We start from the raw sequence: 57,671 nt of genomic DNA, 5'->3' as shown, positions 1-57,671 counted from the left end.
ACTTTATCTGCTTATTTCGGTAGGTTCCGATATTCTTATTTAGACCTAATGAAATGTAGAGATTTTTTGTGGTTTCTAATCATATCTTTGAATTCCACTAAAAACCTTTCATATTCAAAATTTAAAAACGATAAGTATTTCAATGAGTTCAAACATAATAAAGGAGCAAACCAATAATTTAGTTTGCCTTTTTTATTTAAGAAAAATCATTTAATATATAAACGTTTTATTAGTTCTATAAGATTTTTAAGTTTCTCTATCTTCCTAGATTTCTTTTTCTTTCAGCACTTTTTTTGCTTCTTTCAAATCAATTTTTGCGTTATGTCCATTTTTTTGAAGAAGATGAAGTAGGTTATTACCATAAAAAACTTTTGTCCCAATGCTGATACGGGCACACAAATAATAAACAGGCAGGCCGGCTGTAATTACAGCTGGCCTGCCTGTTTTTTGTAACGCACGATGTTCCTTCACCACCGTCATTTTTTTGCTTTCTTTTTTTCAAGGTTTTCGGCTGCACGAAACTGGACAATCCGGCGAATCAAATCATATGGCATCGGCTGATCGAGCGGAAACTGGACCGATCCTTTTCCCTGCTTGTACGGGGCCAGCTCTTGCTTAAACGCTGCGATACCGGTTGGCACTGGATAAAATCCGATATGGTGTTTAAATGCCGCAAAATGTACCAAGTTACCGTTCAAAACAAACGTTGGTATGTTGTACTTAATTGTCTCTTGAGCTTTGGGCGCTTCTTCTTGAATGACACGCCGCAGCGTCTGTAAAACTTCTCGTACGTCCTCCGGTGCCTGCTCGATGTACTCATTGATCGTCTGGACAGACATTTCATGAACCTCCTTTCCATGCGCTGCATGTTCAATTCTTTCCTTCATTTTACTCCCTTTGATTAAGACCGGTCCATTTCTGATTCTCCTGATCTTGTTGGATGAGCTATTTAAAAACATCATAGTGATATACCAGTAAAAATGGAAGATCGACAAAAGAAATAGAAAAAAGCTTCCTCCAGGTTCAATGAACCTGAGGGAAGCTTAGACTATTATTGATATATACTTTAAGCATGTTTTGGGACTTTTATTTACAACCTTCAATCATTTTTCTTTTACTTTTAGAAAATATCTGCCTTCTTTAAGGAGCACTATCCATCAAAAGGCTGCTTTCCTGCTCTGTGGCTTCTCTGCCTTTTTCCAAAAGCTCTTTTTCATTAATTTGATACATAGATGGCTTATTTTCCTTTGGCTCACCGTTCTGCACGGTAAATCCTTCTGCGTTGCTGTACCACAATCCGTTATCATCCTGTCGCACCTTTGTCTCAATCACTCGAAATAGTTCTACTAAACCTTTGGATGGGTAGGGCAATATATAATCATGTCCTTCTTTAATTTCCATGTGTAAACCTCCTTGATGTCGGTTAACTATTTGTATGGCTGCAAGAACCGTCTGACTTTCGAAACGATTTTTCCTAAAGAAAATCGCCTTACTGTCTATTCCCATATAAGCTTGTAAAAAAACACGCCAGCTTTTTTTCAGTCCGGACCGCTTTGTTCTTTTTTCCATGGATCACCCGGAATATAAGTACCGGCAGGCTTACCGGCCTTCTAGTATTCCGGATTCATTTCCGCTTCCTGGACGTCTGAATAATCCCGTCGATATGATTTTCCCTTCCACAAAATAATCAACGCAATCACCAGGCCTGTAACGGCAAAGGCCAACATGATGTTTTGAATATCAAACCCATTCGAAACAAACAGCGTAACTCCTGCATACGCAATAGGATCAAACCCATTCATGGCCAGGAAGATGACGCTCATCACACGCCCCATAATTCTTCCATCAATTTTTTCATGAACGGAGGAAAAGAACGGGATGTAAACGAAAGTCATGAAAAATCCTATCAAGAAGGCAAGTCCCGCTAATACATAAAGATTTGATACCTGGCTGAAGGTAACAGCCACCACCAGTATGGCAAGAAGTCCGATAATGGATACAATGCCTCTTCGGGTGATTTTCACTGCTCCAATGATGACTGAACTCAGCAGCATTCCTACCCCTAATGACACTTCTATATAGCTTAAATTGATCGGGGAGCCTCCGTGTAAGTCGACAAGGATGGGAATACCAATCTGGATGGCGCCGAAGGCAAAGAAGTTCAGCGTAATCAGGACTAAAATTCCTGTCATTAAAAAGCTGCTGGATTTGATATAGGAAAACCCTTCCTGCAGATCTTTTAAAGGGGTTTGTTTCACCGTATTTTCTACATCCCCTTCTTTTAGAAACGGAGGAAACATGAAGAATGCAGATAAAAGGACGACGATTACAGCAGCGAAATAACCTGTTGTTACATTGGAAGCTTCCATGACAGCCCCTGCTAAAATGGGACCCGCGATAATCCCAATCTGGCTGGCTCCCTGGTAAAACGCGTTTGCCTGCTGAATCTGCGACTGCTGCACAATCTTCGGTATCAGAGACGCACTGGCCGGTCCCGAGAACGCGTCCAATGTTCCAAAAAGCATCCCAAACAGGACCAGGTACCACATAGACATAGTGTCCGTGCTGTTCAGCAGGAAAATGATGAATAAAAAGATGCCCTGGGCCAGGCTCGTACTAAACATAATGGTCGTTTTCTTAAATCTATCTGCAAGGACGCCGCCGAAAACCATCATAACTAATCGTGGTACCGTGATGGCGATAAGAACTATACCTAATGACTCAACAGATCCCAGTTCCGATATAACATACCAGGTGGTCGTCATGAAAAACATCGTATAGCCCATCACCGCCAGAAATCCGGCAATCAATATAAAAATAAACGTTCTGTTTCGAAATACAGATGGCTGTGCCACTATCATTCACCTCCATTTCTCTTAGTGAATTCAATAGTAGCCTGTGACGTAACGTCCTCCGCAAGTGTTTATGGAAAAGTTATTTAGCACTTGAGCTATATGTAAAAATCCGGCATAAAAAATGTCCGCAGGAAAAGGCAAAAAACGCTTTTAAATCAACGTTTATGTCTTTTTAAATGTTCCATATACTTTTATATTCGGAAATTTCATTTACATTTATGGTATATTTTATTAAACACTTACTGCGTTATTAGGAATAAATGAATGAGGAAGAAGGTCGACTTTATGGGGTTCTGGTATTTCCTTATATTGTTTATAGGCATCTTTTTAATTGTTACGGTTTTTCTCAAACGTTCCATGAATACGGTAAAAAAACTGCCTTTGTTTTTAGTAGGAACTTGTATGATTGCATTCTCTTTATTTATGTTCCAGGATGGCAGTGCAGAAATCGTAGATAGTTTATTAAAATCTTTTAATATCCATTTGTAAAACACTCTTTATATCTTATATTGAAACCTTTAAAGCTCCCAAAATCATATTTGGGGACTTTTTAGTTTAATATTATGAATACATAAAAAAGCATCCGATGAATTCTCAACATCAAACTTTAACAAAGTTATTTATTTAACAACACCTCAAACGCTTCGGTAAGAAAACGGACCATGTGCTCCGGCAGTAAGGACGTATATGGCTGCATTCGTTCGTGTAACTCTTCGTTCGCTTCCTCGTCCTCGGTCATCCACTCTTTTAAATAGCTGTTCCGCATCAACTCATCCAACTGCTCCTGCACGTGATCGTCATCAGGGGAATAACCATGGATGACGGCCTGATTAATAACTGTCAGTAACTGTAGCGAAAGCCTGTCTAATTCTTTTTGCTTTGATTTATCTGTTGGGAAGATTTTATCGACAACCGCTTTCGGGTAATACTCCTTGAATATATCTCGTTGCACGTCTTCAAAAAGCATGGAATTCATAAGCAGCATCAGGATCTCCGCATCCAGCTCTTCCTTTCGTTCGCTGTCTTTTACAGATTTAATCCGTTCAATCATTTCCAGCGATGCCTCAATATTGTCCTTTTTTCTTACTAATACTTTTTCCTGCACATCAATCATTTTTTCAAAAGAATAATCCGGCTCCTCAAACCGATCTTTAATTTCTTTTAAGGACAGCCCCAGGCTTTGCAGCAGCCTGATATTATGGAATATTTTAAACTCTGTAGTCGTATACACGTTTTGCCCCTTCTCATTTTTTTCGGTCGGCACTAAGATACCCAGCTGCCGATAGTGCCTTAACGTCCGTACCGTCGTATCAGCGATTTGTGCAAACCTGCTTATGGTTAATTCCATGGTTTATTTATCCCCAATCTATACTGAAAATGTAGTTTTATTATAACAGCAGTCGGAATGGAACGACCCCGTTGGCAGAGCTGAATCCAGTCAAAAAACGCCCCTTATGTTCAATGAACACAAGAGACGTTCTTATTGTCAAACCCATCTTCCCTGCGCTAAAGAGCAACGTTATTACTGGGGGAACATCTTCATCGATCGAACCGTCGAAATCGAAATGCGTTAAAAAAATTTAAATATCTCGTCGAAGAAGCTTAAATAGAAACATTAAATACCGAATATTCACTAAGAAAATTTTCAACAGGTAAAGTCGAGGAGAGCACTACAAAAAAAGCTTTAGAAATATTGTACACTGCTTTAAAATCCGAAAATAAAGGTCATCAATTCAAGGCTGCAACTTAATTTCTACGATATGAAAAGTAATAAATCAAAAGGTAAAAAATTCAACACCATTACGATCTCAACTTTTGAAGCTTCTTTTTTTCTTTTCTTTACTATTTGATTGTTACACAATGCCGGTTGGGCCAGCACAATGGCCAAAATACCACTTTCTTACTTCAACGTCATACTTTAGCTGAGTGGAGGTCAGGTATCGAAATTAAAAGCTAAAATATTAATTAGAAACCTTATTTAAGGACTCAACTTTGCCATCTATCAATTCAATAATCATTGTTCTTGGAGGGATTAGAATCGTATTCTTTAATTCTTCTTTCGGTGTTATTTCCTCTAAAAAATTTAACATTTCTTCCATTTTACTTTTTTGACCAGAAATGTGTCCTAGAGTCCTAAGCTTCGCCTCGAAAAATCCAGAGTAGTCTTTACCCTCTTTAATAACCTTATTTGCTATACTTGCATTTTCTTGGATGAGCTCATTAATTTTAGTGAGGTTTGAAGCCACTACATTTTCAGGTTCTCCACTTAATTCGCAGAATTTAATATAAACCATCAAATTTCTAAAATGTTGAGTTTGATATTGTTGTACCTTTTCAAACTCTTTTGCAATACTTGTTAGAGCATTAACCTGTTTTTCAGTTTTCCAAAAGACAGAACCTTTAAGCTTTTCTATATCATATGAAAAAGTGTTCGTCATTTTAATTAAGGCTCGAACTGACTGCAATGACTGTACATAGATCTGTTCTAACTCGTTTTGTATTTTTTCTGGTATAGTATTGGTCTCCTGATAAAATGAACTAACACGTTGATAATAATCTAAAGCCCCTTCTGCTAAAGCATAATGTTTATCCAACTCAATCGCTTTTAAAGATTCTAAACCAATTTTAATTGTAGTTAATTCTTCTCGAATTTCTTGAAGGTGTTCTTGTGAAACAGCAACTGTTAGAGCATTTGTTGCTATTCCCTTTAAGTTCTTATACTTACTTAAATTACCATGACCCACTATTTTCCCTTTATGATCTTTAACAATTGTTCTTTTGGCCCCTTGTATTTGGTTTGAATCCATTAAATTGTATTTTCCGTTTTTTAATCCTTCAAGAATCTCGGGAGCAAATTTTATTTCAAACAATTGTTTTCCAGTAGCTTTTTTGAGTACGTGCGGTTTTGATTCTCTTATAATATCTTGTACTGTTTGTTTTAATCTTGAGTTTAATAAAATTTCATTACTAATTGTAGCAGGTATTGATTTAATTTCTTTTAGTTCCCAAGGTGTGATCTGTTCAATGGATTGATGGTCTTCATGTGTTTCTTTTATGGGAGAATCTAATCCTCTTTTTTGTATCTCTTTTTTACTAGTTTTCGCACGAGATATCCAAAAGATAGCTGTGGATACAAATAGAAACAGAATAACCATTAATAATATATCCAAAAAATTCACCTCTTTAAAATTAAAATGAATAAAAATTTTTACAAATCTTCCCATATTATTCTAGTCTAATATAATTTTCAGATATTTAGTAGTTGAATTTATCATGTTTTTTATTTTTAAAATTAAAATGGCACTTCCAAATATATATGGGATTAGATCCATCTACTTGGAAAAAGAAATTCACATCTAAAGAAGGGATGAGTGAGTTTAAGAAACATTTAACTTACCAGAAAGAGATAAAAATGGCTTAGGGAAATCAATACAATGATTTTGGATTTATCTTTGCAAAAGAGATCAATAACCCTGGTTATCCAGATTTTATAAAGACGGTTGAAAATCGAATGAAACGTTTATTGAAATTAAGTAGTATTAAAAAAAAGGTAACACCTCACTCTTTCAGGCATACACATACATCTCTTCTAATTGAGGCAGGCGTCGGGACAAAGGAAATCCAGCAAAGATTGGGTCATGGAGATATTAATACTACCATGAACATTTATGCACATATAACAAAGAATATGGAACAAAAAGCATCACAAAAATTCAGTGAACTTATGAAAGGGGCGCTGGATTAAAATTCAACCGCTGTTTAAAATGGATTTTATTATAAAAAACTGCCCCATAGACTTAACTTAATTTTAGAAATAGTAAATGGGGCTAAAATTAATTAAATAATCCTAATTAGTCTATTTAGAGATTCTAACTGTAATTCTTTCTGTATTTCGTTCAGGTAACTAATATAGTTGTCATTAAGCATAACTACTAGCTTATCTTTTCCCCTTGTAGTTGCAACATAATGTTCGTTAAAGTCTTTGCCCTGGTTTAATTTAAAATCTGCTGCAAATATAAATACTTGTTGGAATTCTAATCCTTTCGATGAGTGCAATGTCATAACCTTATTCATGCTTTCTTGGCCATTATACGCAATATCATATTCATCTGTTAAGATAACACTGAAAAAAGGACCAAGTTCTTCTTCTGCAAAGTTTAATTGAAGCAATTCCGATAATTTTTCAAGTATAATAATAACCTTTTCTTTATCCATATCAATGTTTTTTAACACTTTTATAGTATTATCCAACTCACTAATCTCGCTAGAACTTAAATCAAGTCCTAAGCTATTAACTAAATGATAAACGGAATACCTTTTATTTTTGACATATCTAGCTAGCTCAATTAATATAGAAGAATTTTTGGTATTATTGTCTAGAGGTGTTCGAGGAATATAAGTAAAATTATGTCCTTCTTCGTTAAGAGAATTAGCTATTTGTTCTGCAAAACCTCTTTTCCAAGTTAATATAACTAATTCTTTTTCAGGATTAATGATGTTATCTTTATATAGTTCTTCTAATGAATATTCATTTCTCACACCAATAACATCTTCTACCTCCCCACCCTCCATATTAAAGTGGTCTTGAGTCTCTAAAAAGAATGAATTGGAATAATTTTGGATGTCAAAGCAACACCTGAAATTTTCAGTTAATTCATAGATATTAAACCCGCTATCAGTTTGTAACAAACCTTTAAAATTTTGAGGCTCAGCTCCACGCCAAACGTATATAGACTGCTTAGGGTCTCCAACGATAAAAAGTTTTATGTTTAAATCGTCCTTAATAAACATAAAAAAATTGTGCATATCAGTATCACTATCCTGATACTCATCAATAAATATCCTACTGTACTTGGCCTGTAAATATTGCCTACAGGCTTTTGATTCAACTAGAATTTTCTTTGCTAAATGGAACTTGAAGTTTCTTTTTTTATTATAATAGGTACCTAGTATACTTTCTCTTTCTAAAACTTCAAGTCCATCATAAAATGTGCTAAACTTCGTCTTAAAATATTCGGTTTCGAACTCCTGAGAAAAGCTTTCTCCAAAAGCATCCTTTATAAAAGGTCTAATAATTTCTTTTTCAATAAAGCCATCGTTAGTACCGAAAAAATTTCCTTTTCCAGCCTTCCCAGCACGTTCTTTTAATTCATTTGCTGCTTTATTAGTAAAAGTTATTGCAGCAATTTTATAATGAGTTCTATCATTCTTAACTTCTGATTTAAGTTTATTAATTAATAGAGTTGTTTTGCCTGAACCTGCTCCAGCACTCACCACGATATTTTGTGAATCGTGATAAATTCTTTCTCTTTCAGTCATTCATCACCATCCCCCTTAAACACTCAAATTCATCGCTATAGAATATACTCTCACATAAACCGTGATCAAGTTCATTAATAAACTCAGCCATATTATAAAGCTTACTATCCTGCAGATATGTAACAATATCATAATCAAATTGTTGACCTATCACGTTACTTAGATCATTTTCTAAATCAATCTCAGAAAGGTAAATCATATGTTCTTTAAACCTATAAACCTTATCCTTTTCTCTTTTGAAAAGTCTTTTTTTTTCATCATTTAGTATTTTATTTTTTTCTTTTTTAGAAGCTTTGGTGGGAATATCAATAATCATATTATCCATTTTAGGATTCTCCAATAGACTTAAACATCTATTGATACCCAAAAGCTCATATTCATTTTCTGATCCTTTTCTTTTTTTTAAATCATTATCTGTCTTAATTAATACAGTTATTCCTAATTCCTCTAAGGTTTCTACATATTTAGAAAAATAAATACCACCTACCTCTAATAAGAGGCTGCCATGTAATTCGTATTCGGGATACATTTCATCCAAAATTCTTTCAAAGAATACTCTCTCGGAAGGCCCTTCTACTAAGAGAACTTTACTAGAAAACAAGGCTGAAGATAGGTCCTTGTTTAACTTTCTTTTAACGTTCTTATAACGATCTTCAACGTTGTATAAGAATGAATCACAAATAATTCTATCCTCTGAGTAAATTCTTATTAATCTAGTATTATCCATTTCATATAATAGCTCCGGAGAATGTGTAGACATAAAGAAATATTCATATGTGTCTTTTATGAATAGTTGTTTTGATAATGCTATTTGCATAGACCGGTGCAAACTATTTTCTGGCTCTTCAATTAGATTTATTACGATTTTATCCTCGTGTTCTTTTTTAGTAACATAGTTTAATATAGAATATGAGAGCAGCTTCTTCCTGCCATCTCCAGAAGTGGGATAATAATTGTCATCTCCATTACGCTTTATGTATGGAATGAGATCAGAGTAAAAACCTTTAATTGCCATCTCTGATTTCAGTTCTATTGACACTTCTTCGTCTCTAAATGTTTTGTATTCATCTGTTATACTACTTTGAAATTTTTTTATAGTGGTCATATCACCTATTTTTTTATTAACTTCATTTGTTAACCCTTTAATTTCATCTATCAACTGTTTGTCATTTTCATTTTCTTCGGATCTATCAAAGAGTGCCCTTTTGTTTTTATTAAACAGGTTATTTAAATCAAGTAGTGGATTAACATAGACCACTTTGAATATATTGTCTAACGTGTACGATATACCACGGGAAGGCACTTCTATTAAATTATCTTCATTAGTTCCCCAATATAACAGCGGTTCACCATATCCTTCACTTTCATTATAATCGGATATAATCCTTATATAGAATTCATCTGAATCATCTGAAGTCCTTGCATCTTTAACCCCAGCTACAAGTTTTTTTGTATCAGTACTTTCCTCAAAATCCGATAAATTTAATTTCACTGTAATCTTTATTTGTTTACTTGTATCATTTTGGTAGAAATCACTATCCATAAATCCATTTCTTCTTAATTGTTTATCAAATAAGAACCTTATTGCATACAAAAAATTTGTTTTCCCAACATCATTCATCCCAAAAACTACATTTTTGTTACTTAAACAGATTTTGGAACAATAAAAGTTTCTGAAATTCTTAATATGAAGCTCTTCAAATATCAGAATAATCCCTCCTGAATTTAATATAGGATAATTATACCATCTATAGATATTCCTCTCATCATTCAATTCTGATATTCCAAGAAGATATAAATCCTATTAAAAAAAGCTTCCCTAAAGCTCAAGGAACTTTAAGGAAACTTTTTAAGATTTAACGTGATTTCAGAAAAATCCAGTCAATATTCAGTTATAAGGTTTCAAATCCTTGTGTATCAAAGGGTCTTAGGACAGCTTACATCATGCCGCCCATACTTCTTGATAAAAGAAAGAAGTTCATTGTTTTGTATTATGGTTCATTTAAGTTGATATATCAGTTGTTAGAGTAGTTCACTAGTTTATTCTAGTGAACGCTTTTTTATGCTATTTCATTTAACTGTGTGAGCAAAATGTGAGCATATTCTTATTTAAACAGCACATCAGTTTGAGACTGAGATTATACACAAATTTAAAATGGAATGTCTTACTTTATAAAAAAATAAAGATCACTACATTATAAATTCTTATAATAACTATTAATGATATTTCAAAAATTATTCTATTAGAGACTCAATATGGTCTTTAAGTTCTTTTTTATAGTTTCGACTTGATAAAAACAAAAATCTTAAAGATTCCTTTTCATATTTCTTCTTAATATTACTTATCTCAGTATCATGAAAATCAATAAAAGCTTCAGGAATCAAAACTACTAAGTAATTAGTACGGCCAGTTTGATTATTATACTCGAGAATAGTCTCAAGAAATTTATTAACTATATTTTTCTTTTCTATTTGCTTATAATCTCTATAGAATTTCACTTCGAAAATAATACTTGGTTTTTTTTCATCAGTATTTGATTCCATTATCATATCAAATATAAACTTATTAAATTCTACTTCCTTAAGAACTTGATATTTCAAATCGTCAGCTAAGGATTTAATTTCTGTGTATATTCCTTCTATTATAAATTTTTCACATAAATACTTAATATCTTTCGAGTACTTATTGATTAAATTAAATTCGTCTTTCGTAGAATCTCCGTGGACCACCTTATTTCGAAACTCTGTAATTTTTTTTATTTTTTCATTCTCTTCATTGCTTAATAAGTGACTTATTTTCCCTTCTTTTAATATAGAGTTTATCTTTATATGTCTTTGATTTTTTTCTGTTGAAGATGTATGACGTATCCATTTTTCTAAAGTAATAAAGTTTTTTAAAAAAGAAGATGTTCCAGTTTCCCAATAAGTTTCAACTGAATTATTTTTGATAGTTGCTCTTTTACTCCATTCGTAGTGTGTTACATCATCAATCATTGTACTTTTTAATAAATTTTTATTTTCTAACTCCTCTAAAAATTTATGTGTTATTGATTCAAGCATTGGAAAGTATCTATCGGGATGATCAGTATGATAATCCTCTTCTACATTATGAATTTGATCACTACTAAATATATCATTTTTTCTAGTTTTCATTCTATGCACCCAAATGTGCAATTGAGTTATTAAAAAATCCATAATAGCCTCATTATAGTTTTTACTAATAAATTCCTCATCTATAAATTTATCAATAGTTTTCAAAATCAGGGCATCAGTCTTGTACTCTTCTTTCGATTCATTAAGAAGATATATATTTGTCTTTTCTTCTTCCCACTTCATATCTTGTCTAATTAAATTATAAAATTTTCTTGGTATTCTATTTGAATTTAATACTTTTGAGCTTACATAATTATCAATTAAAGTATTCTTTTTTATTGTTTCAATATCTGAAATATCTACAAATAACTTATTAAATTCACTCTTTGTCAGCAAGGAAACGTGAAACGTTTTTGAAAAAACATTATTTATTAAAGCATCATCTATCACATGAGATTTCTCAAATTTATAAAATAAACTTTGCCCAGAAACGAAAATAAAATCAGCAAAACCCGAGAGCATTAACGGTTTTAATTCTCCTACTATTAACTCTATATCTTCTAAACTTTCTATTTTATCCAATTCGTCTATAATGAATATAGGCTTTAGTTTGTCTTCATTCATACTTTTTAAAATTTCTAAAAGAGCATGCTCTGATATTTCATCATCATATAAACTTTTCACAATCAATTCTTTAGTATGTGAATTTATATTTTCATTTGTTTTTCTTATTTTCAATCCTTCAATACTCATCCATACGGCAGCAACGGTTACAATAATTGCATTTATACTCAGAAGGTTTAAATTTAAAATTCCAATTATCCCTAGACCAAATGCTGATAGAAACCTTTTTATATTAAATTCTTTATTAATGCTTTTAGTTTCTTTTTTCATAATACTATTCAAGTAAGTATTTTCTACATTATTGAAAGTTTGAATATGTAGTAACTCTAAATCTTTAAAAAATGGGTATGCCTTCTTAGTATCATCTTGTAAGTTTTTTAAAGCAAAAAATAAACTTCTTATTAATTTTCTTAATATATATGAGTGCTGTTCATACTTAGGAATATTAACTTCAATAAAAAGCGGATAAATAACATTGTTTTCATTTTTCTGGTTACGCTTTAGATTCGTTTCTAATTGCTTTATAAAAGACGTTTTTCCGACACCTCGATAACCAGAAATTAAAATATTATTGAAGTTAGTATACTTAATTTCTTTTTCAAGTTCATATAATGCTTTTTCATATTTTTTTAAAATAAAAGATGCTTTGTCTTTGCTAGCAAAGACAGTGATTTTATCACTATTAATATTAATTCTCATTAGGACTCCTTTCTTACATCAGCGTAACATTGAATTAATTAAGTATTTTCTTCAAAAAAATTGAATTTTTCATTTTTTTGAAGAAATTAAGTTATACTAATAAAATTTTCTGATGAGGAATTTAAAATAATGTTTTGAGTATTCTAAAAAATAGGGTGATTAAATGTCAAATAGCTTTTTAAATTTATTTAGTGCTTATGAATTACAAGCTCGAATTTTTCCAGCCTTAATTACTTTGGTACCTTTAGGAATATCAATATTAATATGGTTTCCAAATCTCTTAAGTTTAGAATCTAGTTTTATAACTATATTTGTTTTTATAATAGTTTTATTTTTTTTAGCAAAACTAGCAAGAGAAAAAGGAAAAGATATTCAGAAAGAAGTTTTCTCTGAAGAACTTCCCTCTATAACTTATTTAAGACACGAAGATTCTTCTATTAACCCTATTACTAAAGCTAGATACCACAAATTTCTTAATAAAAATATTGAAGGCTTGAAACTCCCTCTTACTGCAGAGGAGGAAAATGAAAATCCTAATAATACTAAAGATAAATATCAATCTGCGATAGATTGGCTTTTAGAATATACCAGAAATCAAAAAAGCTTTCCATTGTTGTTTAGCGACAATATAAACTATGGTTTTAGTAGAAATATTGTTGGTATAAAAACCATAGGTATAGTATTGACTAGTATATCAATCATCATCAATATATTTGTCATATTTAATCAAGAGTTCTCAATTTTTAACACCCCATTAAAAGCTATTATATCTTTAATGATTAGTTTTTTCTTTTTGTATTTATGGATTTGTTTTGTGAAGATAGATTGGGTTAAAAGCGCTGCTAAAGCATATGCTAGAACTTTACTTTCTAATTGTGAAGATATTAATGATGAGGGTTCTAATTAGAACTCTCATCATTATTTATTGCAGAGGGTATAATTTGTCATCTTCGTTATGATTGTCTTGCACATACATAGTTAGATCACCTTCATATGAGATTTCAGCTACTATGTTTCCCCTAAACCTTGTAGAAAGTACCTTTTCTTGCGTATACGCATTATATTTATTCGTAGCATCTTGAGATGGTTTTTTACCAACAGAACAAACAGTCCATGTAGGTTCCATTAAAGATACAGCTTTTTGGCTATAACCTGAGTTTCTTCCATGATGAGATGCTTTTAATATTGAAACGCCTTCAAGCGATTTTTTGTCTCCTTCTGATAATTCGTCCCAAATCTCAGCATCAGCATCGCCTCCTAAAATTATTTTATGTCCTTTATATTCAATTAAAAGTATATAGGAAAGTAAGTTCCAATTAGATTTTTCATTAGCTTTATCTATTATTTCTTTTGTAGGTGATAAGATTTTTATATTATCTTCTATAAAATGTTCTCTTTGTTCACCTTTTAAAACATTTAATATAGTAGTGTCTGTGTTGCCTTTTCTAATTTCTTGATATTTTTCCCAATCTTTATAATCAAATCTACTAGGCATACCAGCTCTTTCAATAGTTTTATTGTTCTTAGTGTCCCAAAAATTAATTAAATTAAAATTTTTATCTATAAGATTATAAATTCCACTCATATGATCCATATCAGGATGAGTTAAAATAAATCTAAATATAGAAGTAATGTTCGTTTTGCTTTCAATATATTCAACCGGATCAACTGGAAGTGTAAATTCGCTTACTCTCTTCTCAATATACTCATTTAATTCTCTACGTTCTACTAAACTCCTATAATCTAATTGGGCTTCATTTACTAACTCTTTAGCCGTTTCTTCATCAATATATTTTGAATTGTTTATATCAATTATTGCAGCTCTTCCGTTTGGAAACTCTATTAATGTACAATCCCCATGACCCACATTTAGAAAATGAATTCTTAACATTTTAATATCCCCTTTATTATAGATTTGAAGTCATATTTCTTTGCAATTAATATATCTATTGTTTGAATTTGCTTTGTTTCTTAAGTTTAATTCTTTCAAATTGATTATTTATTTTTTTTTGTTTATCTATTGTTTTTGAATTATCTTTTTTTAAATTATTCACTTCATCATCTAATAAATTGATTATCAGCCACTCGCCATTATTAGTATTTTTGGGTAACATATTTTTATGAACTACATATTCCTTACCAATTTCTTCAGTCAATATAACCGCGTACTTATCATCTTCAATCCGGTCCAATACCCCTTTTACTTCCATCACTTACCCTCCTATACACGCGAGTCCTTCTGCTTTTATCTCATCCACCCGAGCGGGACCTATTCCATTAATACGTTCCATATCATCTATAGAACTAAAAGGTCGTAGTTCTTCTATTTGTTCTGCACGTTCTACTCCTATTTGATTAATACTCTGCAGCTGCTCACTCGAGGCAGCGTTAATATCGATACACTCTCCCTGGGCTTCCTCTTCTGCATTCTCATTAGAACTATTTCTTGAATGTTCAGACTCATTATCAGATGACATACTATCTTTAGAAGTACGTTCTTCCTCTTTCATGGTCTGAATACCATACGACTCTCCATCACTCGTAACGATAATCGTCCCGTCTACACTAGTACCGTATACCTCCGTGCCCCGCTCTTCTAATGCTTCAAGTACCGAATCATGCGGATGACCGTACTGGTTATCTTCTCCGGCTGAATAAATGGCTACTGTAGGATCGACTTCATCGATAAAAACCGATGAACTGGACGTATCTGACCCATGATGACCGAGTTGCAAAATATCTGTTTCTAATGTGTATCCGCGGCTTACAATCTGTGCTTCTGTCGCTTCTTCTACATCCCCTGTAAGCATCACAGAAAAATTATCTCCATATTGAAAACGAGCGGCTAGAGAGTTATTGTTCTCGTCGCTATCCAGGTTTTCCGGATTAATCATTTCTATCTGCAGCGGCCCTACTTCGTATATGTCTCCCGCTCGTGATTCCTCGTACCCTACATCATGATAATCAATAGCATCGATGACACGTTCGAAGGTTTGGGACGTTTGAATTTCGCCGGACATAAATACTTCATCTACCGAGAAATCTTCGATAATCCTGTCAGCCTGGCCAATATGATCGGCGTGCGGATGACTGAGCATCATCACGTCTATGTTTTCAATTCCTTCCGTGTTCAAATAATGGACTACATCGTCTTGGTTCCAATCACCCGCATCAAAAAGGACAGCATAGTCTTCGTCACCTTCACTGTATTCAAATAACGTAGCATCTGCTTGTCCAGCATCAATAAAGTGCACTTTAATATCCTCTATAGGCTCTGTTTCTTCGTTTATCTGATCTTCATTTATTGGCTCTTCTTGTGCCATTTCTACTGACTGAGTTGCCTCTTCAGACGAGCTGGCTTCCGCTTCTCTAATCCCATTATGAGTTTCCTCACTATCAACTGCTTGTTCACTACTACAACCTGCTGCAACTAATAAAAAACTACCAAGTAACATAGATATGTACTTCATTTCCATACTAAATACCCCCTTCTTTAGTTTATCATTTTAACTGGGAGTGAAGGAGGTAAATATCACAAAATTGTATATTGTAATCTTGTTTACTATTAATACTAATTGATAGCACTATATTCCAGCCTTGACACTGGGACCCTGCCCCCTTTGGAATCCCTAAACCTCGAAGCAACTTGCTTCCTTTTCTGCTCCTTCGTCGCTGTATGTTACCAAAGGGGGCTCCCCTAGTATAAAGGCACGCTTCGCTTGGAATAGTATACATAGAACCGTTATTAATTATAAATTTCTTAACTATGTATAGTAACTTTATCTTGGATAATACGATTTGAATTAGATGAGTTTGAATCAGTAAGAGTGGTTAATGCTTTTCGAAGGATTGCTACGTCCTGAGAAGTTAAAGGCTGCATATGGCATACTTTATTGCGGATAGATGTAGTATGGCGGATCACTTTCTTTTCTTTTTGGGATAGCTGCAGGAAGTTATAATCCAGCGTTAAGGTGATGAGCTGCCAGTAAGATGGTTGGTTGGAAGTAAGAAGATCTGGGAGTAAAGAAAGTAGATGGTTTCGAAGGGTTATTTCAAGTTCGTAGAGTTGTGAATAGGCTTCTAGTAATGTTGCTTTATGCTGTTCCATAGCTCAGCTCCTTTACTATAGATTGTAATGAACTAAGACTTAACTATCAACTACTTTATTCCATAATTAACAATTTTATAGTGATTAAATGTATAATGAGTAATATTATAGTTTGTTACGTTTATGCCGTAGTCTTTTGGTGATGAAGAGTCCCTCAAATATACTCAATGAAGTAGGCCCTCCAGGGCAAAAAGAACCTGGAGGGATCGCTTCAGGGAGATTGAGGGACGCAAGGTTCGGCACCAAAAGGAAACGGAATAAAATATTAAAATTCAATACATTTAATTATGAAATTCTTTGTGTTTTTTTTCTAAAAAGGGAAGCATTTTTTCAAAAAATTTAATCACCTCTTGAACGTTCACTTTTCCACCTATAGTATAACCGTCTTCATCTATTGTGCTTGAAGTAGCATCCGAGATATTACCATTGCGCTCAGTTAGAAAATCATTTTGTTTGCGACCCTTACCTTTGAAATATTCAATTTCATGTTCTCTCATATTCCTTATATCTTTTATATATGGAAATTTAGTGTCTATATTATCCACCCATTTTTGATAATCTTCATCATGATCAATTGCTTCCATCATCCAGTCTCTTGCTTTACTCATAGAAATCTTAAAAAAATATTCGATTATTCTTTGTTCATTTCTTGATTCATTCATTTCGTCGAAAATAAGTGGTGATATTTTCTCTCCATTTTTCATTTGTTCAAAAAAAACATCTTGCTTTTTAACACTTTCAATAAGACGTTCTCCTTCTTTTAAAACAGTTTTCGTCCAAATATATGAATCCCTAGCGCTCATATATTTCATATCATTTTCTTCGCACATAATTATCCCTCCATTTTTATTTCGATTTCACCATAAATTCCCTTTAAAATTAAAAACTCCTTTATTTAAAGGAGTTTTTAAGAATACTTCGATTCACTTTGTACTATATCCATCAGTTGATTTACTTGCTCTTGAGTCACTTCATTTTGTTTAGCGATTACTAGGGTTAGGCCGGATATAGATTTTTGAAAGTCTTTCACGATAGGTTCAAGCCGTATGAGTAAATAGGAAGCAACTGCTATAGGAAAGCCAACATTCGATATAAGTGTGATAAATTCGTCCATGATCCTTCTCCTTTCTTGTCTATGTATAAAGGCAGCCAATCCCCTGGCTGCCTTGTTTGTTTATTGAATAGTAATATCTTCTACAGCTCGAGTAACGACGCGGGCACCGATTTTTTGATTAATAAAGTAAGCATTTCCGCTAAAGACTGGATTAGCGAGCATCGTATCCATCGCAGCATTTACTTCTTCGGAGGTGATATCAGCTCGTGGGTTAGCTATACGGATCGTTACTATTTTATCAAGCGAGTTCTTGAATCGTAATTCCAGGTTACTTGTGGACATATTAAGCTGCTCCTTTCATTTGTATTTTTAGTTAACGGACGGAGGCACAACAACTGTAGTAGAACGCAATTCACTATTTTCAACAAACATAAATTTAGTTGATGGCCATGCGCATAGAGAAGCTACCGTAGTTGCCATTAAATGAACAGTCTCTACTTCTGCATCTGTTCTGCATTCATAGTTTGCTCTCTTAGTAGCGCCTTCTCCATCCGTACCACCATTTTCATCAAAGTACTCAATTACTAGGTTTGATTTTACCAACTCTTTATTAATCATTTACCTTCCTCCTTTTCTACATTTTATTTTCTTTTTCGTTAGTATAAAAATAAGGAAAATCAGGGCCGGTGAATTGCCCCTATCTCTATAAGAACGAAAAAAAGCCGAGGGTTCCCCCACCGGCTATCTTTATTATAGTATGCTCTATGCACTGACACAATAACATTTAGAAAATATTACCATTAGTTATAAATAGCTGAAACAGTATAATGTTTAATGTGAACAAGAAAGCTTTTTACATTATTATTAATTGTATTTTTTACTTTCTTCTCTAATCATTTCACGCATCGTTTTCGGTTCTAATCCTTCTGGTAAGTAGTCGGGTACACCCGCTCTTCCACCACTAACTAAATGATCATGCCAACCTTTTAATGTTAATTTATAAATATCCATAAATATATGCTCATCATATTTAGCATGAGATCCAATTATATTCGTATAAGGAGCAAATATCTCTCCTCTAAACGGATACCATTTTATATCATCAGTACTCTCTACTAGCTTCACTTCTCCATCTTGATTTACAACTAAGCGGTTTGCTGTAGTTTCATCTGCTTCATACATAACTTTAATTAATTCTTCTAAAGAGAATATATGGCTCGGTGGTTTAACTCTTTTTATTCTAGCTGTTATATGCACATCATTTATTATTTCGTTGTTTGAGACAAAAGAAAGAAGATAACGATATATTAATTCCTCAATTCTTTTTGCATCTTTAGCATTCTTAAATAAATAATAGGGATAAATATTAATATCTCTTTTTATAAATTTTTCAAGAGACGATATAGACGACCCATTAGATTTTTGAACTAACTTCAACTCATTGTTTAAATAAAATTCTATTTCATCCATAGGAAAAAAGTCGATATCAAAATAGTAATTTAAAGCCTCGTTTTCTGCAGTGCAAGAAGTAATTTCACAATTTAGAGGATATGTTTTTAAATCATCAAAAAGTTTTCCTTTTTCTTTATCAAACTTTTTTAAATACCTTACTCTCTCTATTTCTTGCTTTTTTTTCTTTTCTATTTCTTTTTGATCTTGCACCTTTTTATATTCGTCTGCGTTTTTTAACATCCAATCCTTAGCTTCGATTAATTTGATAATGAAATTCCTAAAATTGCTCGGCCCCTCATACTTTGTTTGGAGAGCACTGTAAGCTGCAGATATATTATTGTAATCAGAAATTTTAGGAAAGATGATATAATTTCCTTTTATTCCGAGTGTGATTTCTCTTTTTTCTTCAGAAAGTGGTTTACCTTCATAATTTCCATAGTATAGATATTTAGGGTCTAAAAAATCCCCAGAAGGTAAGTCGATGACCTCTTCAGAATAAACTAATTCATTATCTGGATATTGATAAATACCACTTAAATTAATGTTTTCAACTTCTAAATAAAAATAATTCCATTGAGAATCATCGAACCTTTCTAAATATAAAGCTTTTGGCTTTAATAAAGTTATTGTGCCATCTAAATCTAATTCTAGGAACTTATCACGAAAAGAAACATTGCAATCAATAAGGTCTGCTCCTCCACCTCCCGGAAGAAAAGTATGATTTAGTAATTTCATAGTACTTACTTTTTTTAAAACGTCAGCAATCTCATTTGAATCTCTCCATGTTAAACTACTAGCTTTTGAAGCAGAAATTTCCCTTAATAAAAACTCCCATTCAGATTGCGAAGCTAATTCTAGGTTGTTTTGGATTTGCGCCCACTCGCAGTATTTATCAAAAAATTCTTTAGCATTAGGTCTTTCTGCAGGTGAATTAGCAGTCGCTTTGTGAAGTAGATCATGTAGCATCGACCAGTAAACATTAGTTTGTTCAAATTTTTCTAATGAGATTTCTTCATCATTGAAGGTATAGTTGCCATCAAAACCTTGCCATTTTTCAGTTATTAAAATCCAAATAGTTTTTGATAAAGAATAAACATCTGCCTTGTATTGATCGGCATTTGTAGGGTCTCTTCTCATTTCTGGTGCAATAGTAGTCCACGGGCCAAGTTTTTCTTTAGGACCGGTTAATCCTAAATCTTCAATATTAGTAGCCAAACCAAAGTCTCCAAAACAATATTCACCTTTATAGAAGTATAAATTTTCAGGCTTTATGTCTCTATGAGCAATATTTTGGTTGTGTAAGTTCATCAACGTTTCTGCTATTTTTTTTAAAGCTGAGATTTTAATATGTATATCCTGTCCCGCTAATTGCTTATTAATAGTAGTAGCTATAGGCATCACGTAAAATGGAAGGTTATTTTTATTTAGACTATCTGGTATATAACTCTCAACAATATTTAGCACTCCAGGAGTTTCATTTTTAATACTTTTCATGATTTTTATTTCTTGTAAAAACCGTTTGATCTTTTTTGCTTTAATTCCTGAAGGTTTGGATCCATTTTTCGGAAAAATATTATTATTCAATGTTTTCAATGCATACTTAGAACCCTCTTTATCTTTAACGCGATAAACAATTCCATTACCTCCAGAACCAAGCTCGCCTTCAACAATATATTCAGTATTTTCAGTCTTAAATTGTTGCATACGTATCCCTCCTTTAATACAATCACAAGTTTGAAAATTAAATTAATTGCTATTTTTCCGTATTATAACAAATTATAGTTTAATTTAGTTCATAAGATTCGTTACAATGGACCTAACAGTCAATAAATACTAGATTTTTTAGATGAAGGAGAATTTTATGGGTTATCAATCAGAAGCCGAATTAGAGAAAAACATGCTACAACAGCTTCAGACTCAAGGATACGAGGGTGTGAAAATTTCAAGCTATGAGGAACTAGTAGCTAACTTTCGTGCTCAATTGAATCGGTTTAATGAGAAAAAACTCGAAGGCACTCCCCTAACAGATGGAGAACTTGGACGTCTTTTAACACAAATTGATAATAAAAGTGTATTTGAGTCTGCAAGGTTATTACGGGATAAGCAACTTATCGAGCGTGATGACGGTTCACAGTTGTACATAGAACTATTTAATAAACAGGAATGGTGTAAAAATCTTTTTCAAGTAACTCATCAAACGACAGTAACGAGTCGCTATACTAATCGATATGATGTAACAGTTTTGATCAATGGTCTCCCTCTCATTCAAATAGAACTTAAGCGCCGGGGTCTGGACTTTAAAGAAGCATTCAACCAAATCCAACGATACCGCAAAGATTCTTTTAAAGGCCTCTATCGTTATATCCAGTGTTTTATTATTAGTAACGGTGTAGACACAAAATACTTTGCTAATGGAGACAGTGAGCTTTTATATAGCCATACGTTCTACTGGTCCGATGCAGATAATACGATTATTACCAATTTAGAATCATTCACTAAAGCATTCCTAGAAAAGTGCCAGGCAGCAAAGATGATTGCCCGATACATGGTTCTGAATGAAACTGATAAAAACTTAATGATTATGAGGCCGTATCAAGTATACGCTGTTGAAGCGCTAGTGCATCGAGCCCTAGAGACTAGAAACAATGGTTTTATATGGCACACAACCGGCTCTGGAAAAACCCTTACTTCTTTTAAGGCTAGTCAAATTCTCGCTAATGAACCAGCTATTGATAAAGTTTTCTTTTTAGTGGACCGGCAAGACCTGGACAGCCAGACCATACAGGAATTCAATAAATTTAAAAAAGATGCCGTAGATACTACAGATAAGACCGATGTTCTTGTGAAACAAATACAGGACCCAACGACCTCTTTTATTGTTACCACCATTCAAAAGATGGCAAATGCGGTAAAAAATGATCGCTATGCTTCTATCATGGAACCGTATCGAGATAAGCGTGTGATCTTCATTATTGATGAGTGCCACCGCAGTCAATTTGGCCAGATGCATACCAATATTGCTCGGCATTTTCAGCAAGCTCAATACTTTGGCTTTACAGGCACCCCACGTTTTGAAGTGAACAAAAGCCAGGATGACCGCACTACGGCTGATTTATTTGATAAGTGCTTACATACTTATTTGATTAAAGAAGCAATACGAGACGGGAACGTACTAGGTTTCTCAGTCGAGTATATTCGAACGTTTAATTCGAAAATCGATGAGGGAGATCAAACTAAAGTGCCCGGGATCGATACCGACGAAGTATGGCATCATCCGAATCGTCTGAACTTAGTTGTCGATCATATTTTGGAAAACCATCCTCGACGGGTCAAAAATAAGGGGTTTACGTCCATTTTCACTGTAGATTCTATCCCTACCTTGATTCAATATTATGATCTGTTTCAGCAAAAAGATCACAACCTGAATATTGCAGCAATCTTCTCCTACGCTGCTAACGAAGAAAGTGAAGGCCGAACAGAATCTTCTCGCGATGCATTGGAACGAATGATTCAGGATTACAATAAACTATACGGAAGTGACTTCTCGACGGACACGTATCCACAATATTTTAGTGATGTATCCAGACGCAGCAAAGCCGCTCAGATCGATATCCTATTAGTAGTTCGCATGTTTTTAACCGGATTTGATAGTCGGCCGTTAAACACCCTTTATGTAGATCGTATGCTTAAACACCATGACCTTTTACAAGCTTACAGCCGTACTAATCGCGTTCAGACTAGTACCAAGCCTTATGGAAATGTGATCTGCTATCGTAATTTAAAAGAAGAAACCGATGAAGCAATACAGATCTTTTCGCAAACTGATAGTATTGATGAAGTTCTTATGAAAAGCTATGAGGAGTATTTGAAACATTTCTTAGCCGCTCAAGAGCGCGTTAGAGAGCTAGCCCCTACTCCGGAGGGTGTAGATCTACTGGAACGAGAAGAAGACCAAAAAGCCTTTGTATTGGCCTTTAAACAAATGAGTAAAATGCTCCTACGTCTACAGAACTTCTCTGACTTTGCTTTTACCGAAGATGAGTTAGGAATACAAGAACAAACCTATGAAGATTACAAAAGTAAATATTTTAAGATCGTAGATCGCACTAGGGAACCTGGAGAAAAAGTATCCATTTTAGAAGACGTCGATTTTGAACTGGAACTTATGCATACCGATCGTATTAATGTAAGCTATATTATGAATTTGATCCGTCAACTGGATCTAAATAATAAAAAAACACGAGACCGAGACATAAACTTTATTCAACAAGAAGTAGAGCGGGCTTCGGACCCACAGCTTCGTTTAAAAATTGATTTAATTCAAGGTTTTTTAAAGAAAGTTGTGCCAGAGCTCAGTCCTCAAGATTCGGTAGATGACGCATATAATCAATATGAGAAGCAGGTTCGAGAGGAAGAAATTCAAGACTTTTCTCAAGCAGAGGGATTAGAAGACCATAAAATCAAATCGTATATTGCTAAGTACGAGTTTACTAACCTCATCGATCAAAAAAGGCTTATGGATGATTTTTCCGGAGCGGGAGGATTTCTTCAGAAGAAAAATAAAGTAGAAAAAGTAAAAACATTTATTATGAATATGACAAAAAAGTACGCATAATAGAATAAAAACTGTTTCTTCACTTAATTAGATTGAAATACAGTGAAGTATTCCACCATTCTTAACTATAAAAAAGAACATTCATTCGCTCTTTTTGTTTCGAATAGAAAAAAAAGGGCGTATACTATATGAGAGTTCCCATAAGAAATAAGGAAATCTAATAACATGAGATAAAACGATATAACAATATGGAGGCAATCGTATGACCCCAACACAGATTCACCAAGCAGAATTACATAAAAAACTTTGGGATATGGCCGACAATCTTCGTGGCCAAATGGAAGCTAGTGAGTTCAAGAATTACATTTTAGGACTTATCTTTTATCGATATCTTTCTGAGAAAGTAGAGTCTCGAGCAAACAAACTACTAGCTGACGATGATATTACTTTTTTTGAAGCTTGGCAACAGTCCACGTATCAGGAAGCTCTAAAAGATTATCTGATTGATGAACTCGGTTTTGTTATAGAACCAGAGTACCTTTTTTCTACTATGGTTCAGGAAATTTCCAAAGGGGAAAATGGTCTTTTTGATGTAGAGATGCTACAAAAAGGAATTAACTTCGTAGAAGAATCTACGCTCGGAACTGATAGCCAGGAAGACTTCCAGCATTTGTTTGACGATATGGACCTTTCTTCTTCTCGCCTTGGTCGAACAGTAGAGTCACGCTCGAAACTAATTGCAAAAATCATTGTTAATATTAATGATATCCCCTTTCTTCATGACGATGTGGAAATAGATGTGTTAGGCGATGCCTATGAGTATATGATTTCTCAATTTGCAGCTTCTGCCGGCAAGAAAGCTGGAGAATTCTATACGCCTCAGCAGGTCTCTCGTATTCTTTCAAAACTAGTCACGGCTGGTAAAACTGAAATCAAAAACGTTTATGATCCTACTTGTGGGTCCGGCTCCCTTCTTCTCCGTGTAGCCAAAGAAGCAAAAGTAGGAAAATTTTATGGTCAGGAAAAAACATCGACAACTTATAACTTAGCTCGAATGAACATGTTATTACATGATGTAGAATATTCTCGTTTTGATATTCGTAACGATGATACGTTAGAAGATCCTCATCACTTGAAAGACCGTTTTGAAGCAGTTGTAGCTAATCCTCCCTATAGTGCCCATTGGAGTAATGATCTTAAATTTTTGGATGATGAACGTTTTAGCGCCTACGGAAAGTTGGCTCCTAAGTCGAAGGCAGACTTTGCATTTGTGCAACACATGATCTATCAGTTGGATGATAATGGAATGATGGCCGTTGTTTTACCCCATGGTGTTCTCTTTCGTGGAGCAGCGGAAGGAAAAATTCGTCAATACTTAATCGAACAGAAAAACTACCTTGATGCTGTAATTGGCTTACCATCTAACATTTTTTATGGAACCTCGATCCCAACTACGGTACTCGTATTTAATAAGTGTCGAAAACAAGATGATACTGTGCTGTTTATTGATGCCTCGAATACATTTGAGAAAGGAAAAAATCAAAACTATCTTACTGATAAGCATGTTGAAACTATTATAACAACTTACCTTCAACGAGAAACTATTGATAAATTTTCGCATACAGCAACTTTAGAAGAGATCAGAAAAAATGAATACAACCTTAATATCTCTAGATATGTAGATACATTTGAAGAAGAAGAATTAGTTGATTTAGAAGCTGTATCAAAAAAAATTAATAAAATTGATGAGGAAATCGCTAAAATTGATGATGAACTCAAGAAATACTTTGAAGAACTGGAGGTATAAAAATTGAATGTTCCTCATCTACGTTTTAAATCCTTTTCAGAATTATGGAATGTATATAAATTAGAAGAAATTAGTGAGATAGTAATGGGGCAATCGCCTAAAGGTTCCTCTTATAATGAAGATGAGAAAGGTAGTCCTTTGATAAATGGACCTACAGAGTTTGGCGATCAATATCCTATCCCTGTTCAATGGACAACTCAACCAACAAAATATTCTTACCCAGGTGATATTTTATTATGTGTCCGAGGAAGTTCTATTGGACGGATGAATATTTCTGATGAAATTTATTGTATAGGACGTGGGGTTGCTGCAATTAGAGCAATGGAAAAATTTTCTGAAGCCAACTATCTAAAATTCCTTTTAGAAAAACAAGTAAAAAAAATATTAATAAATAGTGTGGGATCTACTTTCCCAAATATATCTAGTCACGAATTAAAAAAATCTATAGTAACTATCCCACCTTTAGAAGAGCAATATAAAATAGGTGAATTTTTTTCTCTTATTAATATACGTATAAAAAAACAAAATGAAAAAGTAGAACTTCTAAAAAACAAAAAGAAGGGGTTTTTACAGGAGATATTCAAAATTTATTTAGATAAAGTAAAAGAAACTAATTATAATGTTAAAACTCTTGGATCTCTTACACAAAAAGTCGGACCTCCTAATAAGGAAGATAATACTTTTCCAATTTGTTCTGTTAACAATAAACAAGGATTCGTACTACAAAATGAGCAATTTGACAGTAAAAGGCTAGAAAACCTAGAAAAAACTGCTTATAAGATAGTAAAACCTTACGAAATATCATATAATCCCGCTCGTGTAAATGTTGGGTCCATAGGTGTACAAAAATTTAATGAACCTGTATTAGTAAGCTCTTTATACGTTTGTGTTAAGTGCAAGAATGAAATTTTACCAGAGTATTTCGAACAATTTACTAAAACATCATTATTTAAAAAAGAAGTTTTAATGAATTTAGAGGGAAGTGTTAGACAATATTTGTTTTATGAAAATTTTTCTAGAATAAAAATTCCTCTACCTCCTATTGCTGAACAACAGAGATTCATTAATTTCTTTTCTTTATTGGATAAAAGTATAAAAAAAGAAACAGAAAAGTTAGACCTTTTAATGACTCAAAAAAAAGGTTTTATGCAAAAAATATTTGTATAGAGTTATAAATAAATTATTTCATAGTCATTAGTTCACACTTTCATTCGAAAAAAGCACATCACAAAAAAGAGTAGAGCTCATTCTTTAGCTCTACTCTTTTTTCTATATTTTAAATTCTTTCTGTACATACTCTCCTTCTTTTAACTCCATATCCCCTTCTTCAATGCTAAATAAATCATCAGCATCTCCTTCATCTTCATTCCCTGCTCCGACTATGCTTCCTTCTGCAATCGCTGTCTTTTCTTCAAATAAGCTGATCTGAGCCGACTCTATTGATACGTTTACCATTTCATCGGGCCGGAACCTTCTCAATGCAATAAAGTTTTCGTTATTTAGCTCAATATCTCCTAATATAATTCTTACCGACTGCTGCCATTCGTCTTTCTTTGTTTTGTTCACTATTTCAATTTTCTTAATGCTTGCACTTAGTACCGACTCTCCCATGAAAATCCCTCCTATAATTGTTGTACTTCAATTTTTGTAGCTGTTTTTAAATGTTGCTCTACCTGGGCCAATACATTCTCTTTTTCTTTATAAGCTCCTATTTGTTTATCGTTAATAAGGACCCTGTACGCTCGTTCTCCTTTAAAAGCAGGAGCGGGACTTGTACGTGTTGGAGTGAGTCTTAATAGCTTCATCAGGCCGTTAACGTGCCCCTGGGCGATGGCCTTAAGAACAGTGGCGTCTTTTAATCGTAAGCTGTCTTTTGGATGATCAATAAATAAATTTTCTGTTAGGACAGCGGGCATTTTTGTGCTCCGTAGTACCGCAAAGTTTGCTTCTTTCCTCCCTCTATCTTTCTCGTACAACCGAGTCGCAATTTCCTCATGCACCGCCTTCTGATATTCTTTCGTTTTGCTTCCTGCTTTCGTAAAAGTAAATGTCTCAAACCCGCTGCCGCCTCCAGCGTTAATATGAATCGATAGAAAATAATCCGCTCCCCAGGCATTGGCCAGCTCCGCTCTTCCCTCTAATGAAACAAAGGTATCCTTTTCTCGAGTCATTCGTACATCCACATGGTAGTTCTGCAGCAGTGTTTGCTGGATATGCTTCGCTATCGTTAACACTAAGTTCTTCTCCTGGAGGCCGTTAGCAACCGCTCCAGGATCTCTTCCCCCGTGTCCTGGATCAATCATAATTTTTACTTTTTTCATGTGTTAGTCGTTCCTCTCATTTTTAAATTGGCGCAAGCGGTGATCCGCTCCGTTTAGTGTTAGAACCTGGGTATGCTGCATCATCCGTGAAAAATTCCGCTCGCCTATTTTCCGTTGGAGATCTCGGCCATTTAGGTTCGTCGTGAATATCGTATGTTTTCCAATACGACTATCTACGATCTCAAACACTTTCGACGTACTCCAGCTTCCACTGTGGTCGGACCCGTGCTCTGCCCCTATGTCGTCCAGTACTAAACAGTCTGCTTGCTCCAGCACGGTTAACAAATCATCTTCTGCGTATTGGCTATTCTTGTTATAAGTCGCTTTTAGTTTAGTCAGTAACTTGGGAACCGATATAAAGATGCCCGTGTGCCCTTGTTCCAGTACCCTTTTTAATACCGAGACTGCTAGATGCGATTTACCTAAGCCGTATGAGCCTGTTAACAAGAGATTGCCTGGAGCGGTTAATGAAAAATGCTCTGTATACGACTCAGTACTCTGCTTGGCCACTACCTGTGAATCATTTTTAGGTACATAGCTTTCAAATACACTTTCTTTTAGATCAGCATTGATTAAACTATTCTGATCAAACAGCTGAAACAGCTTTTCTTTTTCACGTTTCGTTTTATTACGGAGCACCTGCCTTGCTATCTCTATGTCCTCGCATCGGCATCCGTAGGTAACTTCAATGCGCTTTCCTTTGTTCGGTCCAAATGGCATAATGACTCTTCGTAAAATCACTTGTTCGCTGCATCCCTCACACTGAAAGCGGCGAATGATGTTAGAATCCGAAATCGTATCCTTTATCGCCGGCGGCAGATGATCGCTTGCTTGTATCACGGCTTACTCCTCCTTTACTTTGTTTTGGAAAGGGAGTAACCCGTTTATTTCTTTTGTCTTGTTCCGCTTGTATAGCATCTAAAGTAAATAAGCGTTTTGTCTCCCAGTCTTGAAGAATTCTTGATACGTATTTCCAATTGCGTACATTCTGCAGGAGAGCTATTTTCATTGCTTCAATCACTACTGCTTCTGGATCTTCAAACGATGTATTGGTTAACCAGCTGTTCATGCTATCGCTGATAAACGGAGAAAGCATCCCAAATCCATTTTTCTCAAAAAATTGAAAGCAATTGATTGATGTTTCGTTTTGTATTGTTTGTTTATGTTTAATTAATGGGGAAACATTCCCTCCCAAATTGACTGCAGTGCTCTCTGCATTAGTGTCTGCAAAAGAGTGTGCATAGGTTACTGCACGTGTATACAGCACATACACAGCCGCTTGATTGCCACGTCTGCTGGAGAAGTCTATATACCCTTTTTGCTTCAGTTCGTTACGTGCATTGTAAAACGATCGTTCTTTTACACCGGCCTTGATGCATACGACTGATACAGCCACGGAGAAATCTTTTGGCCATCCGGCTTTGTTGCAGATATGCATTAAGGCATGCCATATCGCAATAGCTGACCCGCTCAGTGGATTCGTCTCCTGCTGATCATAAAAGGCATTTAGTTCTTTTAAGTAATTCATAAACCCCCCTGGTGCTATGTTTTCTTATTGGTTTGAGAGATAAGGAAAAGAGAAATGCTAAGAGGATGTTGCGAAGGGAAATCGAGGTGGATTATACGTTAACGATATCTTGTGCCGGCTTATTTGCCTGCGACTCGAGCCAAGAGAAGAAAGCTTCCCGCTGCACTCGCTTTAACCGTCCCATACGTAGAAGTGGAAAATCTGTGTGCTCCATTAACTCATACGCTACTCGCTTTGAGCAGCCGATGATGTCCGCTACGTGCTCTACTTTAAGCAAAAGTGGAAAGTCGTTCATTGTCTGCTGCATTACTCTGCCCTCCTTTTACGCTCATATAGAACTCTTTGTAAACTTCCTCATAAAATAACCACTCCACCGAAACACCAAACCGATGAGCCAACCGTAATTTATAAATTCCTTTCGGCTCTTTAGTTCCTGATTCGATATGAGCGATCATGCTCTGAGACAGTCCCACACTTTTACCAAGCTCTGTTTGGGTGAGGTTAAATCGTTGACGCAAATCCATAAAACGAAGGTTTCTTGTGTCCATTAGTGCCCCCTTGATAAGTACTTAAAGTGATAGTGCAAAATTAGAATACATTACATTAACGGTTAATTCAATAAAATTATTACAAAAAGTGTTATATTAATTGAAAATATTACTTAAAGTGATATAATAAAATTAATTTTATGACTATCCGTTATAAAAGAAGTCTTTAAATAAAGAGGAGCGGGATAAAAAGTGGCAAGCTTTGGTGAACGTCTTAAAACATTTCGCTTACAAAAAGAACTATCGCAAGCCGATTTAGCAAGAGCTCTCGATGTATCCCAAACAACGATTGCATCATATGAACGAGGCGATAGACGGCCTCGTCAGAATTTAATGGTTAAGATTGCTCAATACTTCTCTGTATCTCCAAACGAGCTGCTCGGTTACGAAAAAAGCCAAGAGAGTTATGCTATTGAAGGATTGTTAACCGTACCGGTATTTGATTATCTTCCTTACGAGACTTCTTTAAAAGATACCGATTATATTACGCGTTACGCCTACTTACCGGACGATGGCCAGTATAACGTAGAAAAGCTATTTTTCTTCATTACACCGGACAACGCGATGGAAGGCTATAGTCGTATCCAGTATGGGGACACATTGATCGTACATGGCAAGGAAGAAATTAAAGACGGAGATATTGCTGTTCTCCATATCAACGAATCGGAAGCAGTTATCAGGCGGGTATACAACCAGGCTGACTCAGACAATCTATTACTCATACCAGACAATGCGTATTATAATCCTCTCTCCCTTCCTCCTAACGAGGTTAAGATACGAGGCAAAGTAGTACAGGTTATCTTTTCACCAAAATAAGAAGATAACTTCTTTAAGGAGGTGATGAAAGTAAGACATTCACAAGTAAACATTTCATCTATTGAAAGGAGTTAGTAAGGGTGAAGGGCCATGTTTATAAAAGAGGAAAAACCTGGACGTACACAGTCGATCTAGGGAAGAATCCTGCTACTGGAAAAAGAAAGCAAAAAAGTAAAGGCGGTTTCAAAACAAAAAAAGAAGCCCAGGCAGCATCTATTAAAGCTCAACAAGAAATAAACGAAGAGACCTTCGTTGATGAGCAGGCTATTTTATTTAAAGATTTCGCAGATCAATGGTTGAATATGTACGCCTCTTCCGTGAAAGTAAGTTCTGTTCGTGTAAGAAAAATTGAAATGAAGCGACTATGCGACTACTTTGGCTATGTAAAATTAAAAGATATTAACGGCGTCCGCTACCAAAAGGTACTATACGATCTCCAACAAAAAGGATATTCCAATTCTAGTATTGATGGGGTGCATAGTACAGGCCGCATGATATTTAAGAAAGCATTAGAATTTGAGCTAATAAAAAAGAACCCCACAGAGTTTGCTAAGGTCCCTAGAAAGATCGACTCGGTTCAAGAATTAGAAACAAGAAACAAAGATATTAAGTACCTGGAGAAACAAGAACTGGCTGCATTTTTAAAAGCAGCTAAAAATGAAGGATTACAATACGATCACCTTATTTTCTTCCTATTGGCTTATAGCGGTATGAGAGCGGGTGAGCTGCTAGCATTAAAGTGGAACGATATTAATTTTAACGAGTCGACTATTAATATAACAAAAACACTATACAACCCTAAGAATAGAGAAAAAGAGTTTGAGCTACTAACACCAAAAACGAGCGGGTCGGTCCGGAAAATAAAAATAGATGAAGAGATCCTGCATCTTTTAAAAAAGCACAAGAAAGAACAAACCGAGTGGAAGATGATGACTCGTGATGAGTATGTAGACCAGAATTTTATTATTACTCGTATGAGCGGGTATCCAGAGACTATTAAGAAAATTGCTATTCGAATGAAACGTTTATTGAAGTTAATAAAAATCGAAAGAAACTTAACCCCTCACTCTTTCAGGCACACCCACACCTCTCTTCTTATAGAGGCTGGAGTCGGTATTAAAGAAATTCAACAACGACTTGGCCACACCGATATTGAAACCACGATGAACATTTATGCTCACATGACGAAAGAAATGGAAGAAAAAGCTTCCCACAAGTTCAGTGAACTCATGAGAAGCTTAAAATAAAAATTCTTCAATTGTTAGCAAAATGTTAGCATTTGCCTCATTTTCTCCTCTTTTATCAAGAAGAATCCCTAGTACATAAGGGTTATGAGAGCGACATTACATCATGCCGCCCATTCCGCCCATGCCACCGCTCATGTCGGGCATGCCGCCGCCGTAGTCACTGCTGGACTCCGGCTTTTCTGCGATAACTGCCTCTGTTGTGAGGAACATCGCAGATACGGATGATGCGTGCTGTAGTGCAGAACGGGTTACTTTTGTAGGGTCGACGATACCGGCCTCTACCATGTTTACCCATTCGTTGGTTGCGGCGTTAAAGCCAATACCAATTTCTTCGTGCTTCATTTTCTCAACGATAACGGAGCCTTCAAGGCCTGCGTTAAGCGCGATTTGGCGAAGCGGCTCTTCTAGTGCACGAACCACGATGGATACGCCTGTTGCTTCGTCGCCTTCCGCTTCAATAGCGGCAACGGTCTTGTATACGTTCATAAGCGCTGTACCACCACCGGATACGATACCTTCTTCTACTGCTGCACGCGTAGAGTTCAAGGCGTCTTCGATGCGGAGCTTACGCTCTTTCATTTCTGTTTCGGATGCTGCTCCGACTTTTACGACAGCGACACCGCCGGAAAGCTTAGCAAGGCGCTCCTGAAGTTTTTCTTTATCAAATTCAGATGTTGTTTCTTCGATCTGGGATTTAATCTGGCTCACGCGGGCAGAAATCTGATCCGGCTGGCCATTTCCTTCTACGATTGTTGTGTTGTCTTTATCGATGGTAATCTTGTTGGCTCTACCAAGCATGTCGACTGTAGCCGTCTTCAGGTCAAGGCCTGTGTCGTCTGTGATAACCGTACCGCCTGTGAGCGTTGCGATGTCTTCAAGCATCGCTTTACGACGATCGCCGAATCCCGGTGCTTTAACCGCTACTGCGTTAAACGTGCCGCGGAGCTTGTTCACAACTAGTGTGGCAAGAGCTTCGCCTTCTACGTCTTCTGCAATAATCAGGATCGGACGGCTCTGCTGTACCACCTGCTCGAGTACCGGAAGAACTTCCTGAATGTTGGAGATCTTCTTGTCGGTAATCAGGATATACGGGTTATCAAGTTCAGCTGCCATTTTATCGGAATCCGTCACCATGTAAGGAGACGCATAACCGCGGTCAAACTGCATACCTTCTACGACTTCAAGCTCGGTATCAAGTCCACGGGACTCTTCTACTGTGATAACGCCGTCGTTTCCAACGCGCTCCATTGCTTCCGCGATAATTTCGCCGACTTCTTCGGATGCAGAAGAAATAGCTGCTACCTGGGCGATGGACTCACGGCCTTCGATCGGCTTGGAAATCTTCTGTAGTTCATCTACAGCAAGCTTCGTTGCTTTCTCGATACCTTTGCGGATCCCCATTGGGTTCGCGCCGGACGTTACGTTCTTCAGGCCTTCCTGGATCATAGCCTGGGCCAGAACGGTAGCTGTAGTCGTACCGTCACCGGCGATGTCGTTTGTTTTGCTTGCTACTTCGGATACGAGCTGGGCGCCCATGTTCTCGAAGTTATCTTCTAATTCGATTTCTTTTGCGATCGTTACACCATCATTGGTGATAAGCGGGGAACCGAATTTTTTCTCGAGAACGACGTTGCGTCCTTTCGGTCCAAGCGTTACTTTTACTGCGTTAGCTAGTTCGTCGACACCGCGCAGCATCGAGCGGCGGGCGTCTTCGCGGAACTTAATATCTTTAGCCATTAATTGTACCCTCCTGAGTGCGTATTTGTTTCGTTTTGTGCTGCTTGTATACGTGCATTTAAAGAATGATTAGTTTACGACTGCTAGAACGTCGCTTTCACGGATGATTAAGTACTCCGTACCGTCAAACTTTACTTCTGTTCCGGAATATTTGGAATAAATCACTTTATCGCCTTCGTTTACTTCAAGCGGGCGTCTTTCTCCGTTGTCTTTTACTGCACCGGATCCAACCGCTACTACTTTGCCTTCCTGCGGCTTTTCCTGGGCAGATCCCGGCAGGACGATACCGCCTTTAGTTGTTTGTTCTGATTCGACTTGCTCAATAATAATACGGTCACCTAGTGGCTTTAACAAGGTAGAACCCTCCTTCAGAGTTATCGTAAAGTCACGGCTGCCTCAAAGTAACGGGCGCTGTTCTTTACTTTTTTCATTTTTAGCACTCGGATGCATTGAGTGCTAATCCACTTATTATATTAATCATTCTGCTTTTGTTTTGCAAGCCCTTCCCGCAAAAAAAATTCTGTTTTGCGTGCCGGACCCTTTCTTCCTTTCCCGTCCTCCCTGATTTTTAATCTTATTTTCCCATCCGCTTCACAATTGTTTCACATGCTTTATCGTAAGGGATTTGCTGTCTGTTGTGGTACAATGACGGTTGGTACGGCGTAAAAGCCGCTGAACGACTTTACTTATGTTAAGGAGTGGACGTTATTGAATAAGCGATATTGGGCGATTCTGCTGACGTATATTCTTATGCAGCTCTCCGGTATTCTCGGCATTCCGCTGCTGCTTTCCACCGGAATGGATATCACACAGAGTATTGCTGTATGGAGTATCTTCAGCTTTGTCGCCGCCCTGCTAGTTATGCTTCTGCTATTAATACCGGAGCGCAGGGCAAAGCCTCACCCTAAATTAAAAAGAACGAACGTCGGGGACGCGGTGCTGTGGAGCTTTCTTGGTATTCTGCTCGCCTTCGTCGCCCAGTACGTGGCGGTTATTGTTGAAACGGCGATTTTCAACGTTGAGCCCGGCTCGGAAAACACGCAGGAAATCGTGGAGATGGTCCAGATGGTGCCGGTCTTCGCTCTCGTCGTAGCCGTGGTCGGCCCGATATTGGAAGAACTTGTCTTCCGGAAGGTACTGTTCGGCGCGCTTTACCGCCGCATGAACTTCTTTTTCGCCGCGTTGATCAGCTCCGTCATTTTCGCAGCAGTTCATCTTGATTTCACCCATCTCTTGATTTACACCGCGGTCGGCTTTACATTTTCTTTCCTTTACGTGAAAACAGGCCGGATTCTCGTGCCGATTATTGCTCACGTCGCCATGAACGCTTTTGTGGTCGTGACGCAGGTCGTATTCGCCGATCAGCTGGAAGAAATTATCCGTGAAGCGGAACAGGCCGCATTGATTATTGGAGGATTGTTTTTATGATGTCACCGTTAACGATGTCGATGATTTACTACGGAATAGCCGGCGTCTGTATTTTCCTTGGCCTGCAGTTTGCCGGAGAATACGGCATGTGGAGCATCATGAGCATGGCGCTTGCTGCCATTGCGGCGTTCGACATTATGCTCGGACACCGCTTCTGGGTGCTCCATAAGCGCATGAAAGCCGGAGAAAACCCGGAAAAAAAAGAGAACAACGACAAAAAGGACAAATAAAAAGGGCGCCCCGCGGGGTGCCCTTTTTATTCTGCATTCTGTGTTTCTTTTTCCAGCCGCTTCAACGCCGTTTCTGCCAGTATATAATCAAAAAAGTGGGCTTCCGTGGAAACCTGTTCCGCTTCGTGGACGTTCTCCAACGGTTCTTTCCAGTCGGCCGCTTTCTCCACGTCTCCTTTATCCAGAAAATGCATCATAATCAAGGCATACACCGCCGGCGCTTCGTACGCGACCGATTCTTCCATCGTCTCCCGGTCGTACCGGCCCATCAGCCTGCCGTTCGTGTCATACGCTTCATACAGCCAGTTTTCCAGAGGCTGCACGTCCCCGGTGACCGTTTCCATCTGCTGCATGATCAGCACCTGGTCAATCAGGTTCACTTCGCCTTCCGTATAAAACTCTTTTTCCTCATCTTCTACATTATACCGCTCGTAGTAGTACAGGCTGTCGTCCATGGCGGCCCGCGTGACACCTTCCAGAGAAGCACCGTCCCATCCGAAGCTCTCCCAGGCGGCAGCAGAAAAGTAGCTGAAATGAACTTCCTGGGAAAGGGAGTCGGACGGCCAGTCGTAAAAGTCGTGCCATTCGCCCGCCTCATACTGGTAGTGATACACCGCCCGCTGAATGGATTCGGAGAGCTCATTATATGACTCTTCTTCGAACAGCTCAGCCCCACGCTGCAGCGCATACGCAATCCGGACATCGTCAATCAGTGCGTTAACGGAGATGTCATCTTCTACTTTCCATTTGATAAGCGTTCCTTCATCCAGTTCTTCCGTAAACTCGGACAACCTCTCCACTTCGTCAGCGAAAGCGCGCTCGTCTTCAATCACAAGCAGATAGTCCAAATACAGGCCGATCGATTCGGAAAGGTATTCCGTGTTCCCTTCCCCGTCCGGATAATTGGCGATCAGCCCATTGTCTCCCCGGTACCTTTCATCTACCACACCCACCGTTTCATCCTCCTCCCTGTTCAATTGAAGCAGCCAGGTCACTGCCAGGCCGATGCCTAAGACGATAATTGCTGCGATTATCCATTTTTTCATCAAGACTCCCCTTTAAAACGTATTGTTTTGTCTGGAAAATGACGGGCTTCCTGGTTGGGCGGTAAAGCAGAAAAAGGCTTTTGTCAGAAGGGCGAAAAAACAGCCGGGCATACGTAAAATACATAATGGCTTCTACCATCTGCATACTCAAAATTTGGCTAGTATTTACAATATATCTCATAAATAAGACAATTAAAAGGGAAATCACTGCTTTACAGACGTACACTCTTTTCATATACGGGCCGCTTCCCGGGCATCATAATGTCTATCGTTATACCGGCAGATCTTTTCGTTTAAAAACGAACATTCCTACTAAATACAAAATAAGAGTTAACCCGGCAAGTATGAGTAGCTGAGCCCCATAGCTTCCACTTTGAATAATGGCATTGGAATCATAGAGAGTAATAATAGTAATATTTTTAATACCTTCAAGACTTTCACTCATCCCGGAAAGCATATCCGCAGCAAAGAAAAAAACCGACAGTCCTCCACCAAGTGCCAGGGATTGGCTTGAACGGTTAAACAAACAAGAGGCCAAAAAAGTTATTCCACTGATTGCTAAATTTAATAATAAACAACCCAGGGTTAACATGAAGAATTTCTCTACAGGCAGTTCGCCAGGCTGAACCAGCTCTGCCACCCCGTACCCTGTTAAAAACACTAATCCAAACAATACTACTAGTGAAGACACAAAAAAGATGATACTTGTAAAAGTGTACTCGGTTCTTGTGATAGGAGCTGACAGATAATAAGCCATGCTGCCTTTGTCTACTTTTTCTGCTATCAGCTTGTTTCCGATAATAACCGAATAAATCATGGCAAAAATGAGAGCAAAATTCCCAAAATATTGATTGGCCACAAACGCGATTAAGGTGGTTATATCGCCTAACGGGTTAACGGGAGAACCTGTATTTACCCGCGCAATTTCATTCATGGTTTCCGGAGTAAAAACACTCATTATGATTCCAATTAATAACGAAAGAACTCCTGCAATGATGAAAAACACTTTTGCATTCGATTTTATTAAGTGAATAAACAGAGATTTATTCAGCATGATCATGATTCTCCTTTATAAAAATTCATAAAATATTCTTCGAGTGAATACGTCATTTCACGAATGTATATCAACTCTCTTTTCGAAAGCGCACGTATCAGCTCGTTTATTTGAATGTCTTCTACCTCTATCATCATCTGCAGATTTTCTTTACGAGCTTCTTTAACAACAAAATTTTCCTTCTGAATAGATTCAAAATCCTGAAAGTCGTGAAACGCTATTTTAAATAAAGTGGTTTTATCACGATTTTTAAAAGCTTTAAAATCCTGAGAGTTCAATTCCGAAATCAATCTACCTTGTTTTATCATTGTGATTCTATCGCAGGTTTCCTGAATCTCTTCAAATAAATGAGAAGACATAAGAATACTTTTCCCCTTTTGTTTTTCCTGATGAATTAGTTTTACAAAGGTTGACTGCATAAGAGGATCAAGCCCCGTTGTTGGTTCGTCCAGAATGAGAATGTGCGGCTCATGCATAAATGCACATACAATCCCCACCTTTTGTTTCGTGCCCTTGGACATTCGTTTTATTAATACAGAGGGGTCTAAGTCGAACATTTCTATTAACTGTTCAGCTTTTTTCATATTACGAAGGTTCCGCATATTAGCAGCATGCTGTATGAGCTGTCTACCTGTCAGATTTTCAGGGAAAGCAATTTCTGCCGGAAGATAACCGAGATGTTTTTGAATCTTTTTCGAGTCATTCCAGCAATCCAACTGCAAAATAGCAGACTTACCGTACTGCGGTTTAATAAATCCCAATAGATGACGGATCATGGTTGTTTTCCCCGCCCCATTCGGCCCTATAAAGCCACATATTTCCCCTTCTTCGATCTGTAATGAAACATCAAAAATACCTTTATTTTCTCCATAATCTTTCGTAAGGTGCTGCACATTTATTACTGTCATTTAAAACCACTCCACCCATATTTATTTATTAATCCAACAACATGTCGTATGATATAAGTGTATGATGTAAAAATACATCCATCAACCGACATTTTTACCTTACCTGTCGGATTTTGAGACATTATAGGAGGAAGAGGATGAAAAAAAATTCAGCAGTCACCACACAAACAAAACAATATTTAATAGATGCTTTTTGGGAACTATACTGCACTAAACGGATAGAAAAAATAACAATTAAAGAAGTTACCACAAGAGCAGGATATAACCGGTCTACATTTTATGAATACTTTACCGATGTTTACGAGGTCCTCGAGGAAATAGAAAGCACATTAATTTCTAAGCTGCAGGAGATTCCCATTCAACAGCTGTCTTTACCGGATGAACCGCTCCCTTTTCAAGCAATTGTCAGCATTTATTCACAACACAGTAAGTATCTTATGGTACTTCTGGGAGATCATGGCGACCCGGCCTTTCAGGGCAGAATTAAAGCCGGCATGAAGCCCATCATAAAAGAAACCCTGGCTGCCCGGGGCGTGAAAGAAAGTTTTGAGCTGGACTATACCTTGGAATATGCTTTATCCGCCATGATAGGTGTACTAAGTTACTGGTTTAATCAAGAAGAGGCGCCATCTATCGAAAAATTAATGGAATGGTTAGAGGAACTTTCCAGTGACGGGGTGATGAGGAAGTTAATAAAGTGATTTAACTTTCTTTGCCCATTTTCAAGTTATGCAAAAAAAAAACACCCTTTCGGATGTTTTTTACGCTTTATTCTTTTTATCGATTTCTTCCTGCAGGCGCTTTTGTTCTTCGAGCGCCCATTCTTCCATGCGCTGTTTTTCGGCTTTCTGTACTTTCTTGTACGTCGACCTGGAAATAATAATGCTTACTTCATAAAGCAGCAGGAGCGGCACGGTGACCATCAGATGCGAGACGATCTCCGGCGGCGTAATAAAGCCGGCGACAACCAGCAGCACGAAGTATGCGTACTTCCGCACCGTGCGCAGCCAGGCGGGCGTAATCAGGCCGAGGCGCGTCAGAAACATGACGACGACCGGCAGCTGAAACAACAGCCCGAACGGGAGCGTAAGCTGGAACAAAAACGAGAAGTAATCGTTCACGCCGTACTGCTCCGTCAGGCCGAGCCGCTCGGTAAGCGAGCTTAAAAAACGGAGCACGTTTGGAAACAGGATAAAGTAGGCAAAAGCGAGCCCCCCGAAAAACAGGAGCGTCGCGATCGGAATGTACGACAAAGTTGCTTTCCGCTCATTTTCCAGAAGCCCCGGAGCGACAAACGCCCAGAGCTGGTGCAGCAATAGCGGAAACACAAGTATCAGGCCGATGACAAACGCGAAGTTCATGTAGAGCATCACAGGATCGGTCAGGCTGAAGACGTTCATCGGGAAATCTTCCGCCGCCGGGATGTTCTGCAGGTGTTCAATCACGCGCGGTGCAATAATCAGGCCGATAATCATAGCCGCAAGAAAAACGCTGCCGACCAGGATGATTCTCCTTCTCAGCTCCCCGAGGTGGTCATACAGCGTCATCTCTTCTTCTATAATAGGCGGTTGGTTCGGATTACTTGGTTTCACCGGTTTTTGTTTCGGATTTCTTTGGCTTTTCTTCATCGTCATCATCTGCCAGCCCCTTGGTTGCGTACTTAAATTCTCTCAAGGTGTTGCCCGCTGCCTTTCCAAGCTCCGGCAGCTTCTTTGGGCCGAATATAAGCAGTGCTACTATCGCTATCAATGCAAGACTTCCTGGACCTATTGGCATGTTACAGCCTCCCTTTTTAAAGTAAATCGGATACGTGCTTACGTGTCGAGCGGATAATTCCGTAAAAAGTAGACGAGTGTCTGCAGTTCAATCGATAAATCAATATGGTGCACCCTTATGTAAGGCGGCAGGGACAGCCGGGCAGGCGTGAAGTTCAGAATGCCTTTGATGCCGGCATCCACAATCTTTTCGGCAGTGGACTGGGCAAATTCAGCGGGCACAGTCAAAATGGCCACGCTTGGCTGCTCGTCGTCCGGTGCCTTTTCCGAAAGCTTGTCCAGATGGAAAATTTCCACTCCGCCTACTTCGTTTCCGACGATATTGTCATTTACGTCAAAGGCGGAGACGATACGCGTGTTGTCGCTTCTGGAAAAATTATAACGCAGAAGTGCCGTGCCGAGGTTCCCGACGCCAACGAGGCAGACGTTAGTCCGCTCGTCCTGGTCCAGGGTTTTCCGGAAAAAGGACAGCAGGTAGGATACGTTGTAGCCGTATCCCTTCTTGCCGAGCGCGCCGAAGTAGGAAAAATCCCGGCGGATCGTCGCCGAATCCACTTTCACCGCTTCGCTTAATTCCGTGGAAGACACCCTGGTTTTTCCGGAGGCATGCAGGTTTTCAAGAAATCGGTAATACAGCGGCAGGCGCTTCGCTGTAGCCTGTGGTATTTTTTGCTGGTCTGTATTCATTAGAAAGCCTCCAAAGGTCGCTGCCTGTTTCAATCGCTCTCAGGCATTGTTTGTATCGGGATCTCCCGGTATACACAGCATACCTGTTATCTGGGAGAAAGACGAACAGAAGGATTTCTGTTTGCGCTTTCTTTATTTATTGTACACCATTCGGCCACGTATTGTCATATGAATATAAAGGAAATGACGCGCCTTCTGTTTCCTGAACAATCGCCTTTTCCCGCGAAATACGCTAAACTAAAAGATGAGACTTGTATAAAAGGATGGTTCTTAATGATCGTACTGCAGTGTATAGATATAACAAAGTCATTTGGTGCAGACACGATTCTGCAAAATATAAAAATGGACATAAAAGCCAAGGAACGCGTGGCCCTGATCGGCCGAAACGGCGCCGGGAAATCCACGCTTTTAAAAATCATTACCGGAGAGCTGCCAAGTGATTCCGGCCAGGTCGTCGTTCCAAAAGACGTATCGATCGGCTATCTCGACCAGCACAGCGGACTCGACACCGACCGCTCGATCTGGGAAGAAATGCTGACGGTATTTACCGCACTCCGCAAAATGGAAAAAGACCTCCGCGGACTTGAAGAAAAAATGTCGGACCCCTCCCTTCTCGAACAGCCGGCCGCCTACGAAAAGGTGCTGAGCGAATATGACTCCATGCAGCACACCTTTAAAGAACGCGGCGGCTATCAGTTTGAAGCCGACATCCGCGGGATTCTTTCCGGGCTCCGCTTCGGGGCCTTTGACTACGAGACCCCGATTAACGTATTGAGCGGCGGGCAGAAAACCCGTCTGGCTCTTGCCAAGCTGCTGCTCTCCAAACCGGCGCTTTTGATTCTCGACGAGCCGACCAACCACCTGGATATTGATACGCTCCGCTGGCTCGAGCAGTATTTGTCCGGCTATGACGGCGCGGTCCTGATCGTTTCCCATGACCGCTATTTTCTCGATAAAATTGTCCAGAAGGTGTATGAGATTGCCTGGAACAAAGCTTCTTTATACCAGGGCAACTACAGCTACTATATAGATGAAAAAGCGCTCCGCTATGAGCAGGAGCTGAAAACCTTTGAAAAACAGCAAAAGGAAATTGCGGAGCTCGAAGACTTCGTGCAGCGCAATATTGCCCGCGCCTCCACCACCAAACGGGCGCAGAGCCGCCGCAAAAAGCTGGAAAAAATGGATCGTGCCGGACGTCCGGACGGTGACCGCAAATCAGCTTCATTTTCTTTTGCCATTGATAAAGAAAGCGGCAACGACGTACTGATGATCGATAACGTCACCATCGGCTACCCGGGAGCGGAACCGATCATTAAAAACTTAAGCCTGAACGTAAAAAAAGGCGAAAGCGTAGCCCTCATCGGCCAGAACGGCGTCGGCAAATCCACGCTCTTAAAAGCCCTGAAAGGAGACCTTCCCCTGCAGGGCGGCACGATCCGCCTCGGGAGCAAAGTGAAAATCGGCTACTATGACCAGGAACAGGCGGACTTAAACACAAATAAAGACGTGCTTCATGAACTATGGGATGACTATCCCCAGACGGTGGAAAAAGAGATCCGCACCGTCCTCGGCAACTTCCTGTTTACCCAGGAGGACGTAATGAAAAAGGTGTACGACCTGAGCGGCGGCGAAAAAGCCCGGCTCGCTCTGGCCAAGCTGATGATGCAGAAGCCAAACGTTCTGTTATTTGATGAGCCGACCAACCACCTCGATCTCGACAGCAAGGAAGTGCTCGAAAGCGCGCTGATTGACTATCCGGGAACGCTCGTCTTCGTTTCCCACGACCGCTACTTCCTGAACCGGATGGCAACCCGGATTGTGGAACTGTCCCCGGGCGGCCTCCGCGACTACATCGGCGATTACGATTACTTTATTGCCCGCGTCGAGGATGAAAAGGAGCGCGAAGCGATACGCCGTGAAGAAGCGGCTGAGACGACTCCCGCCGCAGTCGGTGCGCCCGAAATCAAGAACAGCTTTCAGCAGGACAAAGAGGCGAAGAAACACGAACGCCGCCGCCTGCGCCAGATTGAAACGATTGAAGCTTCCATTGCAGAGATCGAATCCGAGATCGAAGCACACGAGCAGCAGCTTCTGGAGCCCGATGTGTACAGTGACCATGAAAAAGCCGCTTCCATCCAGGCGTCTTCCCAGAAGCTGAAAACGACCCTCGACCAGCAGATGGACGAATGGGAAATGCTGCAGGAGGACGAGTAACCTTTTACCGGAATACAAAATAATAGGCATGCCGCTTGCAGGATTAATTTCGCTGTCAAGCGGTTCTTTTTTCGAAATTCATACTTATACACACTATCCACAGAGTTGTACACATATTCCCCGGCTTTCTATCCAGCCTTCACATGGTTATCCACAAATTTACCGAGTTATCAACAGATTTGTAATCAACAGGTTAAATCCTTTTATATCAGTACTTTTCGCTGTTTTTCTGAATATTTAAAGAAGACTTATCAACAGACGTCCCTGCTTTTCCCGAAGCTGCTTGACGTTATCCCCATTTCCCCGTATTCTTAAGAAAATGTAAGCGATTTAAAAGGGGAAGTTGCTGTGAAAATAACAATTCGGACGAAAATCATTTTCCTGGTATCCGGCATTATTGCCTTTGTTACAATTCTTTTGTCCGGAAGCTATGCCTTTATGGAAATGCATGATATCGAAAGCACGCTCGGCGATAAAGCACTCAGCACCGCAACGTATGTAGCAGCATCCCCTGTCGTGCGGGATGCTTTTTCTGCGGAGGATCCCTCCGAGGTGCTGCAACCCTATGCCGAAGAAATCCGCGAACAGTCTGGTGCGGAATTTGTCGTGATCGGCAACACCGAAGGCATCCGCTATGCCCACCCGGACGAGTGGCAGATTGGCGAAAGCATGGTCGGCGGCGACAACGATCGGGCGCTGCTGGAGGGTGAGGCCTATATTTCCAGAGCCACCGGTACCCGGGGGCCGTCGCTTCGCGGAAAAACGCCGGTCCGCGACCAGAATGGCAATATTATCGGCATTATTTCCGTTGGCTTCTTAATCGAAGATCTGCAGGCCGCTGTCTTCCGGCGGATTGCTCTTTTAGCCGGCATCGCTCTTCTGGCTGTGGCCTGCGGGGTGATCGGCAGCATTATGCTTTCCCGCAGCATCAAAAAGGATATGTACGGCCTCGAGCCCTATCAGATTGCCAACATGTACTCGGAGCGTGACGGGATTTTAAAAGCCATCCGGGAAGGCATTATTGCCATTGATACCGAGGGCCGCGTCACACTGATGAACCAGTCGGCCGCTGCCATGCTTGGCGTTTACGGCACAGTCGAAGGGCGGCATATCAGGGAGCTTCTCCCCGCTTCGAATATGGAGCGGGTGCTCGAGAGCCTGGAGCCGGAATACAACCAGGAGATACAGCTCGAAGACACCACTTTGATTGTTAACCGGGAGCCCATTTATAAAAAAGGAGTAATCGCCGGCGTCGTCTCCAGCTTCCGCGACAAAACGGAAATGATGCAGATGGCCAACACCCTCTCTGACATCCAGCGCTACTCCGACGACCTGCGCTCCCAGAACCATGAATTTATGAACAAACTCTATGCCCTGTCCGGCTACCTGCATCTCGGCAAAAACCGCGAGGCCCTGCAGATGATCGATGAGGAGACGAACTTGCAAAAGCAGCAGGCCTCTGTCGTATTCGGTCAGATTCTCGATCCGACCATCCAGGCTATTTTATCCGGGAAAAGCGGCCGCGCCTCTGAAATGAAAGTGGTTTTCCGTGTGGAAGAAGACAGCCAGCTCGACGTGCTTCCCTCTTCCATCGGCAAAGTACAAATGGTCTCCGTACTCGGAAACCTGATCGACAACGCGCTCGAAGCGGCCGGACAGCACAGTACGAAGCCGGAAGTCCGCTTTTTTGTCACCGATATCGGCAACGACATCATATTCGAAATCAGCGATAACGGTCCCGGACTCGCCGATTCGTTCGAGAAACTCCTGGAAAAAGGCGTTTCCACGAAATCCGGGGCGAAAAAACGCGGCTACGGCCTGTCCGTGATCCAGCATACCGTTCATGAACTGCACGGCATGCTGGAGTATACATCCAGTGAAGAAGACGGCACCGTTTTTTCCGTCTATATCCCTAAACACCAGCACACTGAGAAAAAGGAGGACATCTCATGATTATGACCGCCATTGCAGAAGATGATTTTCGCATTGCCCAGATTCACCAGGAAATCGTTGACGGCCTCGAAGGCTTTGAATGCCGGGCGAAAGCCGCCAGCGCCGCTGAATTGCTTGATCTGCTCCGCACTTATGATATTAAGCTTCTTCTGCTTGATGTATATATGCCGGACAGCATGGGAGTCGACCTGCTTCATACGATCCGCGGGGAATATCCGGAGGTGGACGTGATTATTATTTCAGCCTCCACGAACACTGAACATATAAAAAAAGCATTCCGCTACGGCGTGTTTGACTACATTATTAAACCGGGCTCCCTCGACCGCCTGCAGGAAACGCTGCAGAGATACAAAACGTTTCATCACAGCGTCTCCGGCGTTCCCGAAATGTCACAGAAAGAAATCGATGAATGGTACAGCGGTACGGCCCCGGTACCGCCGGAAACCCCTGCTCCCGCTTACATTTACGGCGAAGAGCCGCTGCCAAAAGGCATTGATGCACTGACGCTCCGCACCGTCCAGGAGCGCCTGACAGAAATGGCCGAAGGGATCACCGCCGAAGAAATGGGAAAACACCTTGGGGCTTCCCGGACGACAGCCAGACGGTATTTGGAATTTTTGATTTCAGTTAATAAAGGCGAGGCAAAGCCGATTTACGGCATTGTCGGCCGCCCGGAGCGCCGGTACTTCAGCCGGTAGCTCTTTTTTTTGTGCACAAAATGAACAAAACCCCCGCTTTTGTTTTTAATAGAACTTATTTTGTAAACGGTTACATTTGTAATCGTTTTCTTTATGCTTAGGCTATTCAATCAAAGGGGGTCATTATTTTGAAACATATGAAATTAGCAGCTTTTGGACTTGTCTCTGCCGTCACGTTATCGGCCTGTGGCTCAGGCAGCGAATCATCCGGCGGGGAAGGCGGCGGCTGGGAGCCGGAACAGTCCATTGAAATGGTAGCTCCATCCGGTGCGGGCGGCGGCTGGGACACAACCGCACGGATGGCTGCAGAAGGTTTTGAAACAGAGGGCATTCTCGATGAAGGCATGGGTGTTGTAAACAAAGAAGGCGGCGGCGGTTCGGTCGGCTGGTCCTATATTCAAGGGAAAAGCGAAAATCCGCATCACTTGTTTGTGGCCTCTCCTCCCCTTCTGCTGATTCCGCTGAACGGTCAGTCCGATGTCGGCTACGAAGACTTTACGCCGCTTGCGAACATGATTTCCGATTACGGCGCGTTTGCCGTACGCGATGATGCTGAATGGGAAGATTTAAATGAACTATTTGAAGATATGAAAGATGATCCGGAAGGCATTACCGTTATCGGCGAGTCCTCGCCGGGCAGTATGGACCACATGCAGTTTGTTAAAATTGCTGCGGCCGCAGGCGTTGATCCAAAATCCGTTAAATACGTATCGGCTCAGGATGGCAGCACGATGACAAACCTCTTAAACGGAAATGCGGACGTGTACTCCACCGGCGTTACCGAAACCATTGAGCAGGTTCGCGCAGGCGAAATCCGTGTGCTTGGTATCACTGCCGAAGAGCGGATGAGCGGAGACGTGATTGAAGACTTTCCGACTGCTGTTGAGCAGGGAATCGATGAAACGTTCGTGAACTGGAGAGGATTCTTCGGCCCGCCGAACATGACAGACGAGCAGGTCGCGTACTACGAAGAGAAATTCCAGGAGCTGAACGACTCCGAGTTCTGGGCGGATACCCGCGATAAGTATGGCTGGGAAGAAGCATACATGAACAGTGAAGAGTACGGAGCTTTTCTTGAAGAAGAGAGTGCTTCCATGCAGGAACTGCTTGATGACGTCGGCCTTTACAACCAGGAGTAAATAAAGCACAGGCAGAAAAGGTGTCCTGCTGAAAGCCGGCACCTTTTCTTTTCTATACGAAAGGAGAGCATCTTATGCTGAAAGCACCGCACCGGAAAGTCAGCCTTGTCCTGATGGCGATTGCCGCCTACTATTTGTACCTGGCATTTCAGCTTCCCAGTTTTATGAATTCGATTATTGATTCCGATACGCTTCCTAAAGCGCTGGGGATTCTGCTGATTGTGCTCAGCTTGATTTTATTTTTCATGCCGGATAGTGAAACACCGGAACAGAAAGAAAAACGCAACATCCCCAAAAATGATGTATTCATGCTGATCGGCACGTTTCTCATGATTCTTGTGTATATCTTTTTTCTGGAAATACTCGGATTTATTCTCGTTTCTATTATTTTTATTTTTCTGTGCAGCCGGTTTCTCGGATACAAAAAGCATGTCACCAACGCGATTGTGGCCGTGCTGTTTCCCGTTACGCTGTATCTCATCTTTACACAACTACTGGGTATCTCCCTTCCTTCCGGGATTCTGCCTATTTAGAAAGGAGCATGCAGCATGGGTAATTTTGAAGGTATATTAAGCGGGCTTCAGCTCGCTCTTAGTGTAGAAGGTATTATGTTTGTATTTCTCGGCGTACTGGCCGGAACCTTTATCGGAATGATGCCGGGTCTCGGTCCTATCAGCGCCATCGCCATTATGATTCCCTTAACGTACAGCATGGACCCGACCATTGCGCTCGTCCTGATGGCAGGTGTGTATTACGGAGCCGTATTCGGGGGATCAACCTCTTCCATCCTCCTGAACGCTCCCGGAATTGCCGGGACGGTAGCCACTTCTTTTGACGGCTACCCCATGGCCCAGAAAGGGCAGGCTGGAAAAGCCCTGGCCATTGCCGCCATTGCCTCATTTACCGGCGGCACCATCAGCGTCGTTCTGTTAATGCTTTTCGCACCGATTCTCTCCAGTGTGGCCATTGTGTTTGGACCGCCGGAGTACTTTGCACTGATGATTTTAGGTCTGACCGCTATATCGAGCCTGTCGGACGGTTCGACCGTAAAAGCACTGATTGCTGCTGTTGTCGGCATTATGGCCGTCACGATCGGCATTGACAGCCAGACCGGCACGGCGCGCTTTACCTTTAATAATCCGAATCTGCTTGAAGGCATTGATTTTCTCGTCGTCGCACTCGGCCTGTTCGCTTTAGCCGAGATCTGCAACCTGATTATTAACCGGAAAGACAAATTAAAAGGCAACGAAAACATCGGCAGCCTGAAGTTATCCAAAAGCGACTACAAAGAAATGGCCGGCCCGATGACACGGCAGTCTTTTCTTGGATTTATACTAGGCGTGCTTCCCGGCGCCGGTGCCACCATCGCTTCGTTTATCGGCTACATTACGGAAAAGAAAATTTCGAAGAATCCGGAAGAATGGGGCAAAGGTGCTGTAAAAGGCATCGCAGCTCCGGAAACGGCAAATAACGCGGCTACAAGCGGTGCGTTCGTTCCGCTTCTCAGCCTCGGTATTCCAGGCTCCGGTACGACCGCCGTACTGCTTGGCGCCCTGCTCGTTCTCGACGTCCAGCCCGGTCCGCTTCTCATTACCGACCGTCCGGAATTGTTCTGGGGCGTAATTATCAGCATGTACGTCGGCAATATCTTTCTGCTCGTATTGAACCTGCCGCTGATTCCCTATATTGCGAAGGTGCTTGCCATTCCAAGGCCGCTTCTGATTTCTTTAGTCATTATGTTCAGCATGATCGGCGTGTACTCCATCAGCTTTAATACGTTTGATCTTTACATGCTGCTTGCGTTTGGCGTGCTCGGGTATTTCATGAGACTGTTCTCTTTCCCGGCCGCTCCGCTGATTCTCGCCTTTATTCTCGGCGGGATGATGGAAAATTCATTCCGTCAGTCCATGACGATCGCCAACAACGACTTATCGATTTTCTTCACGCGCCCGATCGCAGTCAGCCTTCTCGCTGTCGCAATGCTCGCATTTGCCGTGCCGCTCTGGCAGGCTGTGCGCAGCCGTAGAAAAGCAAAAACGTCATAAAAAAAAGCCCGGTCTGCTTATGTTAAAGCAAGACCGGGTTTTCCGTTCAGATCCCAATCGGCAAGGTTCTGTTTGTTCCATTCTATATAAGCGGCCGCTCCGATCATCGCGGCGTTATCCGTGCACAGTTCAATCGGTGGTATCGTCCAGTCGATGTCCGAGCCGGCGAATGTTTCTTTGATTGCGGCGCGCAGGCCTTTATTGGCAGCCACGCCGCCTGCGGTAATCACCTGTTTGACGTCATACGCCAAGGCGGCGCGCTTTGTTTTTTCCACGAGCACTTCTACCACACTCTGCTGGAAACTCGCCGCCACGTCGGCTGCGTTAAATGGGGTGCCGCGCTGTTCTGCATTGTGCTTTGTGTTAATGACCGATGACTTCAGCCCACTGAAGCTGAAATCATACGAATCTGATTCGAGCCAGGCAATCGGAAGCTTTACCGTCGGCTCTCCTGTTGCAGCGAGCCGTTCCAGGTGCGGACCTCCCGGGTAAGGAAGGCCTAACGTGCGCGCTACTTTGTCATAAGCTTCCCCTGCGGCATCATCCCGTGTCTCTCCGATTACTTCCATGTGGCCCGGCTCTTTCATGTAGACGAGCTCTGTATGGCCTCCTGAGACAACGAGTGCCATCGCCGGATAAAGAATCGGCTTAACCAGTTCTGCTGCCTGAATATGGCCTGCGATATGATGAACCGGGATCAGCGGCAGGCCGTGGGCAAACGCCGCCGCCTTGGCCGCACTGATTCCGACAAGCAGGGCACCGACAAGTCCCGGACCTTCCGTGACCGCAATCGCTGTCAGCTGGGAAAAAGGAAGCTCGGCTTCCAGCATCGCCTGCTCCATCACCTGCGTAATGATTTCCGTATGGTGGCGTGAGGCTATTTCCGGCACAACTCCGCCAAACCGCTTATGACTGTCCATCTGCGAGGCAACGACGCTGGAAATAATTTCGCTGCCATTTTTCACAACCGAGGCTGCGGTTTCATCACAGCTCGTTTCAATAGCAAGGATGACTACATCTTCTTTTATCATTGCCAGTACCGCTCCTTCAGGTTCACCCACATAACCAGCGCGTCCTCCTGATTATCGGTGTAATAATTTTTGCGGATCCCGCCCGCTTCGAATCCGTATTTCCGGTACAGATTCTGGGCGAGGTGGTTGCTTGTGCGTACTTCAAGCGTCATCGTAAGCGCCCCATAGGTCAGGGACAGCTCCAGCACGTGCCGCATCAGTGCATCGCCTATGCCAAGTCCTCTTTTCGATTGATGAACCGCTATATTTGTAATATGGGCTTCGTCCATGATGATCCAGACACCGCAGTATCCTACAATCTCACCCTCGTATTCCGCTACCAGATAATAGGCAAATTGATTTAACAGCACTTCATTTTCAAACGCTTCTTTTGTCCACGGGACGGAAAAAGCATCTACTTCTACCTTATAAACGCCGTTGACGTCGTCTGCGGTCATGAGGCGGACCGTCGTCTGTTTCTCTATCATGGCCGGCTGCCGCCTCCTGCCTCCAGCCATTTTTTCTCTGCTTCTGCCAGCTGGGCATATTCCGGTACGAGCTCATGGGCGTGCACAGCAAGCTCCTCGTGCTGTGCCGCTGCTGCGGCCAAAGAGGAGGCATGCGGCACAGCCTGTTCGGCTGAAGCAAACTGAACATCCGCGCGGGCAGCAAGCACCCGGTCTTTATGTTTGTCCGCTTCTTCCCCAATTAACAGCACCGGTCCCTCCAGCGCCTCCAGCTTCTCAAGCCAGGCCGGCACATCAAGTACGCCGTCCGGCTCTACCCGGCGGCACACGCCGTTTTCGGAAAAATATATGCCGGTGTAGACGTGATCTCTTCTTGCATCAATAAACGGCACGATCCATCCGCTGAACAGTTTCGCCTGTTCAGCAAGCAGATGCAGACTCGAAATACCGTACACCGGAATCTGCAGCGACCAGGCAAGCGTTTTGGCTGTCGTTACTGCAATCCGCACCCCGGTATAAGAACCGGGTCCTTTGGCTGCTGCGATTGCATCCAGGTCCCCGGCCTTTATCCCGGTTTCCTTCAGAAGGGAATCAATCGCCGGCATCAGCCGCTGGGAATGGGTCTGCTTTAAAAAAGTCGTATACTCTCCAACCGTTCTTCCGTTAACCGAAACGGAGGCACTCATCGTTGATGTGGTTGTCGTAAAAGACAATATATTCATTCTGCCTTACGCTCCTCTATCCAATTCAGCCAGCTTCCGCTTTCCGCTGAAAAATGTATAATACGTTTGTCATCTCCGGCATACTCGATTGTAACCTGCAGCCGATCCGGGGCGTCCAGCCAGCCTTCAATCCGCTCCGGCCACTCAATCAGCGAGACGCCCTCTCCTTCAATGTACTCTTCCAGGCCGAGCTCTTCGCTTTCCTCTTCAAGCCGGTACACGTCCAGGTGATAAAAAGGAAGACGCCCCATATATTCTTTCATAATCGTATAGGTCGGACTATTTACATTGCCCGTCACACCGAGACCGACTGCCAGTCCTTTGGCAAAATGGGTTTTCCCTGTGCCTAAATCGCCGGACAGCGTGATCACGTCACCTGCCCGGGCCAGTCGACCAATCTCTTCGGCCCGCTTCATCGTATCGTCGGGAGAGACTGTCGTTATTTGAAAGGCTGCCATTGTTATCCCTGCCCTTCTTTTCCACTGAAGTGATTATACCCCTTTTTTTCTAGGGGGACTGCCTGCTTCTCGTCATGAAGCCAGACCCCGGGTGTTCCCGCTTCCACACGTCCGACTGCGGTTACTGTCAGCCCCAGGGCTTCGGCCCGCTGCCGGAAATCGTCCCAGCATCCGGCTTCGATCGTGCCAAGCAGTTCAAAGTCTTCTCCGCCGTAGAGCATCCACTTCCAGTAGTCCCCCGGGTCGTACCCGGCAAACTCATCCGGCACAGGCACCAGATCCTGCTCCAGGTGCATCTGGATGCCGCTCGCCTCCGCTATTTCAAAGCTTTCGCTTGCCAGGCCGTCGCTGATATCATTGAGCGCGATTCTCGCTTTCATGGAGGCGGCGAGCCGGCCCATTTCCACCTGCGGCTCCGGCCGCTGGTGATAGGAAAGAAGCGTCTGTTCTATAGAAGAAAAAGAAGCGTGTCTCCCTGTTTCCAACAGCAGCTTTAAGCCGGAAGCTGAACGGCCGACAGGACCGGTTAGAAAAATTACATCTCCTGCCGCTGCATTGCGCCGCAGCAGCCGGCGTCCGGTTTCAACGCGTCCGATGACAGTGATCGACACCATCAGTTCGTGCGCTGAGGACACTGTATCCCCTCCGATTAAATCCATCTTGTACCGGTCACCGAGTGCTGCCATGCCTTTATAGAGTCCGGAGAGCTCTTCATCCTCCCAGTGAGGAGGAATCGCAATTGATACAATATAAAAGGAAGGTTCTGCCCCCATCGCCGCCAGGTCGCTTATGTTAGCGGCCAGTGCTTTGTAGCCAACGTCATAAGGAGCCATCGTCTCTTTTTTGAAATGAATGCCTTCAATCATTGTATCCACACAAATGACTTCATCAAAAAAAGAAGACGCTTTGTAAATCGCAGCGTCGTCTCCTATTCCTTCTTCAAGTCGCGTTTGGTGGGAATGGGCAGGCGTGTGCTGTTTTATCCATTCAAATTCGTCTTTTGGCATGCTATCACCCATCTATTTTCTCGGTCTATTCGTTATTCTTTTAGTTTACCTTATTCTATAAAAAGCGCAAGAAAACGAAGGTATTCTTCATTTTGCGCATAAAAAAAAGCCCTTATCGGCTTGAATGGTAAAATAATTGGTTGCGGGAGGAGGATTTGAACCTCCGACCTCCGGGTTATGAGCCCGACGAGCTACCAGACTGCTCTATCCCGCGATATGGTAAAAAATTAACAAGCACGGCAACGTCCTACTTTCACAGGGGGTCGCCCCCCAATTATCATCAGCGCTGAAAAGCTTAACTTCCGTGTTCGGCATGGGAACGGGTGTGGCCTTTTCGCTTTCGCCACCGTACTTATTATTTTTTATGTGGTGTGTCTCTCAACGCCACGTATAATAATATACCACGCAATGATTCACACCGCAACCCTTATTTTAAAATTTTTTGTATTAATTTATTGTCAGAAATGTTACAATATTATAAATACTATAAATAGAAAGAAAGATGCCTGCTGTTGCCTATGAGGATGCGATAAAGGAGGGATTCTGGTGAATGTCGGCCGATCATTGTCTGCTTTTCTGCTGGCGAATGTAATGCTGCTTATGACGTTTATATTTCTACCTGTGCTAATACTAACAGACAATATCAGTGTCTTTCAGAACATGCTGAACTACATTAACAAATCATCATCATAAGGGAACAAAACAAAGGAACTGTCCCCTACGGGGCAGTTCCTTTCAGGTTTTATATAAAGAAAGGAATGAAAGTATGGAAAAATACATTTGCTCCATCTGCAGAAAAACATATGCGGCAGCTTCTATGATATGGAAATGCACGTGCGGAGGCGTGTTGGATCTACATAAAGATCATCCTTTGATAGATACAAAATCCTGGGACGAGCAGCCGCGTACTTTATGGCGGTATAGGCAGACCATGCCGTTTGCAAAAGACTCGAAAGCATGGGAATGCGTAACGATGGGAGAAGGCCAGACCCCTTTAATTGTGCTGGATACATCTGAACCTGATACGTATGTGAAAGTCGATTACATGATGCCTACCCTGTCTTTTAAAGACCGCGGTGCGTCCGTTCTGATCACCAGGGCGAAAGAATTAGGCGTGTCCAAAGTGATTGCTGACAGCAGCGGAAATGCCGGTACATCCATTGCAGCGTATGCGGCCCGATGCTCGATAGACTGCGAAGTGTTCGTAAGTGATCAGACGTCCCCGAAAAAAATCGCCCAGATTCAGGCCCACGGCGCCGTCATCAAACAAATTCATGGAACACGGGAGGAGGTTGCCGCCGCTGCCCAGCTGGCAGTAGAAACTGATGGTGTTTTTTATGCCAGCCACGTATACAACCCCTATTTTTTTGAAGGAACAAAAACATACGCTTACGAGATATATGAAGAGTTAGGCGGCGCTCCCGATACATTGCTTATTCCCGTGGGAAACGGCACGTTGTTATTAGGGGCATACTATGGATTTAAAGAATTACTGGCCAACGGGTTAATTGGTAAACTACCAAAGATCGCAGCCATTCAGGCAGCAAACTGTGCGCCGCTTGCCGCCGCTTACCAATCCACCACCGTCCCGGTACCACACCGGAGCACAGCAGCCGAAGGGATTGCCATCGCCGCACCGGCACGAGCCAAACAGATTATAGAGGCGGTGGCTGACACAAACGGAACCTTTATAACAGTGGAAGAAGACGAGATTGTAGAGGCCAGGGAGTATCTCAGCAGAAAAGGGTTTTATGTAGAAATCACTTCCGCTGTCAACTACGCCGGCTACCTTCAATACAGCAGAACGCCGGGGGAACAAGTGGTTATTCCTCTTTGCGGAGCCGGTATTAAATCAGGCTGATTTTAAGGAAATCGCATATAAAAAAAGAAGCTGTCCTTTTTGCGACAGCTTCTTTGACGTTATTTTTTTGCTGCTTCGAGTGCTTTGGAAAAGGCCGCAATAATATCCCGGCTGTCTTCAATCCCGACAGAGATCCGGACCGTCTGAACGCTGATACCGAGAGCCGAACGAATTTCTTCCGGAACGGTGCGGTGTGACGTGTTAACCGGGTAAGAGACCGTCGTTTCCACTCCGGCAAGCGATGGCATAATTTTAATCCACTGCAGGGAAGCAAAAAAGGTCTTAATGTCATACGCCTCGGACAGGTTGACGCTGACCATTGCGCCGTTGCCGTGCTCCGATAATCCTTTTGGATAAAAGACCTGGTCGGCACTTCCGCTTTCCTGGAACCATTCGGCCAGGCGGGCGGCATTATCGGACTGGCTCTGCATCCGCAGTCCCAGCGTTTTCAGGCCGCGGCAGGCCAGCCAGCTTTCAAACGGACTTAAATTGGAGCCCATCGAGATCATGCGTTTTTTCGCTTTCCCGATCAGCTCGGTTCCGCCGGTCAGCACCCCGGCGCTCACGTCACTATGGCCGCCGATATACTTCGTGGCACTGTGCACCACAAGGTCCGCCCCAAGCGTATAAGGTTTCAGAAGATAAGGCGTGGGAAACGTGTTATCAATCATTACCCGCATCTGCTCTCTTTTTGAAGCCATAGCGACCAGTCCGGCAATGTCCTCCATGCGCAGAAGCGGATTGGTCACCGATTCAGCATAAAGCAGCACGGTATTGGGCTGAATAGCCTGTTCCACATTGGCAAGGTCTCTAAAGTCGATCACGCTGACCTCAATTCCCCACTCCTGAAGCTCGGTCTGAAAGAGCTGATACGTTCCGCCGTACAGATCGAGCGGCACAATCATATGCTCCCCGGGTTTTACAGTGGCAAGTACCCCTGCGAGAATCGCTGACATCCCTGAAGATGTGGCCAGGCCGGCCGGTGCTTCCTCAAGCTCTGCCGTACCGTGGCCGAGATCATCGGAGTTGGGATTGCTGTACCGCGTGTACAGGTGCTCTTTTTCACCGGAAAAATACTGTTCCATATCATCAAGGTCCTGGAACGTAAACGCGGACGTCTGATAGATCGGTTTTGCTTTACTTACATTTTTTTCGCCGTCATTTTTCTGGAAATGAACCGCTTTTGTATTGAAATAAGGTGCCATAATTATATCTCAGCCTTTCGCTTGTCATTGATAGTTTGCTGCAAATTTAATACTTTTAATAAACGAGGTTTTCTTTTTCTTTACCTGATTGGCATTTTCCAAAGACACCTTTTTAAAACGAACCCTCTGGCCCGGATAAAGCTGGGCTGCTTTCGGCAGATCCGCCGAAATAACCGTCGCAATTCTCGTATAGCCGCCGGTTGTCTGCCGGTCCGCCATCAAAATAATAGGCTGTCCCCCTGCTGGTACCTGTATCGTTCCAAAAGAGGAGGCCTCCGACAAAATATCAGCCGATTCAACGTGGGATAAGGTCTCGCCTTCCAGGCGGCAGCCCATCCGGTCCGCGTCTTTTGTGACGGTATAGCCCTGCCGGTAAAACAATTCTACGGATCCAGGAGTAAACGCTTCTGCATCAGGGCCTTCAATTACCCGGAGCACCTGTTCATCCAGATACACCGGCTGCCGCTTGGGGGAAATACTTCTTCCGGTCCGGCCGTTGGCGCGGTCGGCATGATAGTACAGTATGTCATTTTTAAAAAGAGCTCGGCCTTCGATCCCGCCGATTTTCGCTTTTAAGTACGTGGAATAGCTGCCTAGAAACTGCTCTCCATCAAATCCGCCTTCTACCGTCAAATAGGCTCGGGAGCCATTTTTATGGCCTTTAAAAGAAAGCACATCTCCTTTATGTACACGAAAGCTTTTCCATTGAGGCACGGGCTTCCCATTACAGGCAGCATGGAGATCCGCTCCTGTCAGGGCGATGACCGCCTCTGTTTGGAACACGAGCTTTGGCCCCATAATCGTAATTTCCAGGCCCGGCGTGTCTTCTTCATTGCCGACAAGCAGGTTGCCGATCATTAAGGAATACACATCCATCGCTCCCGCAGGCGCAACGCCTCGGTCCTGGTACCCATAGCGGCCGAGATCCTGAATCGTCGTCAACAGTCCCGGTTTTTCTACTTTGCATAATATGTCCGGCATCGCTTTTCCTCCCCTCTTTACCTTACGTTAGACACGTTTGGCTTTAACACGAATCGTATATGTCTTCTGTTTGACCTGTTCTTTAATGGTTTTATAGTCAGTGGCCGATATTTCATAAAAATTCAGAAAATCCCCGGCCTGCAGTAGAATAGGCGGGTCTGTTTCCTTATTAAACAAGGAAATCGGCGACCGTCCGATAATGTTCCATCCTCCCGGACTCGTAATCGAATAAATCCCCGTCTGCTGGTTCGCAATCCCAACGGAACCGGCTTTGACGAGAGAGCGGGGGGTGTCGAGCCTCGGCACGGCCAAACGTTCATCCATTCCGCCAAGATACGGAAAGCCCGGCGTAAATCCCATCATGAAAATACGGTAATCCGGTTTCGTATGCATTGAAATAAGCCGTTTGCGGTTCAGGCCGGTATGCTTGATCACTTTTTCCATGTCGGGGGCATATGGTTCTTCATAACAGACCGGAATAAAATAGATCTGCGCCTGTTTAAACGAGCCGGCTCCTGCTTTTTTCACATAAGCATCCAATGCAGGAAGAAGCTGATTGTATGTAGTAAGAGAAGAGTCATAGTATACCGTAATTGCTCCATAAGAAGGCACCGCTTCGATGATCCCATAAGGGGGATGCTCTTTGAGCTGCTTCATAAAAGACTGTATCAATACGTGCGTTTTCTCAGAGATGGACGTATCCAGAAGAATCCGAATGCCCTGATCACCAATAGGAGAATACACAGGGGATAGTGTCATAGAACCAGGCTCCTTTATGTAAACCGGCCTTCAGCAGCCGGCAGATAATGTAAAAAAAGAAATGTTCCTAAAGTATAACAAAAAAAGCATCTTCCCACATTATCTAAATGGGGAAAGATGCTTATGGGTGCCCGGCAGCGTCCTACTTTCACAGGGGGTCGCCCCCCAATTATCATCAGCGCACAAGAGCTTAACTTCCGTGTTCGGCATGGGAACGGGTGGGACCTCTTGGCTATCGTCACCGGACGGGTGGTTCCTTCA

The 57,671-nt window shown here is 41.1% G+C and carries 57 protein-coding genes, 1 tRNA gene, 2 rRNA genes and 1 pseudogene; 18 read left to right on the top strand and 43 right to left on the bottom strand.

Translation table 11 applies throughout. From position 1 onward, the window contains the following. Positions 1 to 264: 264 nt before the first annotated feature. The 6 genes from AC5W2J_RS14405 to AC5W2J_RS14380 form a co-directional block, all read right to left on the bottom strand. Positions 265 to 474, bottom strand: coding sequence for a hypothetical protein (locus AC5W2J_RS14405; protein WP_496060155.1), 210 nt, complete (start codon positions 472 to 474; stop codon positions 265 to 267). A gap of 2 nt (positions 475 to 476) precedes the next feature. Then, complete coding sequence (locus AC5W2J_RS14400) at positions 477 to 839, bottom strand: iron chaperone (RefSeq protein WP_496060486.1); 363 nt, start codon at positions 837 to 839, stop codon at positions 477 to 479. A 301-nt stretch (positions 840 to 1,140) separates the two neighbouring features. Then, a complete protein-coding gene (locus AC5W2J_RS14395; RefSeq protein ID WP_496060154.1) occupies positions 1,141 to 1,569 on the bottom strand; it encodes a hypothetical protein in 429 nt (142 codons plus the stop codon). A 41-nt stretch (positions 1,570 to 1,610) separates the two neighbouring features. Next, entirely contained in the window at positions 1,611 to 2,855 is a 1,245-nt protein-coding gene (locus AC5W2J_RS14390; RefSeq protein WP_496060153.1) for an MFS transporter, read from the bottom strand. A 616-nt stretch (positions 2,856 to 3,471) separates the two neighbouring features. Continuing rightward, a complete protein-coding gene (locus tag AC5W2J_RS14385; protein WP_496060152.1) occupies positions 3,472 to 4,203 on the bottom strand; it encodes a MerR family transcriptional regulator in 732 nt (243 codons plus the stop codon). A gap of 613 nt (positions 4,204 to 4,816) precedes the next feature. Beyond that, on the bottom strand, positions 4,817 to 6,025 hold the full coding sequence (locus tag AC5W2J_RS14380) for a hypothetical protein (RefSeq protein ID WP_496060151.1): 1,209 nt from the start codon (positions 6,023 to 6,025) through the stop codon (positions 4,817 to 4,819). Positions 6,026 to 6,222: 197 nt separating this feature from the next. Between AC5W2J_RS14380 and AC5W2J_RS14375 the strand changes: the two are divergent. Then, a pseudogene (locus AC5W2J_RS14375) lies at positions 6,223 to 6,600 on the top strand (tyrosine-type recombinase/integrase); the annotation flags it as partial. Between the two features lie 92 nt (positions 6,601 to 6,692). Here the strand turns inward: AC5W2J_RS14375 and AC5W2J_RS14370 are convergent. From AC5W2J_RS14370 to AC5W2J_RS14360, 3 genes are all read right to left on the bottom strand, one after another. Beyond that, entirely contained in the window at positions 6,693 to 8,174 is a 1,482-nt protein-coding gene (locus AC5W2J_RS14370; RefSeq protein ID WP_496060150.1) for a UvrD-helicase domain-containing protein, read from the bottom strand. Continuing rightward, positions 8,167 to 9,948, bottom strand: coding sequence for an ATP-dependent nuclease (locus AC5W2J_RS14365; RefSeq protein ID WP_496060149.1), 1,782 nt, complete (start codon positions 9,946 to 9,948; stop codon positions 8,167 to 8,169). The genes AC5W2J_RS14370 and AC5W2J_RS14365 overlap by 8 nt, the downstream gene beginning before the upstream one ends. A gap of 461 nt (positions 9,949 to 10,409) precedes the next feature. Beyond that, complete coding sequence (locus tag AC5W2J_RS14360; protein WP_496060148.1) at positions 10,410 to 12,590, bottom strand: P-loop NTPase fold protein; 2,181 nt, start codon at positions 12,588 to 12,590, stop codon at positions 10,410 to 10,412. 163 nt (positions 12,591 to 12,753) lie between these two features. Here AC5W2J_RS14360 and AC5W2J_RS14355 point away from each other — a divergent pair, with 163 nt between their 5' ends. Then, complete coding sequence (locus AC5W2J_RS14355) at positions 12,754 to 13,497, top strand: hypothetical protein (RefSeq protein WP_496060147.1); 744 nt, start codon at positions 12,754 to 12,756, stop codon at positions 13,495 to 13,497. A 15-nt stretch (positions 13,498 to 13,512) separates the two neighbouring features. Here AC5W2J_RS14355 and AC5W2J_RS14350 read toward each other — a convergent pair whose 3' ends face one another. The 9 genes from AC5W2J_RS14350 to AC5W2J_RS14310 form a co-directional block, all read right to left on the bottom strand. Further along, on the bottom strand, positions 13,513 to 14,481 hold the full coding sequence (locus AC5W2J_RS14350) for a ComEC/Rec2 family competence protein (protein WP_496060146.1): 969 nt from the start codon (positions 14,479 to 14,481) through the stop codon (positions 13,513 to 13,515). A gap of 55 nt (positions 14,482 to 14,536) precedes the next feature. Further along, positions 14,537 to 14,800, bottom strand: coding sequence for a DUF3006 domain-containing protein (locus AC5W2J_RS14345; protein ID WP_496060145.1), 264 nt, complete (start codon positions 14,798 to 14,800; stop codon positions 14,537 to 14,539). A gap of 3 nt (positions 14,801 to 14,803) precedes the next feature. Then, a complete protein-coding gene (locus AC5W2J_RS14340; protein ID WP_496060144.1) occupies positions 14,804 to 16,066 on the bottom strand; it encodes a helix-hairpin-helix domain-containing protein in 1,263 nt (420 codons plus the stop codon). A gap of 284 nt (positions 16,067 to 16,350) precedes the next feature. Beyond that, entirely contained in the window at positions 16,351 to 16,698 is a 348-nt protein-coding gene (locus AC5W2J_RS14335; protein WP_496060143.1) for a hypothetical protein, read from the bottom strand. Between the two features lie 281 nt (positions 16,699 to 16,979). Next, the gene (locus tag AC5W2J_RS14330; RefSeq protein ID WP_496060142.1) at positions 16,980 to 17,528 is read right to left on the bottom strand and encodes a hypothetical protein; all 549 of its coding nucleotides are present in this window, start codon (positions 17,526 to 17,528) and stop codon (positions 16,980 to 16,982) included. 77 nt (positions 17,529 to 17,605) lie between these two features. Beyond that, positions 17,606 to 17,812 carry a YvrJ family protein gene (locus tag AC5W2J_RS14325; RefSeq protein WP_496060141.1) on the bottom strand — a complete coding sequence of 69 codons (207 nt, stop codon included), beginning with the start codon at positions 17,810 to 17,812 and terminating at the stop codon, positions 17,606 to 17,608. 60 nt (positions 17,813 to 17,872) lie between these two features. Next, positions 17,873 to 18,094, bottom strand: coding sequence for a DUF2922 domain-containing protein (locus AC5W2J_RS14320; protein WP_120193929.1), 222 nt, complete (start codon positions 18,092 to 18,094; stop codon positions 17,873 to 17,875). A 27-nt stretch (positions 18,095 to 18,121) separates the two neighbouring features. Further along, positions 18,122 to 18,370 (bottom strand): hypothetical protein, encoded by a 249-nt coding sequence (locus AC5W2J_RS14315; protein ID WP_496060140.1) that lies wholly within the window; start codon positions 18,368 to 18,370, stop codon positions 18,122 to 18,124. 246 nt (positions 18,371 to 18,616) lie between these two features. Next, positions 18,617 to 20,908 (bottom strand): protein kinase domain-containing protein, encoded by a 2,292-nt coding sequence (locus tag AC5W2J_RS14310; RefSeq protein WP_496060139.1) that lies wholly within the window; start codon positions 20,906 to 20,908, stop codon positions 18,617 to 18,619. A 157-nt stretch (positions 20,909 to 21,065) separates the two neighbouring features. On the opposite strand from AC5W2J_RS14310, the gene AC5W2J_RS14305 reads away from it, so the two are divergent. From AC5W2J_RS14305 to AC5W2J_RS14295, 3 genes are all read left to right on the top strand, one after another. Next, positions 21,066 to 23,819, top strand: coding sequence for a type I restriction endonuclease subunit R (locus AC5W2J_RS14305; protein WP_496060138.1), 2,754 nt, complete (start codon positions 21,066 to 21,068; stop codon positions 23,817 to 23,819). Positions 23,820 to 24,021: 202 nt separating this feature from the next. Beyond that, positions 24,022 to 25,566 carry a type I restriction-modification system subunit M gene (locus AC5W2J_RS14300; protein WP_496060137.1) on the top strand — a complete coding sequence of 515 codons (1,545 nt, stop codon included), beginning with the start codon at positions 24,022 to 24,024 and terminating at the stop codon, positions 25,564 to 25,566. A gap of 3 nt (positions 25,567 to 25,569) precedes the next feature. After that, positions 25,570 to 26,733, top strand: a complete 1,164-nt coding sequence (locus AC5W2J_RS14295) for a restriction endonuclease subunit S (protein ID WP_496060136.1) — start codon at positions 25,570 to 25,572, stop codon at positions 26,731 to 26,733. Between the two features lie 102 nt (positions 26,734 to 26,835). Here AC5W2J_RS14295 and AC5W2J_RS14290 read toward each other — a convergent pair whose 3' ends face one another. The 6 genes from AC5W2J_RS14290 to AC5W2J_RS14265 form a co-directional block, all read right to left on the bottom strand. Further along, entirely contained in the window at positions 26,836 to 27,177 is a 342-nt protein-coding gene (locus AC5W2J_RS14290; protein ID WP_496060135.1) for a hypothetical protein, read from the bottom strand. An 11-nt stretch (positions 27,178 to 27,188) separates the two neighbouring features. After that, complete coding sequence (locus AC5W2J_RS14285) at positions 27,189 to 27,887, bottom strand: N-acetylmuramoyl-L-alanine amidase (protein WP_496060134.1); 699 nt, start codon at positions 27,885 to 27,887, stop codon at positions 27,189 to 27,191. 3 nt (positions 27,888 to 27,890) lie between these two features. Further along, entirely contained in the window at positions 27,891 to 28,727 is an 837-nt protein-coding gene (locus AC5W2J_RS14280) for an ATP-binding protein (RefSeq protein WP_496060133.1), read from the bottom strand. After that, on the bottom strand, positions 28,669 to 29,415 hold the full coding sequence (locus tag AC5W2J_RS14275; protein ID WP_496060132.1) for a DnaD domain protein: 747 nt from the start codon (positions 29,413 to 29,415) through the stop codon (positions 28,669 to 28,671). Before AC5W2J_RS14275 ends, AC5W2J_RS14280 begins: the two co-directional genes overlap by 59 nt. Positions 29,416 to 29,506: 91 nt before the next feature. Further along, positions 29,507 to 29,722 carry a helix-turn-helix domain-containing protein gene (locus AC5W2J_RS14270; RefSeq protein ID WP_496060131.1) on the bottom strand — a complete coding sequence of 72 codons (216 nt, stop codon included), beginning with the start codon at positions 29,720 to 29,722 and terminating at the stop codon, positions 29,507 to 29,509. Then, entirely contained in the window at positions 29,685 to 29,963 is a 279-nt protein-coding gene (locus AC5W2J_RS14265) for a helix-turn-helix transcriptional regulator (protein WP_496060130.1), read from the bottom strand. The genes AC5W2J_RS14270 and AC5W2J_RS14265 overlap by 38 nt, the downstream gene beginning before the upstream one ends. Before the next feature lie 192 nt (positions 29,964 to 30,155). Between AC5W2J_RS14265 and AC5W2J_RS14260 the strand changes: the two genes are divergently transcribed. Both AC5W2J_RS14260 and AC5W2J_RS14255 read left to right on the top strand, forming a co-directional pair. After that, complete coding sequence (locus tag AC5W2J_RS14260) at positions 30,156 to 30,779, top strand: helix-turn-helix domain-containing protein (RefSeq protein WP_496060129.1); 624 nt, start codon at positions 30,156 to 30,158, stop codon at positions 30,777 to 30,779. Between the two features lie 80 nt (positions 30,780 to 30,859). Continuing rightward, positions 30,860 to 32,026 carry a site-specific integrase gene (locus AC5W2J_RS14255; RefSeq protein WP_496060128.1) on the top strand — a complete coding sequence of 389 codons (1,167 nt, stop codon included), beginning with the start codon at positions 30,860 to 30,862 and terminating at the stop codon, positions 32,024 to 32,026. Between the two features lie 96 nt (positions 32,027 to 32,122). Here AC5W2J_RS14255 and groL read toward each other — a convergent pair whose 3' ends face one another. Together groL and groES are read right to left on the bottom strand one after the other, a co-directional pair. Beyond that, on the bottom strand, positions 32,123 to 33,763 hold the full coding sequence (gene groL / locus AC5W2J_RS14250; RefSeq protein WP_496060127.1) for a chaperonin GroEL: 1,641 nt from the start codon (positions 33,761 to 33,763) through the stop codon (positions 32,123 to 32,125). Positions 33,764 to 33,832: 69 nt separating this feature from the next. Further along, positions 33,833 to 34,117, bottom strand: coding sequence for a co-chaperone GroES (gene groES / locus AC5W2J_RS14245; protein ID WP_496060126.1), 285 nt, complete (start codon positions 34,115 to 34,117; stop codon positions 33,833 to 33,835). 354 nt (positions 34,118 to 34,471) lie between these two features. On the opposite strand from groES, the gene AC5W2J_RS14240 reads away from it, so the two are divergent. After that, complete coding sequence (locus tag AC5W2J_RS14240) at positions 34,472 to 35,191, top strand: CPBP family intramembrane glutamic endopeptidase (protein WP_496060125.1); 720 nt, start codon at positions 34,472 to 34,474, stop codon at positions 35,189 to 35,191. After that, positions 35,188 to 35,421: a hypothetical protein gene (locus AC5W2J_RS14235; RefSeq protein ID WP_496060124.1), complete on the top strand. Its 234-nt coding sequence runs from the start codon at positions 35,188 to 35,190 to the stop codon at positions 35,419 to 35,421. Before AC5W2J_RS14240 ends, AC5W2J_RS14235 begins: the two co-directional genes overlap by 4 nt. Before the next feature lie 26 nt (positions 35,422 to 35,447). Here the strand turns inward: AC5W2J_RS14235 and AC5W2J_RS14230 are convergent, their stop codons facing one another. From AC5W2J_RS14230 to AC5W2J_RS14220, 3 genes are all read right to left on the bottom strand, one after another. Then, positions 35,448 to 36,467 (bottom strand): hypothetical protein, encoded by a 1,020-nt coding sequence (locus AC5W2J_RS14230; protein WP_496060123.1) that lies wholly within the window; start codon positions 36,465 to 36,467, stop codon positions 35,448 to 35,450. A gap of 271 nt (positions 36,468 to 36,738) precedes the next feature. Next, positions 36,739 to 37,521 (bottom strand): ABC transporter permease subunit, encoded by a 783-nt coding sequence (locus tag AC5W2J_RS14225; protein ID WP_496060122.1) that lies wholly within the window; start codon positions 37,519 to 37,521, stop codon positions 36,739 to 36,741. Positions 37,522 to 37,523: 2 nt separating this feature from the next. Further along, positions 37,524 to 38,429, bottom strand: coding sequence for an ABC transporter ATP-binding protein (locus tag AC5W2J_RS14220; protein WP_496060121.1), 906 nt, complete (start codon positions 38,427 to 38,429; stop codon positions 37,524 to 37,526). Between the two features lie 137 nt (positions 38,430 to 38,566). Between AC5W2J_RS14220 and AC5W2J_RS14215 the strand changes: the two genes are divergently transcribed. Then, the gene (locus AC5W2J_RS14215) at positions 38,567 to 39,130 is read left to right on the top strand and encodes a TetR/AcrR family transcriptional regulator (RefSeq protein ID WP_496060120.1); all 564 of its coding nucleotides are present in this window, start codon (positions 38,567 to 38,569) and stop codon (positions 39,128 to 39,130) included. A 60-nt stretch (positions 39,131 to 39,190) separates the two neighbouring features. On the opposite strand, the gene tatC is transcribed toward AC5W2J_RS14215, so the two are convergent. The 3 genes from tatC to AC5W2J_RS14200 are packed head-to-tail and all read right to left on the bottom strand — an operon-like array spanning position 39,191 to position 40,891. Next, a complete protein-coding gene (tatC, locus tag AC5W2J_RS14210; protein WP_496060485.1) occupies positions 39,191 to 39,991 on the bottom strand; it encodes a twin-arginine translocase subunit TatC in 801 nt (266 codons plus the stop codon). Between the two features lie 16 nt (positions 39,992 to 40,007). Beyond that, complete coding sequence (locus AC5W2J_RS14205) at positions 40,008 to 40,205, bottom strand: twin-arginine translocase TatA/TatE family subunit (protein WP_496060119.1); 198 nt, start codon at positions 40,203 to 40,205, stop codon at positions 40,008 to 40,010. A gap of 38 nt (positions 40,206 to 40,243) precedes the next feature. After that, on the bottom strand, positions 40,244 to 40,891 hold the full coding sequence (locus AC5W2J_RS14200) for a redox-sensing transcriptional repressor Rex (RefSeq protein ID WP_496060118.1): 648 nt from the start codon (positions 40,889 to 40,891) through the stop codon (positions 40,244 to 40,246). A 273-nt stretch (positions 40,892 to 41,164) separates the two neighbouring features. Between AC5W2J_RS14200 and AC5W2J_RS14195 the strand changes: the two genes are divergently transcribed. From AC5W2J_RS14195 to AC5W2J_RS14170, 6 genes are all read left to right on the top strand, one after another. Continuing rightward, positions 41,165 to 43,105, top strand: a complete 1,941-nt coding sequence (locus AC5W2J_RS14195) for an ABC-F family ATP-binding cassette domain-containing protein (RefSeq protein WP_496060117.1) — start codon at positions 41,165 to 41,167, stop codon at positions 43,103 to 43,105. 348 nt (positions 43,106 to 43,453) lie between these two features. After that, complete coding sequence (locus AC5W2J_RS14190; protein ID WP_496060116.1) at positions 43,454 to 45,058, top strand: ATP-binding protein; 1,605 nt, start codon at positions 43,454 to 43,456, stop codon at positions 45,056 to 45,058. Then, complete coding sequence (locus tag AC5W2J_RS14185; RefSeq protein ID WP_496060115.1) at positions 45,055 to 45,756, top strand: response regulator; 702 nt, start codon at positions 45,055 to 45,057, stop codon at positions 45,754 to 45,756. Before AC5W2J_RS14190 ends, AC5W2J_RS14185 begins: the two co-directional genes overlap by 4 nt. Before the next feature lie 137 nt (positions 45,757 to 45,893). Continuing rightward, positions 45,894 to 46,895: a tripartite tricarboxylate transporter substrate binding protein gene (locus AC5W2J_RS14180; protein WP_496060484.1), complete on the top strand. Its 1,002-nt coding sequence runs from the start codon at positions 45,894 to 45,896 to the stop codon at positions 46,893 to 46,895. A 74-nt stretch (positions 46,896 to 46,969) separates the two neighbouring features. Beyond that, on the top strand, positions 46,970 to 47,428 hold the full coding sequence (locus AC5W2J_RS14175; RefSeq protein WP_496060114.1) for a tripartite tricarboxylate transporter TctB family protein: 459 nt from the start codon (positions 46,970 to 46,972) through the stop codon (positions 47,426 to 47,428). A 15-nt stretch (positions 47,429 to 47,443) separates the two neighbouring features. Further along, the gene (locus AC5W2J_RS14170; protein WP_496060113.1) at positions 47,444 to 48,940 is read left to right on the top strand and encodes a tripartite tricarboxylate transporter permease; all 1,497 of its coding nucleotides are present in this window, start codon (positions 47,444 to 47,446) and stop codon (positions 48,938 to 48,940) included. A 17-nt stretch (positions 48,941 to 48,957) separates the two neighbouring features. Here the strand turns inward: AC5W2J_RS14170 and tsaD are convergent, their stop codons facing one another. The 7 genes from tsaD to rrf (AC5W2J_RS14135) all read right to left on the bottom strand — a co-directional run bounded on the left by tsaD (position 48,958) and on the right by rrf (AC5W2J_RS14135) (position 52,955). After that, a complete protein-coding gene (gene tsaD / locus AC5W2J_RS14165) occupies positions 48,958 to 49,971 on the bottom strand; it encodes a tRNA (adenosine(37)-N6)-threonylcarbamoyltransferase complex transferase subunit TsaD (RefSeq protein ID WP_496060483.1) in 1,014 nt (337 codons plus the stop codon). Beyond that, positions 49,968 to 50,438, bottom strand: a complete 471-nt coding sequence (gene rimI / locus AC5W2J_RS14160) for a ribosomal protein S18-alanine N-acetyltransferase (RefSeq protein ID WP_496060112.1) — start codon at positions 50,436 to 50,438, stop codon at positions 49,968 to 49,970. Before rimI ends, tsaD begins: the two co-directional genes overlap by 4 nt. After that, on the bottom strand, positions 50,435 to 51,139 hold the full coding sequence (gene tsaB, locus AC5W2J_RS14155; RefSeq protein WP_496060111.1) for a tRNA (adenosine(37)-N6)-threonylcarbamoyltransferase complex dimerization subunit type 1 TsaB: 705 nt from the start codon (positions 51,137 to 51,139) through the stop codon (positions 50,435 to 50,437). Before tsaB ends, rimI begins: the two co-directional genes overlap by 4 nt. Further along, positions 51,136 to 51,597, bottom strand: a complete 462-nt coding sequence (tsaE, locus tag AC5W2J_RS14150; RefSeq protein ID WP_496060110.1) for a tRNA (adenosine(37)-N6)-threonylcarbamoyltransferase complex ATPase subunit type 1 TsaE — start codon at positions 51,595 to 51,597, stop codon at positions 51,136 to 51,138. Before tsaE ends, tsaB begins: the two co-directional genes overlap by 4 nt. A 2-nt stretch (positions 51,598 to 51,599) precedes the next feature. Further along, a complete protein-coding gene (gene thiL, locus AC5W2J_RS14145; RefSeq protein ID WP_496060109.1) occupies positions 51,600 to 52,604 on the bottom strand; it encodes a thiamine-phosphate kinase in 1,005 nt (334 codons plus the stop codon). Positions 52,605 to 52,741: 137 nt separating this feature from the next. After that, a tRNA-Met gene (locus AC5W2J_RS14140) sits at positions 52,742 to 52,818 on the bottom strand. Between the two features lie 20 nt (positions 52,819 to 52,838). Further along, positions 52,839 to 52,955, bottom strand: a 5S ribosomal RNA gene (rrf, locus tag AC5W2J_RS14135). Between the two features lie 195 nt (positions 52,956 to 53,150). On the opposite strand from rrf (AC5W2J_RS14135), the gene AC5W2J_RS14130 reads away from it, so the two are divergent. Together AC5W2J_RS14130 and AC5W2J_RS14125 are read left to right on the top strand one after the other, a co-directional pair. Further along, entirely contained in the window at positions 53,151 to 53,297 is a 147-nt protein-coding gene (locus tag AC5W2J_RS14130; protein ID WP_496060108.1) for a hypothetical protein, read from the top strand. 73 nt (positions 53,298 to 53,370) lie between these two features. Beyond that, positions 53,371 to 54,465 (top strand): threonine synthase, encoded by a 1,095-nt coding sequence (locus tag AC5W2J_RS14125; protein WP_496060107.1) that lies wholly within the window; start codon positions 53,371 to 53,373, stop codon positions 54,463 to 54,465. 59 nt (positions 54,466 to 54,524) lie between these two features. Here the strand turns inward: AC5W2J_RS14125 and AC5W2J_RS14120 are convergent, their stop codons facing one another. The 4 genes from AC5W2J_RS14120 to rrf (AC5W2J_RS14105) all read right to left on the bottom strand — a co-directional run bounded on the left by AC5W2J_RS14120 (position 54,525) and on the right by rrf (AC5W2J_RS14105) (position 57,656). Next, positions 54,525 to 55,670, bottom strand: a complete 1,146-nt coding sequence (locus tag AC5W2J_RS14120) for a trans-sulfuration enzyme family protein (RefSeq protein WP_496060106.1) — start codon at positions 55,668 to 55,670, stop codon at positions 54,525 to 54,527. 24 nt (positions 55,671 to 55,694) lie between these two features. Further along, positions 55,695 to 56,651 (bottom strand): 5-oxoprolinase subunit C family protein, encoded by a 957-nt coding sequence (locus AC5W2J_RS14115; protein WP_496060105.1) that lies wholly within the window; start codon positions 56,649 to 56,651, stop codon positions 55,695 to 55,697. 27 nt (positions 56,652 to 56,678) lie between these two features. After that, entirely contained in the window at positions 56,679 to 57,410 is a 732-nt protein-coding gene (gene pxpB / locus AC5W2J_RS14110) for a 5-oxoprolinase subunit PxpB (protein ID WP_496060104.1), read from the bottom strand. A gap of 129 nt (positions 57,411 to 57,539) precedes the next feature. Beyond that, positions 57,540 to 57,656, bottom strand: a 5S ribosomal RNA gene (gene rrf, locus AC5W2J_RS14105). Between the last annotated feature and the right edge of the window lie 15 nt (positions 57,657 to 57,671).

Source organism: Sinobaca sp. SA16-1 (assembly GCF_059510515.1).
The sequence above is the reverse complement of the archived record's forward strand: the minus strand, read 5'-3'. Positions and strand labels throughout refer to the sequence as shown.

Coding starts and splice junctions, on each gene's coding strand:
- AC5W2J_RS14175 (WP_496060114.1), top strand. CDS start 46,970: ATGCTGAAAGCACCGCACCGGAAAGTCAGCCTTGTCCTGATGGCGATT.
- tsaB (WP_496060111.1), bottom strand. CDS start 51,139: ATGAATATATTGTCTTTTACGACAACCACATCAACGATGAGTGCCTCC.
- AC5W2J_RS14120 (WP_496060106.1), bottom strand. CDS start 55,670: ATGGCACCTTATTTCAATACAAAAGCGGTTCATTTCCAGAAAAATGAC.
- AC5W2J_RS14330 (WP_496060142.1), bottom strand. CDS start 17,528: ATGTGCGAAGAAAATGATATGAAATATATGAGCGCTAGGGATTCATAT.
- AC5W2J_RS14300 (WP_496060137.1), top strand. CDS start 24,022: ATGACCCCAACACAGATTCACCAAGCAGAATTACATAAAAAACTTTGG.
- AC5W2J_RS14340 (WP_496060144.1), bottom strand. CDS start 16,066: ATGGAAATGAAGTACATATCTATGTTACTTGGTAGTTTTTTATTAGTT.
- AC5W2J_RS14185 (WP_496060115.1), top strand. CDS start 45,055: ATGATTATGACCGCCATTGCAGAAGATGATTTTCGCATTGCCCAGATT.
- AC5W2J_RS14355 (WP_496060147.1), top strand. CDS start 12,754: ATGTCAAATAGCTTTTTAAATTTATTTAGTGCTTATGAATTACAAGCT.
- tsaE (WP_496060110.1), bottom strand. CDS start 51,597: ATGGCAGCCTTTCAAATAACGACAGTCTCTCCCGACGATACGATGAAG.
- AC5W2J_RS14360 (WP_496060148.1), bottom strand. CDS start 12,590: ATGAGAATTAATATTAATAGTGATAAAATCACTGTCTTTGCTAGCAAA.
- AC5W2J_RS14345 (WP_496060145.1), bottom strand. CDS start 14,800: ATGGAAGTAAAAGGGGTATTGGACCGGATTGAAGATGATAAGTACGCG.
- AC5W2J_RS14400 (WP_496060486.1), bottom strand. CDS start 839: ATGTCTGTCCAGACGATCAATGAGTACATCGAGCAGGCACCGGAGGAC.
- thiL (WP_496060109.1), bottom strand. CDS start 52,604: ATGCCAAAAGACGAATTTGAATGGATAAAACAGCACACGCCTGCCCAT.
- AC5W2J_RS14125 (WP_496060107.1), top strand. CDS start 53,371: ATGGAAAAATACATTTGCTCCATCTGCAGAAAAACATATGCGGCAGCT.
- AC5W2J_RS14385 (WP_496060152.1), bottom strand. CDS start 4,203: ATGGAATTAACCATAAGCAGGTTTGCACAAATCGCTGATACGACGGTA.
- AC5W2J_RS14235 (WP_496060124.1), top strand. CDS start 35,188: ATGATGTCACCGTTAACGATGTCGATGATTTACTACGGAATAGCCGGC.
- AC5W2J_RS14315 (WP_496060140.1), bottom strand. CDS start 18,370: ATGATTAATAAAGAGTTGGTAAAATCAAACCTAGTAATTGAGTACTTT.
- rimI (WP_496060112.1), bottom strand. CDS start 50,438: ATGATAGAGAAACAGACGACGGTCCGCCTCATGACCGCAGACGACGTC.
- pxpB (WP_496060104.1), bottom strand. CDS start 57,410: ATGACACTATCCCCTGTGTATTCTCCTATTGGTGATCAGGGCATTCGG.
- AC5W2J_RS14275 (WP_496060132.1), bottom strand. CDS start 29,415: ATGAATTACTTAAAAGAACTAAATGCCTTTTATGATCAGCAGGAGACG.
- tsaD (WP_496060483.1), bottom strand. CDS start 49,971: ATGATAAAAGAAGATGTAGTCATCCTTGCTATTGAAACGAGCTGTGAT.
- AC5W2J_RS14200 (WP_496060118.1), bottom strand. CDS start 40,891: ATGAATACAGACCAGCAAAAAATACCACAGGCTACAGCGAAGCGCCTG.
- AC5W2J_RS14290 (WP_496060135.1), bottom strand. CDS start 27,177: ATGGGAGAGTCGGTACTAAGTGCAAGCATTAAGAAAATTGAAATAGTG.
- AC5W2J_RS14180 (WP_496060484.1), top strand. CDS start 45,894: ATGAAATTAGCAGCTTTTGGACTTGTCTCTGCCGTCACGTTATCGGCC.
- AC5W2J_RS14320 (WP_120193929.1), bottom strand. CDS start 18,094: ATGTCCACAAGTAACCTGGAATTACGATTCAAGAACTCGCTTGATAAA.
- AC5W2J_RS14225 (WP_496060122.1), bottom strand. CDS start 37,521: ATGCTGAATAAATCTCTGTTTATTCACTTAATAAAATCGAATGCAAAA.
- AC5W2J_RS14285 (WP_496060134.1), bottom strand. CDS start 27,887: ATGAAAAAAGTAAAAATTATGATTGATCCAGGACACGGGGGAAGAGAT.
- AC5W2J_RS14265 (WP_496060130.1), bottom strand. CDS start 29,963: ATGGACACAAGAAACCTTCGTTTTATGGATTTGCGTCAACGATTTAAC.
- AC5W2J_RS14325 (WP_496060141.1), bottom strand. CDS start 17,812: ATGGACGAATTTATCACACTTATATCGAATGTTGGCTTTCCTATAGCA.
- AC5W2J_RS14350 (WP_496060146.1), bottom strand. CDS start 14,481: ATGTTAAGAATTCATTTTCTAAATGTGGGTCATGGGGATTGTACATTA.
- AC5W2J_RS14370 (WP_496060150.1), bottom strand. CDS start 8,174: ATGACTGAAAGAGAAAGAATTTATCACGATTCACAAAATATCGTGGTG.
- AC5W2J_RS14230 (WP_496060123.1), bottom strand. CDS start 36,467: ATGAAAAAATGGATAATCGCAGCAATTATCGTCTTAGGCATCGGCCTG.
- AC5W2J_RS14205 (WP_496060119.1), bottom strand. CDS start 40,205: ATGCCAATAGGTCCAGGAAGTCTTGCATTGATAGCGATAGTAGCACTG.
- AC5W2J_RS14395 (WP_496060154.1), bottom strand. CDS start 1,569: ATGGAAAAAAGAACAAAGCGGTCCGGACTGAAAAAAAGCTGGCGTGTT.
- AC5W2J_RS14310 (WP_496060139.1), bottom strand. CDS start 20,908: ATGCAACAATTTAAGACTGAAAATACTGAATATATTGTTGAAGGCGAG.
- AC5W2J_RS14195 (WP_496060117.1), top strand. CDS start 41,165: ATGATCGTACTGCAGTGTATAGATATAACAAAGTCATTTGGTGCAGAC.
- AC5W2J_RS14270 (WP_496060131.1), bottom strand. CDS start 29,722: ATGCAGCAGACAATGAACGACTTTCCACTTTTGCTTAAAGTAGAGCAC.
- AC5W2J_RS14215 (WP_496060120.1), top strand. CDS start 38,567: ATGAAAAAAAATTCAGCAGTCACCACACAAACAAAACAATATTTAATA.
- AC5W2J_RS14220 (WP_496060121.1), bottom strand. CDS start 38,429: ATGACAGTAATAAATGTGCAGCACCTTACGAAAGATTATGGAGAAAAT.
- AC5W2J_RS14170 (WP_496060113.1), top strand. CDS start 47,444: ATGGGTAATTTTGAAGGTATATTAAGCGGGCTTCAGCTCGCTCTTAGT.
- AC5W2J_RS14115 (WP_496060105.1), bottom strand. CDS start 56,651: ATGCCGGACATATTATGCAAAGTAGAAAAACCGGGACTGTTGACGACG.
- groL (WP_496060127.1), bottom strand. CDS start 33,763: ATGGCTAAAGATATTAAGTTCCGCGAAGACGCCCGCCGCTCGATGCTG.
- AC5W2J_RS14335 (WP_496060143.1), bottom strand. CDS start 16,698: ATGGAACAGCATAAAGCAACATTACTAGAAGCCTATTCACAACTCTAC.
- AC5W2J_RS14305 (WP_496060138.1), top strand. CDS start 21,066: ATGGGTTATCAATCAGAAGCCGAATTAGAGAAAAACATGCTACAACAG.